This window comes from Rheinheimera gaetbuli, from assembly GCF_054781935.1.
On the sequence record NZ_BAAGTL010000001.1, the window covers coordinates 401,583 to 459,253 of the forward strand.

The 57,671-nt window shown below is 51.0% G+C and carries 46 protein-coding genes (2 of these 46 cut by a window edge); 24 read left to right on the forward strand and 22 right to left on the reverse strand.

Features of this window, described 5'->3' with window-relative positions; all coding sequences use genetic code 11:
• Positions 1–339, reverse strand: partial view of a DUF599 domain-containing protein gene (locus tag ACYVIC_RS01920; RefSeq protein ID WP_460856773.1) — the 5' portion only. The gene continues 336 nt to the left of window position 1, outside the view; only the first 339 of its 675 coding nucleotides appear in the window; the start codon lies at positions 337–339; its stop codon lies off the left edge, out of view.
• Positions 340–364: 25 nt separating this feature from the next.
• The gene (rarD, locus tag ACYVIC_RS01925; RefSeq protein ID WP_460856774.1) at positions 365–1,288 is read right to left on the reverse strand and encodes an EamA family transporter RarD; all 924 of its coding nucleotides are present in this window, start codon (positions 1,286–1,288) and stop codon (positions 365–367) included.
• 213 nt (positions 1,289–1,501) lie between these two features.
• On the opposite strand from rarD, the gene recQ reads away from it, so the two are divergent.
• The gene (recQ, locus tag ACYVIC_RS01930) at positions 1,502–3,325 is read left to right on the forward strand and encodes a DNA helicase RecQ (RefSeq protein ID WP_460856776.1); all 1,824 of its coding nucleotides are present in this window, start codon (positions 1,502–1,504) and stop codon (positions 3,323–3,325) included.
• Here the strand turns inward: recQ and ACYVIC_RS01935 are convergent.
• The gene (locus ACYVIC_RS01935) at positions 3,295–3,597 is read right to left on the reverse strand and encodes a c-type cytochrome (RefSeq protein WP_460856777.1); all 303 of its coding nucleotides are present in this window, start codon (positions 3,595–3,597) and stop codon (positions 3,295–3,297) included. The two genes, recQ and ACYVIC_RS01935, sit on opposite strands and share 31 nt — an antisense overlap.
• Positions 3,598–3,784: 187 nt before the next feature.
• On the opposite strand from ACYVIC_RS01935, the gene ACYVIC_RS01940 reads away from it, so the two are divergent.
• Both ACYVIC_RS01940 and ACYVIC_RS01945 read left to right on the forward strand, forming a co-directional pair.
• On the forward strand, positions 3,785–6,649 hold the full coding sequence (locus ACYVIC_RS01940; RefSeq protein WP_460856779.1) for an EAL domain-containing protein: 2,865 nt from the start codon (positions 3,785–3,787) through the stop codon (positions 6,647–6,649).
• Between the two features lie 109 nt (positions 6,650–6,758).
• Positions 6,759–7,364, forward strand: coding sequence for a YkgJ family cysteine cluster protein (locus ACYVIC_RS01945; RefSeq protein ID WP_460856780.1), 606 nt, complete (start codon positions 6,759–6,761; stop codon positions 7,362–7,364).
• A 44-nt stretch (positions 7,365–7,408) separates the two neighbouring features.
• On the opposite strand, the gene ACYVIC_RS01950 is transcribed toward ACYVIC_RS01945, so the two are convergent.
• Genes ACYVIC_RS01950 through ACYVIC_RS01960 form a run of 3 tightly spaced genes read right to left on the reverse strand, consistent with a single transcriptional unit; the run spans position 7,409 to position 11,734 of the window.
• Positions 7,409–8,428, reverse strand: coding sequence for a zinc-binding alcohol dehydrogenase family protein (locus tag ACYVIC_RS01950; protein WP_460856782.1), 1,020 nt, complete (start codon positions 8,426–8,428; stop codon positions 7,409–7,411).
• A 40-nt stretch (positions 8,429–8,468) separates the two neighbouring features.
• Positions 8,469–9,830, reverse strand: a complete 1,362-nt coding sequence (locus ACYVIC_RS01955) for a sigma-54-dependent transcriptional regulator (RefSeq protein WP_460856784.1) — start codon at positions 9,828–9,830, stop codon at positions 8,469–8,471.
• On the reverse strand, positions 9,827–11,734 hold the full coding sequence (locus ACYVIC_RS01960; RefSeq protein WP_460856786.1) for a sensor histidine kinase: 1,908 nt from the start codon (positions 11,732–11,734) through the stop codon (positions 9,827–9,829). The genes ACYVIC_RS01955 and ACYVIC_RS01960 overlap by 4 nt, the downstream gene beginning before the upstream one ends.
• A gap of 309 nt (positions 11,735–12,043) precedes the next feature.
• Between ACYVIC_RS01960 and ACYVIC_RS01965 the strand changes: the two genes are divergently transcribed.
• The 4 genes from ACYVIC_RS01965 to ACYVIC_RS01980 all read left to right on the forward strand — a co-directional run bounded on the left by ACYVIC_RS01965 (position 12,044) and on the right by ACYVIC_RS01980 (position 15,938).
• A complete protein-coding gene (locus ACYVIC_RS01965; protein ID WP_460856787.1) occupies positions 12,044–12,361 on the forward strand; it encodes a hypothetical protein in 318 nt (105 codons plus the stop codon).
• An 82-nt stretch (positions 12,362–12,443) separates the two neighbouring features.
• Positions 12,444–13,004, forward strand: a complete 561-nt coding sequence (locus tag ACYVIC_RS01970) for a CBS domain-containing protein (RefSeq protein WP_460856789.1) — start codon at positions 12,444–12,446, stop codon at positions 13,002–13,004.
• Positions 13,005–13,125: 121 nt separating this feature from the next.
• A complete protein-coding gene (locus tag ACYVIC_RS01975) occupies positions 13,126–15,198 on the forward strand; it encodes a S9 family peptidase (protein ID WP_460856791.1) in 2,073 nt (690 codons plus the stop codon).
• 278 nt (positions 15,199–15,476) lie between these two features.
• Entirely contained in the window at positions 15,477–15,938 is a 462-nt protein-coding gene (locus ACYVIC_RS01980; RefSeq protein WP_460856792.1) for a hypothetical protein, read from the forward strand.
• A gap of 7 nt (positions 15,939–15,945) precedes the next feature.
• Here ACYVIC_RS01980 and ACYVIC_RS01985 read toward each other — a convergent pair whose 3' ends face one another.
• The gene (locus tag ACYVIC_RS01985; RefSeq protein ID WP_460856793.1) at positions 15,946–16,920 is read right to left on the reverse strand and encodes a DUF4862 family protein; all 975 of its coding nucleotides are present in this window, start codon (positions 16,918–16,920) and stop codon (positions 15,946–15,948) included.
• A 20-nt stretch (positions 16,921–16,940) separates the two neighbouring features.
• A complete protein-coding gene (locus tag ACYVIC_RS01990; RefSeq protein WP_460856795.1) occupies positions 16,941–17,249 on the reverse strand; it encodes a hypothetical protein in 309 nt (102 codons plus the stop codon).
• A 180-nt stretch (positions 17,250–17,429) separates the two neighbouring features.
• On the opposite strand from ACYVIC_RS01990, the gene darT reads away from it, so the two are divergent.
• The gene (gene darT, locus ACYVIC_RS01995) at positions 17,430–18,113 is read left to right on the forward strand and encodes a type II toxin-antitoxin system toxin DNA ADP-ribosyl transferase DarT (RefSeq protein ID WP_460856796.1); all 684 of its coding nucleotides are present in this window, start codon (positions 17,430–17,432) and stop codon (positions 18,111–18,113) included.
• Positions 18,114–18,138: 25 nt separating this feature from the next.
• Positions 18,139–19,173 carry a type II toxin-antitoxin system antitoxin DNA ADP-ribosyl glycohydrolase DarG gene (gene darG / locus ACYVIC_RS02000; protein WP_460856798.1) on the forward strand — a complete coding sequence of 345 codons (1,035 nt, stop codon included), beginning with the start codon at positions 18,139–18,141 and terminating at the stop codon, positions 19,171–19,173.
• A gap of 27 nt (positions 19,174–19,200) precedes the next feature.
• On the opposite strand, the gene ACYVIC_RS02005 is transcribed toward darG, so the two are convergent.
• Positions 19,201–20,382 (reverse strand): BaiN/RdsA family NAD(P)/FAD-dependent oxidoreductase, encoded by a 1,182-nt coding sequence (locus ACYVIC_RS02005; RefSeq protein WP_460856800.1) that lies wholly within the window; start codon positions 20,380–20,382, stop codon positions 19,201–19,203.
• A 372-nt stretch (positions 20,383–20,754) separates the two neighbouring features.
• Between ACYVIC_RS02005 and ACYVIC_RS02010 the strand changes: the two genes are divergently transcribed.
• On the forward strand, positions 20,755–23,067 hold the full coding sequence (locus tag ACYVIC_RS02010) for a S8 family serine peptidase (RefSeq protein WP_460856801.1): 2,313 nt from the start codon (positions 20,755–20,757) through the stop codon (positions 23,065–23,067).
• 68 nt (positions 23,068–23,135) lie between these two features.
• On the opposite strand, the gene ACYVIC_RS02015 is transcribed toward ACYVIC_RS02010, so the two are convergent.
• On the reverse strand, positions 23,136–25,346 hold the full coding sequence (locus ACYVIC_RS02015) for an SEL1-like repeat protein (protein WP_460856803.1): 2,211 nt from the start codon (positions 25,344–25,346) through the stop codon (positions 23,136–23,138).
• A gap of 120 nt (positions 25,347–25,466) precedes the next feature.
• Positions 25,467–27,485 carry a lipid IV(A) 3-deoxy-D-manno-octulosonic acid transferase gene (gene waaA, locus ACYVIC_RS02020; protein ID WP_460856805.1) on the reverse strand — a complete coding sequence of 673 codons (2,019 nt, stop codon included), beginning with the start codon at positions 27,483–27,485 and terminating at the stop codon, positions 25,467–25,469.
• A 202-nt stretch (positions 27,486–27,687) separates the two neighbouring features.
• Here waaA and ACYVIC_RS02025 point away from each other — a divergent pair, with 202 nt between their 5' ends.
• Together ACYVIC_RS02025 and ACYVIC_RS02030 are read left to right on the forward strand one after the other, a co-directional pair.
• A complete protein-coding gene (locus ACYVIC_RS02025; RefSeq protein WP_460856807.1) occupies positions 27,688–28,599 on the forward strand; it encodes a glycosyltransferase family A protein in 912 nt (303 codons plus the stop codon).
• A 6-nt stretch (positions 28,600–28,605) separates the two neighbouring features.
• Positions 28,606–29,721: a glycosyltransferase gene (locus ACYVIC_RS02030; RefSeq protein WP_460856809.1), complete on the forward strand. Its 1,116-nt coding sequence runs from the start codon at positions 28,606–28,608 to the stop codon at positions 29,719–29,721.
• A gap of 82 nt (positions 29,722–29,803) precedes the next feature.
• On the opposite strand, the gene ACYVIC_RS02035 is transcribed toward ACYVIC_RS02030, so the two are convergent.
• From ACYVIC_RS02035 to prlC, 5 genes are all read right to left on the reverse strand, one after another.
• A complete protein-coding gene (locus ACYVIC_RS02035) occupies positions 29,804–30,277 on the reverse strand; it encodes a redoxin family protein (protein WP_460856811.1) in 474 nt (157 codons plus the stop codon).
• A 40-nt stretch (positions 30,278–30,317) separates the two neighbouring features.
• On the reverse strand, positions 30,318–31,067 hold the full coding sequence (locus ACYVIC_RS02040; RefSeq protein ID WP_460856812.1) for a class I SAM-dependent methyltransferase: 750 nt from the start codon (positions 31,065–31,067) through the stop codon (positions 30,318–30,320).
• Positions 31,067–31,768: a DNA-3-methyladenine glycosylase I gene (locus tag ACYVIC_RS02045; RefSeq protein WP_460856814.1), complete on the reverse strand. Its 702-nt coding sequence runs from the start codon at positions 31,766–31,768 to the stop codon at positions 31,067–31,069. Before ACYVIC_RS02045 ends, ACYVIC_RS02040 begins: the two co-directional genes overlap by 1 nt.
• 73 nt (positions 31,769–31,841) lie before the next feature.
• Complete coding sequence (locus ACYVIC_RS02050) at positions 31,842–32,339, reverse strand: hypothetical protein (RefSeq protein ID WP_460856816.1); 498 nt, start codon at positions 32,337–32,339, stop codon at positions 31,842–31,844.
• A 60-nt stretch (positions 32,340–32,399) separates the two neighbouring features.
• Entirely contained in the window at positions 32,400–34,448 is a 2,049-nt protein-coding gene (gene prlC / locus ACYVIC_RS02055) for an oligopeptidase A (RefSeq protein ID WP_460856817.1), read from the reverse strand.
• A 147-nt stretch (positions 34,449–34,595) separates the two neighbouring features.
• Between prlC and gorA the strand changes: the two genes are divergently transcribed.
• Entirely contained in the window at positions 34,596–35,954 is a 1,359-nt protein-coding gene (gorA, locus tag ACYVIC_RS02060; RefSeq protein WP_460856819.1) for a glutathione-disulfide reductase, read from the forward strand.
• A gap of 26 nt (positions 35,955–35,980) precedes the next feature.
• Here gorA and ACYVIC_RS02065 read toward each other — a convergent pair whose 3' ends face one another.
• Both ACYVIC_RS02065 and ACYVIC_RS02070 read right to left on the reverse strand, forming a co-directional pair.
• The gene (locus ACYVIC_RS02065; protein WP_460856821.1) at positions 35,981–36,283 is read right to left on the reverse strand and encodes a DUF2218 domain-containing protein; all 303 of its coding nucleotides are present in this window, start codon (positions 36,281–36,283) and stop codon (positions 35,981–35,983) included.
• 61 nt (positions 36,284–36,344) lie between these two features.
• Entirely contained in the window at positions 36,345–38,678 is a 2,334-nt protein-coding gene (locus tag ACYVIC_RS02070; protein WP_460856822.1) for a TonB-dependent receptor domain-containing protein, read from the reverse strand.
• Positions 38,679–38,942: 264 nt separating this feature from the next.
• On the opposite strand from ACYVIC_RS02070, the gene ACYVIC_RS02075 reads away from it, so the two are divergent.
• The 10 genes from ACYVIC_RS02075 to ACYVIC_RS02120 all read left to right on the forward strand — a co-directional run bounded on the left by ACYVIC_RS02075 (position 38,943) and on the right by ACYVIC_RS02120 (position 50,918).
• Positions 38,943–40,313 (forward strand): MATE family efflux transporter, encoded by a 1,371-nt coding sequence (locus ACYVIC_RS02075; RefSeq protein ID WP_460856824.1) that lies wholly within the window; start codon positions 38,943–38,945, stop codon positions 40,311–40,313.
• Positions 40,314–40,405: 92 nt separating this feature from the next.
• Entirely contained in the window at positions 40,406–42,274 is a 1,869-nt protein-coding gene (locus tag ACYVIC_RS02080; RefSeq protein WP_460856826.1) for an IucA/IucC family protein, read from the forward strand.
• Positions 42,267–44,072: an IucA/IucC family protein gene (locus tag ACYVIC_RS02085; protein ID WP_460856828.1), complete on the forward strand. Its 1,806-nt coding sequence runs from the start codon at positions 42,267–42,269 to the stop codon at positions 44,070–44,072. Before ACYVIC_RS02080 ends, ACYVIC_RS02085 begins: the two co-directional genes overlap by 8 nt.
• Entirely contained in the window at positions 44,059–45,357 is a 1,299-nt protein-coding gene (locus ACYVIC_RS02090) for an AMP-binding protein (protein WP_460856830.1), read from the forward strand. Before ACYVIC_RS02085 ends, ACYVIC_RS02090 begins: the two co-directional genes overlap by 14 nt.
• Positions 45,358–45,372: 15 nt before the next feature.
• Positions 45,373–46,689 (forward strand): DUF6005 family protein, encoded by a 1,317-nt coding sequence (locus ACYVIC_RS02095; protein WP_460856832.1) that lies wholly within the window; start codon positions 45,373–45,375, stop codon positions 46,687–46,689.
• On the forward strand, positions 46,686–47,555 hold the full coding sequence (locus tag ACYVIC_RS02100; protein WP_460856834.1) for a sugar phosphate isomerase/epimerase family protein: 870 nt from the start codon (positions 46,686–46,688) through the stop codon (positions 47,553–47,555). Before ACYVIC_RS02095 ends, ACYVIC_RS02100 begins: the two co-directional genes overlap by 4 nt.
• Positions 47,556–47,616: 61 nt before the next feature.
• Complete coding sequence (locus ACYVIC_RS02105) at positions 47,617–47,946, forward strand: hypothetical protein (RefSeq protein ID WP_460856836.1); 330 nt, start codon at positions 47,617–47,619, stop codon at positions 47,944–47,946.
• Entirely contained in the window at positions 47,936–48,196 is a 261-nt protein-coding gene (locus ACYVIC_RS02110; protein WP_460856838.1) for a hypothetical protein, read from the forward strand. Before ACYVIC_RS02105 ends, ACYVIC_RS02110 begins: the two co-directional genes overlap by 11 nt.
• Positions 48,193–49,749, forward strand: a complete 1,557-nt coding sequence (locus ACYVIC_RS02115) for a PepSY-associated TM helix domain-containing protein (protein WP_460856840.1) — start codon at positions 48,193–48,195, stop codon at positions 49,747–49,749. Before ACYVIC_RS02110 ends, ACYVIC_RS02115 begins: the two co-directional genes overlap by 4 nt.
• Positions 49,750–49,769: 20 nt before the next feature.
• On the forward strand, positions 49,770–50,918 hold the full coding sequence (locus ACYVIC_RS02120) for a heparan-alpha-glucosaminide N-acetyltransferase domain-containing protein (RefSeq protein WP_460856842.1): 1,149 nt from the start codon (positions 49,770–49,772) through the stop codon (positions 50,916–50,918).
• Here the strand turns inward: ACYVIC_RS02120 and ACYVIC_RS02125 are convergent.
• Positions 50,903–51,592: a response regulator transcription factor gene (locus ACYVIC_RS02125; protein WP_460856843.1), complete on the reverse strand. Its 690-nt coding sequence runs from the start codon at positions 51,590–51,592 to the stop codon at positions 50,903–50,905. The two genes, ACYVIC_RS02120 and ACYVIC_RS02125, sit on opposite strands and share 16 nt — an antisense overlap.
• Positions 51,593–51,677: 85 nt before the next feature.
• Here ACYVIC_RS02125 and ACYVIC_RS02130 point away from each other — a divergent pair, with 85 nt between their 5' ends.
• Positions 51,678–53,654 (forward strand): alkaline phosphatase D family protein, encoded by a 1,977-nt coding sequence (locus ACYVIC_RS02130; RefSeq protein ID WP_460856845.1) that lies wholly within the window; start codon positions 51,678–51,680, stop codon positions 53,652–53,654.
• Positions 53,655–53,724: 70 nt separating this feature from the next.
• Here the strand turns inward: ACYVIC_RS02130 and ACYVIC_RS02135 are convergent, their stop codons facing one another.
• The 3 genes from ACYVIC_RS02135 to hutH all read right to left on the reverse strand — a co-directional run.
• Positions 53,725–54,081 carry a hypothetical protein gene (locus ACYVIC_RS02135; RefSeq protein WP_460856846.1) on the reverse strand — a complete coding sequence of 119 codons (357 nt, stop codon included), beginning with the start codon at positions 54,079–54,081 and terminating at the stop codon, positions 53,725–53,727.
• 399 nt (positions 54,082–54,480) lie between these two features.
• Entirely contained in the window at positions 54,481–56,478 is a 1,998-nt protein-coding gene (locus ACYVIC_RS02140) for a urocanate hydratase (RefSeq protein ID WP_460856848.1), read from the reverse strand.
• Positions 56,479–56,490: 12 nt separating this feature from the next.
• On the reverse strand, positions 56,491–57,671 hold the 3' portion of the coding sequence (gene hutH / locus ACYVIC_RS02145) for a histidine ammonia-lyase (protein ID WP_460856850.1). The gene runs 325 nt beyond the window's last position; only the last 1,181 of its 1,506 coding nucleotides appear in the window; the start codon falls outside the window, past its right edge; it ends in the stop codon at positions 56,491–56,493.

The window sequence follows — 57,671 nt, forward strand, 5'->3', positions numbered from 1 at the left end:
CTTTAGCTGCACCGCACTCTCGCTAAAACTGGCCCAGGGCACCAGGCCAGATAACATCAGGCTGAGCTTTTCGGCCGACGCCATGGCCGTTAGCAGGCCGGCCAGGATCAGCAACGTACTGGAAGCAAAAAAAGTGACGTTACGCTCCAGCGTTGAGATAAGCCCGACATCGGCCATTTTGTTATCGCGCAGCAACATTTTTTGCATCCAGTCGTTGCGTTTGCGCCGCAGTTCAAACGACAAGCAGCTGACCGACCGCGCCTGTTTTTTGGCAAACAGGGTGTAGCCAACCCACAGTAATAAAAACCACGCTACCGCAGCCATATCTAGTATTGCCATTAACCCCTCCTTATTTAGCGCAACGTTATACCGACGCGTTTGCCGCCAGCCGCCGCGCCCGGCGTTGCTGGCTGTTGTGACGCCAGGCATCAGCACTGTAAAACAATAACGCCAGCCAGATTAAACCAAAGGTAATAAAACGTTCGGCGGCAAAAGGCTCATGGTATAGCCAAACCCCAAAGACAAACATAAAACTGGGACCAATATATTGGAAAAAGCCCATGGTAGACAATTGCAAGCGCCGCGCTCCGGCGATAAAACACAACAAAGGTACCGTGGTGACAAACGCCGCAGCAACCAGATAGCTGTTTAATTGCCAGCTGTTATGCCATAAATTGGCCGCGCTGCTGTCGGCAAACTGCCACCAATACCATAGCGCCAGCGGCAGCAGTAATAAGGATTCAATAAACAAACCACTGATGGCATCAACCGCCAGTTTTTTGCGCATCAGGCCATAAATAGCAAACGAGCCAGCCAGTGTCAGTGCTATCCAGGGTACGGAGCCAAAGGTTAATACCTGCAACAATACACCACTGCCGGCTAACGCCACCGCCAGCCATTGCAGTTTGCGTAGCCGCTCGCCGAGAAACAACATACCCAGCACCACATTAAGTAATGGGTTAATGTAATAACCCAAACTGGCATCGAGCATATGGTTGCTGTTTATTGCCCAGATAAATAAACCCCAGTTACCACCGAGTAGCAGTGCCGACAGCAGCAGCCAGCCGAGCATTTTTGGCTGGCGTAGCACCGACAGCACTTTATCGCCTTGTTTTAATGCCACCAGCACTAACAACAGTAATAAAAACGACCAGACAATACGGTGTAACAGAATTTCCGTGGCGGGGATAAAATCTATCTGCTTAAAATACAGCGGAGCTAAACCCCACAAACTATAGGCACTGGCAGCAAAGATGCCACCCAGTTTTTGTTCACGACTTAACGACATGCAGGCAGGCTCCGGTTAAACAGCCGCTATTATACGCCTAATCTGTGCCGGTGCGCAGGACACTTTACGGTAAAAACCGGCCAGCCAGCGGGGTTTGCCGTTACGCCGTCAGGGTTTAAGTTCGGGCAAACAAGCTAGCGGCTGAATTTACTGTTTCAGCGCGCCGCTTTTGCCTTTAGAATACCGGCTTTATTTAGCAACTATGCGCGCAACGTGATACCCGACCTGCATTCTTTATTAAAAACAGCTTTTGGCTACAGCGCCTTCCGTGATGGCCAGCTGCAGGTTATTGAAGCAGCGCTAACCCAGCGCGACAGCTTTGTGCTGATGCCTACCGGCGGCGGCAAATCACTTTGCTATCAATTACCTGCACTTATTTTACCGCAAATCACCATAGTGGTATCGCCGCTGATGTCGCTGATGAAAGATCAGGTTGATGCGCTCAAGGCGAACGGCATTGCCGCCGAGTTTATTAACAGCAGCCAAAGCCGGGAAGATATTTTGCAGGTGTTTGCCCGTTTGCGCCGCAACGAGCTAAAACTGCTGTACGTGGCACCAGAGCGCTTACTGCAACCGCAATTTCTTGACCGGCTGCAAGATGTTGGTATTAGCCTGATTGCGATTGATGAAGCGCATTGTATTTCACAATGGGGCCATGATTTCCGCCCGGATTATATGGCGCTGGCACTGATAAAGCAGCGCTTCCCGCAGGTGCCGGTAATGGCATTAACCGCTACCGCCGACGCAGCCACCCGGCGCGATATTTTACAACAGCTGCAGCTACAGCAGCCTTACATCAACCAAAGCAGCTTTGACCGGCCAAATATTCGCTATACCGTGCAGGAGAAATTTCGACCGGTAGAACAATTGGTTAGCTACCTACAGCAACAGGAAGGCAGCAGCGGTATTGTGTATTGCGGCTCCAGGCGCAAAGTAGATGAGCTAACCGAGCAACTGAAACAGCGCGGTTTTAATGCTGCTGCCTACCACGCTGGCCTGGAAAGCGAGCAGCGCTCGGCAGTGCAGGATGCGTTTAAGCGCGACGATTACCAGCTGATTGTCGCTACCGTTGCCTTTGGCATGGGGGTAAATAAATCTAATATCCGGTATGTCGTGCATTTTGAGCTGCCGCGTACTATTGAAGCTTACTATCAGGAAACAGGCCGTGCCGGACGGGACGGTGTGGCAGCCGAAGCGATGTTGCTATTTGACCCGGCTGATATTGGCCGGATGAAACGCTGGTTAGATGCCGAACCGAATCAGCAGCGGGCTGAAGTTACCTGGCAGCGTTTTTTGGCGATGGCAGCGTTTGCTGAAGCCCAAACCTGCCGGCGCCAGGTGTTGCTTAATTACTTTGGTGAGGCCAGCCAGACCCGTTGTGGCAACTGTGATATCTGCCTTAACCCGCCGCAACAGTTTGATGCCACTGAAACAGCACAAAAAGCGCTGTCTTGTGTTTACCGGGTCGGCCAGAGCTTTGGCATGCACCATGTTATCGATGTACTGCGCGGCGGTCACAGCCAAAAAATTATCGAGCTGGGCCACGATAAACTGTCTACCTGGGGCATTGGCAAAGACTTAAGCCATGATTACTGGTTAAGTATCCTGCGTCAGCTTATTCATTTTGGTTTGTTGCAGCAGGACATTACTGCACATTCAGTACTAAAACTGCAACCGGCTGCCCGGCCGGTGCTGCGTGGTGAAACCAGCTTGTCATTGGCTATCCCCAGATTACAAAGCGTTAAACGTGAAACAGAGCAACTGACTAAACAAGCCTATGACAGGCTACTGTTTGCCCGGCTCAAAGCACTGCGCAAACATATCGCCCAGCGCGATGATGTCGCCCCCTTTGTCGTATTCAGTGATGCTACCCTGATCGATATGTGCCGGCTGCTACCCACCGACAACATCAGCATGCTGGCCGTGTCAGGTGTTGGCCAAACCAAGCTGGCGCGCTACGGCGCCGATTTTCTTGATGAAATTGGTGATTATCTGGCTGAAGAGCATCAGCCGCCGGCGGGCAAACTGGCAAAATAAGCCGAAATATTGGCAATGTCAGCATCACTCAGGCCAGACGCCATCGGCGACATAATGGCATTTTTGCGCTCGCCGTCCCTGTAGGCTTTCATCGAGCTTTGCAAATATTTTACTTTTTGCCCGGCCAAATTAGGGTAATCAGGAATAATAGAGATGCCATTGGCACCATGACAGGCAGCGCACACTGCCGCTTTGGCTTTGCCCGCAACAACATCAGCTGCCAGTGTTTGGCTGGCAAAGGCCAGGGCAAGGCTACAAATAAGATATTTCATACTCGCTCCATTTCATTGGTTAATGTACTAGTTATAACCTAACTGGCTGAATGCTCAAGCCATATATACGTCTGCCGCTTTGATGTTGTGCAAGACAGTGCTAATCTTTGTTTTTCTGCCGACACGGTGTTTTTGCGCTATGCCAGAAAGTTGTTAACAATTTTGCTTTATTCAGGGAGTGCGTCCGTTGAGTTTTATCCGCTGTATCCTGCTGTCGTTGTGCCTGTTTGCCAGCAGTAGCCAGGCCTTTCATGCCGAAATAAACGCCGTACCCAGCCCGATAGCAGAACGCATTCAACTCCAGCAGGTATATTATCTGGCGACATCGGCTGACATGACGATGGCGCAGCTGTTGAACGATCCGTCTTTTCATCACAGGTTTCGCCTGCTAACACCTGCCGAAAAAGTAATGTTTAATAACGATGATGCCGTATGGCTATTCAGCCGCATAAAAAACACTGGCAACCGGCCAGTAGAAGCCATATTAGAGTATGACTTTCCGCTGGCTGACAAAGTTGAAATTTATCAGCTGAACAGCCGCAATAAAGACGCCAGCTTGCTAAATCGTGCAGGCAATGACTACCCATTTAGCGAACGCAGCCTGGCTTATCGTAGCTTTGCCGTAACACTGCAGCTTAACCCAGATGAGCAAACCGACATCTTTTTAAAAATTCAGGATGCTGCCGTAGTGCCCAGCGAATTACTGTTATGGCAACACAGCAGCTTTATTGCCAACAAACAGCGCCAGGCCATGCTCGATGGCATATTGCAAGGTCTGTTACTGTTGCTGGCGATGTATAACCTGATGTTGTTCTTGCGAAGCCACTCAAAACATTATTTGTACTATGGTGGTTTTTTTCTCAGTTTTGCCTTGGTTGTAGCCGTACTTAACGGTATGGCCTTTATGCTGTTATGGCCTGACTATCCCGAGCTAAACCAGGCCATGCTATATATCGCAGCAGGCAGCACCCTATTATGCCTTAATCAGTTTGTCAGCCAGGTTGTGGGTGATGCCCAAAGCCAGTGGTGGCGCCGTTGCAGTGTGCTCAGTAATGTTGTTGCTATGCTGCTGTTATTTAGCCCGTTGTATGCCAGTGGCCAGTTGCGCTTACTGCTGTTGTTTATCAGCATTGGCTGGGTGCTGGGTAGCAATTTGCTGTTGGCACTAACACTGTCGCTGCAAGGCAGGCATCAGGCACGCAGCTTTATCTGGGCTTGCGTGCTTACGCTTATTGCGGCGTTGCTACTAACACTGAATCAGGCGGGCTATTTGCACGCCGGTATTAACTGGTCGTATTTATTGTTTTCGCTGGTTATGCTGAGTTTGGCGCTAACCAGTTTTAATTTACAGCGTTTTTTTATCACACAAGACCCGGGCCTGGCCGGTAACGCTGAATTACAGCACTATCACGATGTGTTTCATAACGCGGTAGAGGGCATGTTTACCACCACACTGGATGGCAAGCTGTTAAACGCTAACCAGGCTTTGCTGCGGATCCTGGGCTACAGCTCAGAAGAAGATTTGAAGCAAGCCATTAGCCAAACCGGCATGGCGCGCTTTTATGCCGATCCGGCAGACCGGCAATTTATGCTGCAGCAGTTGCAGCAAGGCGGTAAAAAAAGCTTTGAAATGCGAGGCCTGCGTGGCGACAACCGGCCATTTTGGGCATTAATGTCGGTACGGTTATCGCCAACAAAACACGACCGTCAGGCCTTTATTCATGGCTCAGTGATTGACATTACCGAGCAAAAACTGGCGCACGAGCAACTGGCTTATCTGGCCAGCCACGACGCCCTAACCGCACTATATAATCGCTATTACTTTGAACAGCAGCTGCTGCAACTTAGCCAACAAGGTACGGCCCGCGGTTGTATTATTTTTATCGACGTTGACCAGTTTAAACTGGTTAATGCCAGTTGCAGCCATCAGGCTGGCGACGTATTGTTAAAACAATTAAGCGAGCAGTTTAAACGTACTTTGGTGCACAATGGCCCGCTGGCGCGGCTGGATGGCGACGAGTTTGCTATCCTACTCACCGACGCCAACAGCAACGAGGCCTTTTCGCTGGCTTATCGTCTGCTGGACAGCGCCCGCGAATTTCGCTTTATCTGGCAAGACAGTATTTACCCGGTTACGGTAAGTATTGGTATTAGCGAAATCAGTAAAGACGACAGCCCCGACAGTATGCTAAAAAAAGCCGAAGCCGCATGCCATATCGCCAAGGATAAAGGCCGAAATCGCATACAGCTGTTTGACACCACCGACAAAGACAGCCAACGCTTGCAAAATGAGGCCATGTGGGTGCGACGCCTGCGCCAGGCCATTGATGACAACCAGTTTGTGCTGCACCAGCAAACGATACTGCCGCTAAACGCTGGCAGCCAGGGTTGCAACTATGAGATATTGCTACGCCTGCGTGGCGAAGACGATACCTTAATTACGCCGGCCAGTTTTTTAACCTCAGCCGAAAGTTACGGCCTGATGCCGCAAATCGACCGCTGGGTTATTAAACACTATTTTCGCTGGTTACAGCGCCAGCCTGCGCATTTACAACAGCTGGAGCTATGCAGTATTAACTTGTCGGCTTGCTCACTGCAGGACACCAGCTTTAAAGATGACGTGCAGCTGATGTTTGACCGCTATCAGATACCATTCTCACGTATTTGTTTTGAGATCACCGAAAGCGTCGCCATTGTTAATTTGCAAAGTACTCTGGCCTTTATCACCCATTTTCGCGCCCTGGGCTGTAAGATAGCCTTGGACGATTTTGGTAGTGGCTTCTCGTCTTATAGTTATCTTAAACATTTCCCGGCAAACTTCGTTAAAATTGACGGCCATTTTGTTCGTGATCTGCTGGACGATCAGTACGATAAAGCCATTGTAAAATCCATTCATGATGTGGCACGCGCCATGGGCATGCAAACGGTTGCCGAATTTGTCGAAACCGATGAAATCCTCAGTGCCATTAAGCTACTGGGCATTGATTATGTGCAAGGTTATGCTATCGACAAACCACAATCACTAACGGCGTTACTGCAGGCCGAAAAATAAATCCTGCCGCCCTATTGCTGCTGCATTGTACAACTCAGTACAATGCGGTGGCGACATTTCGTCGCTCCTTAACAGGCAAACCATTTACACATTTTCGTTCGGAGTCTTTATGCAACGGCTGCGTGAATTATCGCGTCGTGTTGAGGCTGTGTATGGCGAAATAGCGATAACGTTTTCAGCATATCAACAACAGCGTGGCCTTGGTTGCCGCTCTGGCTGTGGTGAATGCTGTTTGCAACCGACGATAGAAGCGACGGTGCTGGAAATGTTGCCGCTGGCATTACACTTGTTTGATCAAGGTAAAGCAGAACAAACACTGACACAACTCGAAGAGTTAACAGAGCCTACGGGCTGTTTTTTTTATCAGAAGTTATCGTTTGACGGCAAACAAGGCCAGTGCAGTGTTTATCAACACAGGCCAAGTATATGCCGCTTGTTTGGTGCTGCGGGCTACCGTGACAAAACCGGCCAAACCTCGTTGTCGGTGTGTAAAGTAATAAAAGCTGATAAAGCCGTTGCTTATCAGGATACGCTAATAGCTATGCAATCTGATCCACCACCGATGATGGTGATGGCAAAAGAACAGGTTAACGAGCTGGACTACGAGTTGGGCAAACAGCACTTGCCCATTAACGAAGCAATGCGCCAGGCACTGGAAAGAGTGTTGTTTAAAGCCTGGTATTCCGGCATGAACGACGATCAGCAAATTGCCTGACATCGGGGCGGCTTAGCCCGCCCCAATGTTTATGTCTTGTTAGCCTACCAGCCTGCCAGTACAACCTTACCTATGGCTTTGCCGCTTTCCAGCAGTTGATGTGCTTGACGCAGGTTGGCGGCGTTTATTGTACCCAACGTTTGCTTTAACGTGGTTTTGATTTGGCCTTGCTGAATAAGCCGCGCCAGATCGGTTAACAGCTGGTGCTGGGCCTGCATGTCTGGCGTGCTAAACATGGCGCGGGTAAACATAAATTCCCAGTGCAGCGAAATACTCTTTTGCTTTAGCGGCATAATATCGATGCCACCGGCCGGATCGTCTATCAGCGCCAGCTTGCCTTGCGGCGCCAGCAACTGCACCAGCTCGGCATAGTGCTGGTCGGTATGGGTTAAACTGGCCACATGGCTAACGCAGCTTAAACCTAACGCTTTTAGCTGCGCTAACAGCGGCTGGCTATGGTCCAGCACATAGTGCGCGCCCAATTCGCTGACCCATTGTTTTGTTTCAGGCCGCGAGGCGGTAGCAATAATGGTGGCAGTAGTTAACTGCCGGGCCAACTGAATTAACACTGAGCCAACGCCACCGGCAGCACCGGTAACCAGCAATACAGGCCTGGGGTGTTTTAAGCCTGGCTGCTGAATTTCCAGCCGGTCGAACAGCAATTCCCAGGCGGTAATCGCAGTAAGCGGCAAGGCGGCAGCTTCAGCATAGCTGAGGTTATCCGGCATAGCACCGACTATACGCTCATCAACCAGTTGTAACTCACTGTTGCTGCCGGGCCGGGTTGACGAGCCGGCATAGAACACTTTATCGCCGGTTTTAAACAGGCTAACGTCCTCGCCAACAGCGACCACTTCGCCGGCGGCATCCCAGCCCAGCACTTTATATTCGCCGGCCGCTGGCTGCACTTTTTTGCGTATTTTGGTATCTACCGGGTTAACCGACACCGCTTCAACCCGCACCAGAATATCACGGCCGCTGGCCACCGGATCTGGCAGCGTAATGTCGCATAATGCTTGGGGATCCGTAGCCTGCAGTGACTGCTTATAACCTACCGCTTTCATAATATTTCTCCTTATTAGGGCACGCCCTTAAGCCGTTACGTTAATCTGCCAGTTGGTAGCGATCAATCTTCTTCAGCAGCCCCTGGCGCGATAACCCCAACTCACGTGAAGCCTGGCTTTTATTGCCATTGCTCTGCAACAATGCCTGTTTAATCATACTAACTTCAAGCTGTTGCACGGCCTGCTCCATTGTCATCTGGCTACTGTCTACTGGCAACAGGCTAGCAGAGTTAAGCACTGATGGATGTAATAAATTGATATCCGCCATGCTAAGCACACCGCCCTGCGCTACCGCTGCGACACTCTCCAGGGTATTTTTCAGCTCACGCACATTCCCCGGCCAGTCACGCTGGATAAACCAGTTTAATGCTGTGCTATCCAGTTTTAACGTCTGGCCATGCTCTTTGGCCAATTGCTGTAAGAAAAACTGCAATAACAACGGGATATCCTGCCGCCGTTCTGCCAGTGCCACGGTTTCCAACGTAATGCCCTTAATGCGATAGTATAGATCTTCGCGAAACAGGCCTTTTTTAACCAGCTCGGGCAAGTTGGCATTGGTAGCTGAAATTAGCCGCAAGTCTATTTTTTGCTGCTGACGCCCGCCAACCGGAAAATAGGTGCCTTCCTGCAATACCCGTAGCAACTTAACCTGCATAGGTAGCGGCATTTCGCCAATTTCATCCAGAAACAAGGTACCTTTATCGGCCAGCTGCAACAAGCCGGGTCGGTCTTTATCGGCACCGGTAAAAGCACCTTTAACATAACCAAATAACTCACTTTCTAATAGCTCTGCCGGTATAGCGCCGCAATGCATCGAGACGAAAGCCTGATTGGCGCGCCGGCTAAGCTGATGTAATGCCCGCGACACCACTTCTTTGCCAGTGCCCGACGGCCCGGTAACCAGCACCCGCACGTCTGTTGGCGCGATACGCTGGATTAAGGTACGCATTGCCGCCATGGGTGCCGAAGCACCTATCAGTTGTTCAAGCGCGCCGTGCTGTTGTTGCTTTAAATGCGACAACTCGATATCCAGCTGATGTTTTGTCAGGGCGCGCTTAATCACTACCGCCAGTAAATCCGGGTCTACCGGTTTGGCAATAAAATCCCAAGCGCCACGGGATATGGCATCCAGCGCCAATTGCCGCTCGGCATGGCCGGTAAGAATAATAACGGGTTGCTGGGTGAAGTCTGTTAGCTGGTTTAGGGTATGCTGCGGGTCGAATTCAGGCGGCAGCGATAAATCCAGCAAGACTAAATCGGGCTTAAAACTGTGCAATAGCCTTTTTGCAGCGTTCACATCAGCGGCCGTTAGTACCTGATAGCCGCTATGCTGCAACCAGCTTTGTGCCAGCTGACAAAACGCCGGCTCATCATCGACCAATAAAATGCGTTCAGTGCTCATAGTATGTTGTCCTGCAATGTCGTGTTACGTGCGCCGGCGTTTAACGGAAATGCCAGCTCGAAACTAACCGGCCAGCCCAGATCAGTGCGATGGCAAACGCTGGCGCCATGTGCACTGGCAATACGCCGTACAATCGCCAAACCCAAACCGCTGCCACCGGCTCTTTTGCTGACAAACGGCTGAAATAAACCAGGCTGCTGCCGCTGCGGAATAACCGGGCCATTGTTGTGCACCCGTAGCACCAGCATATTGTCTTGCTGCTGCGCTTCCAGCTTAATAATGGCGCCCTGCTGATTACGGCAAAAAGCCAGCGCATTATCCAGCAGGTTTACCAATACTTGCTGCAAGCGGTAACTGTCAGCGCGCAGGCTCAGGTTGTCAGCAATATCCATCTCGCAGGTTACGCCTTGCCAATCTTGCTGCTGTATTACCGCCTGCGCCAATGCTTTTAGTGGCACGTCTGTATACTGCAACTGCAGTTGGCCGGCATAACTTAGCAGGTCAGCAATTAATCTGTCGGCACGTTTTAGTTGTTGCTGAATATGTTGACGGGTATCTGCGGCCGTAGTGGCTGATGCCATCGAAATGATGTTCAGCGGGTTACGTAACTCATGCGCCATTGCCGCAGACAATGCTCCCAGTTCTACCAGATGTCGCTGGTCTAACCGCTTGCGTTCGGCATCGGCCAGTTTTAATGATTGCTCTAAAATACGGCAGTTGCTTTGTAATAGCGCGGCAAACACGTCGCCCTGTAAGCGATAGCCAGGTGTCACATCATCCCAGCCCAGCAGTTGATAATGCCAGCCGCTATCGTCACGCTGACACAGCAGATACAAGCTGCTGCTGTCACCGTCTGATGAACTGGCCTGCGGCAGCCTTACCGTCACGCTCTGGCGCAACAAGGCCGATAACAGTGCGCTGGCACGTTGCGCCAAAGCAGGCCAGCTGTCAGCCTGCAGCAATTGCTCACGCCAGTGTGCCAGCAAGGTGTCGCTTAACCGGGCACCAGGGTAAATCAGCCGCTGTGCCACGGCGGCCAATGGCTGATAACATAAGGCACTTAGCAGCAGTAATAACACCGAATATAACCACAGTTGGCTGGAGGGTACCGCCGCCAGCGCCTGCATACCAAACTGCCCCAAAAAGGCACTTACCAGCGCCATTAATGCCAGTACCAGCAGTAACATACTCAGCCACAACAAGGCTTTGTTGGCAAAGGCATTAATAGCCAGTAACTGATAGCGCACCACGCCATAAACCAGCAACAGTAAATAGCTGGGTAGCAGCAACATCGGATACGGGTACCAGGTTAATCCCAGCGAAGGAAAGACAAAGCTGGTAGCCAGCAGCAAGCCCCAGCCACCGGCCAGAAACATGGCAACTATAGAACGGCGTTTATTGCCGCTGTGGCGCAACCAGCCAAGATACAATACTAAATGGGCTGCAACACCCAGCAGCACCGTGTAAGCCAGATTTAGCCAGCCAATACCGCTAAAAACAAAAAAGCCGGCAAAACCTGCTGTCGCTATGACAGTTCCCCCCTGGCCGAGCCAACTGAGCAGGATCAACAACAAAGTGGTGCCATAAAGTGGCAGTTTTAAGCGCTGCCAATAGCGCAATAATAGCGCGCTATTGTGCTGACCATCCGCAACGAACTGCACCGCAAAATGCAAAAAAAACATGGGCATTAATGGGTTAGCCAATACCAGCATAATGCCGGCTGTAGTCCAGTGCTGTAATATGGCAATATGGCCGGCACACCACAATGCCATCATGCCGGCAAAGCCAGCCAGCGCCGGCATCGCGGGCTGCTTCTTACCCTGCCACAATAGCCAGCCGGCCAATAACACTGCACACACGCTGGTTAGCAGCATGCTGACTTCAAACGCGACCAGTAACGACACTGTAAACCTCGTTTACATACTTAGCGATGAAATATCGTAAACTTTGTTTACATAAGGTGCAAGTGCATTAAATTAACCATAAAAATCAATAGGTAATCAATCACTCATTATATCAGCTCACGGAGACGCATCTGGCCAGGCTTCGCAGCCTGACTCTGCTGGCGATGCTGTTAAAAGGGCTGCTTACCGGCTTGTAACAGCAACTGGTCGCATTTTGTCCGGTTTTAGCGCTTAACCTGTTGCACAACGCAGCAGTGCTCGCCATTATCAGTAAACAAACAGCAATGTTAACTGACAGAAACAGGATCTATGCGCTGGTTAAGTAGTCTTGCCATATTGATAATGCTAAGCCTGTGGTGCACGCCGCAAGCCTTTGCTGTGCACGATAGCAGACTATCTCCACTGGCTGACACCCGCTTACACGCCTTACTGCCGCAGCTGCAGGATGCGTTGAATGCTGACAACGAAGACAATACCGATCAACCGCAAACTTATCTGGCCAGCAGTTTCCGTTACCCGCTACCCCATTACCGTGTAAATGCAAAACAGCACGATAACGTGGTTAGCCAGGCTAGCTTTTTGAGTCATGTCAGGCCGCGCGCACCACCATTGTTTACCTCACACTAATTATTTTCCGGCACCAACACTGCCCAAATTCGATTATTGTCTAGCCGGTATGGCCACTGCTTACCGGCATGTGAGGAACACCATGAAAACATTAGCATTATATTCAGTTGAAAACATTGATCATTTAGTACAACCCGCCGACTTCAGCGGTACTACCCTGCAGTCACCGGCCCTGACGGTAGTAACCGATTTTAAACATCACGAACCCAATATGATTGACGCCAACACCGGCGCCCGCGATGCATTGCAAATGATGCAACACGAGCACAGCAAGCTGAAGCTGGTGGTAGGCCAGGATGGTGAACTGGTCGGTTTATTACCGCTAGAGCAGTTGTCAGAGCAAGCCATGATGCGACATATTGCGTTTGGCAGCAGCCGTGATGAGGTCCGCGTAGCTGACGTCATGCGCCCGCGCGAACGGGTTAAAGCGCTGGCATACCAGCAACTGCAACATTGCAGTATTTCTGATGTGGTTAATACGCTGCAATCCAGCGGCGAACAACACTGTGTAGTGATCGATCGCGAAAATCATCAAATCCGTGGCGTTATCAGCGCCCAGGATATTGCCCGGCGGTTAAAAATACCTCTACAGATCCAGCAAACGCCAACTTTCTTGCATATTTTTGACAGTTTAACCGGCTGATTTTTTCCGGCACAACTGTGGCATAACGCTCAAATCCGTCACTCTGCCGCTGACGGCTTTTAGCCAAACCCGCTTCAGGGTAGTTTAGTTTGATAACCACTTAGACTATCCTGAGGCATCTATGCTGTTTTCACCCCGACTTTCATTGGCAGCGGCTTTGCTGCTTAGCCTGACCAGCGGCTTTCACGCCTATGCTGACAGCAGCGGCGCGGCCAGCAGCCGCTATTTTGAAGCTGAAGATATCTTTGCGCTGGAATATGCCGCTGATGTACAAATATCGCCCGATGGCAGCAAAATTGTTTATGTGCGTGCCAGCAACGATATTATGACCGACAGCACCCGCAACAGCCTGTGGCTGCTGGACGTGCGCAGTGGCACCCAAACGCCGCTGTTTGCCGACCAGTTTAACTACAACCAACCGCGCTGGTCTGCCGATGGCAAACAACTTGCCTTTGTGTCTGATGCCAGTGGCTCGCGGCAAATTTACCTGCACTGGCTTAGCGAAAACCGCACCGCCAAGTTGTCTGATTTGCGCCACAGCCCGGCCAACTTAACCTGGTCACCGGATGGTAAGCAACTGGCATTCACCATGAATATGCCGGCCGCGGCCGCCGAGGTACAGCAAAAAGTAAAACGGGTAAAAAAACCCGCTGGCGCCAAATGGTCAGAAAGTGCAACGGTGTACGACAGAGTGCGTTATCAGGCCGATGGCCAGGGTTTTTTAAAGCCGCAATTCCGGCAGATTTTTCTGCTGCCAGCCAGCGGCGGCACGGCACGGCAGCTAACGCAGGGTGACTTTAACTACGGCAGCGACCTGAGCTTTACCCCAGACAGTAAAGCCTTAGTATTTGCCGCCAACCTGCACGCCGAATGGGAGTATCAGCCGCGCGATGCCAACCTGTACCAGCTGGATTTAGCCACACAACAGCTGACAGCGCTCACCACGATGCCAGGAGAAGAATCTGAGCCGGTGTTCTCGCCAGATGGTAAACAACTGGCGTTTTTGTGGCAGACCAATGCGTTAGTGCCGTACAGCAACAGCAAACTTAAAGTACTTAATTTAGCCAGCAACAAAATTGACGATGTAGCAGCAGATTTTGACCGCAGCATAGCAGCGCCAAACTGGCTTAGTAACAACAGCTTTGTTGTGCAATATGATGACCAGGGCCTGCGTAAACTGGCCAGCTTAACCGTAAAAGGCAAGCTAACTGATCTTACTGCAAGTTTAGGTGGCGTTAGCCAGCCGCAGCCGTATTTAAGCGGCAGCTATTCCGTGTCTGATAGCGGTGTTATTGCTTATACCCACGGCACCAGCCAGCGCCCAAGTGACGTTGCCGTGCTACAAAAAGGCAAAAGCCGTGTGCTCACAGCGCTGAACGATGACTTACTGGGCCATAAGAAGCTGGCTCAGGTGCATGAAATTAAATACAAATCATCGTTTGATGGCGAAGAAATTCACGGCTGGTATATGACGCCACCTGATTTTGATCCCACAAAGAAGTACCCATTGTTACTGGAAATTCATGGCGGCCCACACCTGGCTTACGGCCCGCACTGGAGTGCCGAAATGCAGCGCTATGCCAAAGAAGGCTATGTGGTGTTTTATGATAACCACCGTGGCAGTTCGTCGTATGGTGAACGTTTTGCCATGTTGCTGCACAATAAGTACAGCTCACCAGAAGATTTTGCCGACCACAACAGCGGCGTAGACGCCATGTTAAAACTGGGCTTTATTGATGAAAACAACCTGTTTATTGGTGGTGGTTCAGCTGGCGGCATTGCCGCAGCTTATGCTATCGGCCTAACTGACCGTTTTAAAGCCGCAGCCGTCGTTAAACCGGTTATTAACTGGTTAAGTAAAGTGCTGACCGGCGATACCTACACCTACCAAACCTTTCATCAGTTTCCCGGTGTGCCGTGGGAGCACGTTGAACATTACTGGCAGCGTTCACCGCTTAGTCTGGTAGGTAATGTCAGAACGCCAACCATTCTTATCACTGGTGAAAGCGACAGACGCACGCCGATGTCAGAATCAGAACAGTATTATCAGGCACTAAAGTTACGCCGTATTGATACTGCGCTGGTGCGCATTCCCGGCTCGCCGCATGGTATTTCGAATAAACCCAGCCGGATGATTGAAAAAGTAGAATATATGCTGGCCTGGTTTGAAAAATACCGCACACCGTCAAATTAAGTCAGTTGTTAAACACAATAGCTGCCGAATAAGGTTTGCTCTAAGGCAACCGTTGCAGGCCAGGATGCTGACAAATTCGCTGGGAGCGAATTTGAACAGCTTTGCTGGTCCAACGGATAAACTTCATGGATGAAGTTTATAATCGAGCCCCAGGGACGGGTTTACGGCGTGTTGCCGTGGGCAAACCGGTTTCGCAGCACTCTTAGATGCTACGGTCGTGTTGTCTGTATAGAGCAAGCGTGCTACCTTGCCGGCAATTATTCCGCCGGAACTTAGCTATGTCTGCCAATCTGGTTGTTTTTATTATTCGCTCGCTGATCTCACTGCTGTTGGGCGGCGCACATCTGTACTTTGTAATTCTGTGTTTTGCCTATATCAGCAGTATTAACCCACTGCCGGAAATACTGACAGCCTCGGCAAACTGGCGCGACAGTGCGCTATTAATTATGTCGTTTACCGACCTGCTATTGCACCTGTTACTGGCGGTACCGGCGGTAGCCGCTTTGCTGTACTTACAGGGCCAGCAGCGCTACTACCATTTAGGCCTGCTAACACTGCCGATGCTAAGCCTGTGCTTACACAGCCTGTGGCGCCTGTTTGCTATGCGCCACGAGCTTAGCCTGACATATTTAAGCTATATCAATACCTTGCTTCCAGCCGCTGCGCTGTTGCTAATGGGCTACCTGGCAGTAAAGCACTTTAGCCATATTAAGGCGCACTCGGCAGGGGCACAGCTGTAATAACGGCTTAACCGCAGCTGAAATAACGATCCAAGATTGCCAGCGTATCGCCGATATACGCCATACGTTGCGCCACGGTAGCACTATGTGGCCGGATGCCAATTTTAGCGCCCAATACCGCCAGGCCTGCTGTATTATCGCAAGCGGCCAGACAGTTGTGCATCGCCTGCTCTGTCATCCAGCTACCGGGCGCACCATGTTTAACCCGTTCACCGGTACATGGCGGTTGATGACTATCGCGCCAGGCGCCGTAGTCACTATCCTGATCCGAAACGCCGGAAAACATCAGGCCGCGCAGCAGCCCAGCGTGCTGAGCCGCCTGAATATGCTCAACAGCACCCTCAATACGGCGGGTTTCAAATACCGAGCGGCCCCAGTTAATTACCATGCCCAATTGCTGGCTCTGCGCCAGCGTAGCATTTAGCGCGGTTAACACCTCCAGCTCATCTTGCAAGGCTAAAAAGCCTTTAGACGGCAAATGCTCTGGCACATAAGTATCACAGTGCTCAATAACAAGGCGTGCGCCCTGCCAATCCCATTCAAGCATCGTTTTAAGCGAGGCCATAAGCGCGGCCGTAGAAGAGGCCGCGTTATGCCGGGCCGGTGCGGTTTGAATTTGAATTGCCGTAACTGCCGGGCGGCCAAGATGGGCGTTAAGTTTGCCAATAGCAGCACAGGCCTGCTGCATAAAGGCTAAGGCTTCGGCACGGCCGTTGGCATCTTCAGAGGCCAGACCAAACAACGGGTTTTGCGAAAGCGCATTCATAATGCCGGGAATGCAGGTAAACACGTAATCCCACTGCGGGTTTATATTCGCTAAAAACCAGTCGTCATCATGCTGATGTAAACGGCCTAAAAACGGATGCTCCAGCCCTTTGAGGTTCGCTAGTTTTTTCAGCTCGTTGTAAAATTCCGTCTCAAGCGCCGCATCCCAACCGCTGTGATTAGGCGAAGCGGCATAAGCGCCGAGGGTATATTTCATGCTGTTATCCTTGTTAATGCCTAGTCATCAGGGCTGCTAAGCGTAAAGACCAAATGCTTACGCATATCTTTTAGCACCACGCCCTTTTTCAGCATTAAGCCACTTAAGCGTTTTTGCCAGGCCAGTAACTGCGGTTGTGCCGCATCCAAATAAGCTTGCCCGGTAAACTGCAGCCGCACCAGCAGCGACAGCGGAAAGGCCTCATATTCCATACTAAACCAGCACTGCACCGCGCCCGGCAATTCCACCAGCGCCTGTTGCTCCAGCGTAGTTACCGCATCTAATACCGCAGCTTGTTGTTTAAGTTGTACTTTGGAGAGTTTTTTCATAACAGTTATTAACTATGTTGCCTGGTTAAAGTGGCGTTATTTAGCTTAGGTGACAGATTATGCCGCTAATTCCAGTTTCGTGCGAATAGCGTTTTCATTACAGACTTGTTAAGTTACTAATTAAGCAAAAACAGGCGTTTAATTTGAAGAAACGCCTTTAACAGTTAGAGTAAGTTAACGATGACAATGCCTGTCCCAGTGCGTTTGTTCCACATCACGGCAATAGATAATTTACCGGCGATATTTCAGCAAGGCGCCTTGTTGTGCAAACAAAAATCACAGGTAGCGGGCATTAATTATCATAATATTGCTCACGCTGGTGCTCAGGGCGTCAGGTCAGCAAAAGCGGTAATCGACCCGCCGGGCGGCAGCATCCATGACTATGTGCCGTTTTATTTTGCGCCACGCTCACCTATGTTAATGGCGATCCATGGCGGCAAGGTAGCCGGCTGCAGCTATCGGCAAGATGATATAGTGCATTTCGAACTGCTGGTTCGTGCTGTAGTGCAGCATACACTAGATTTTGTGTTTTTTGATCGCAATGCCACTAAGGTTTACAGTCAGGCTTACACTGACCCTCATCAGTTAAAAGAGGTGATCGACTGGGGTTTGCTAACCGAACCACCGCAGCTTGATGGGTTTTGCAAGTACTTTAGTGACAAACCAGAACCTGCCAAATATACCGACCGACTGGAAAAACGACAGGCCGAGTTTTTAGTGAAGCATCAAGTACCTTTGGCATGGTTTACACGTTTAGGTGTTATCAATGACACCAAGGCTGAACAAGTACGGGCTTTAATAAGCCAATTTGGGTTAAACTTACCGGTAGCGGTAATGCCAGACTGGTACTTTACCGGCCAGTGATATCAGGATGTAACGGAGAACAGCAGTGACCATAGAGTCAAGCACAGGTGATTTACTTAAACAGCAAGATGTTGATGCCATCGTCAACACAGTGAACTGTGTGGGCGTGATGGGCAAAGGCATAGCGTTGCAGTTTAAGAAAAAATGGCCTGCTAATTTCAAAGCTTATACAGCTGCCTGTAAAGCAGGAGAAATCCGTCTTGGTAAAATGTTTATTTTTGACCTGGGTGCGTTGGCCACACCGCGCTATATCATCAATTTCCCTACCAAAGATCATTGGCGCAATGCTTCTAACCTGAAAGATATTGAAACGGGTTTACAAGATTTAGTGCTACAAATTAAAAACTTGGATATCCGCTCTATTGCGATGCCGCCATTAGGCTGTGGTAATGGCGGCCTTAGCTGGAGTGACGTGCGCCCGGTTATCGAGCAATATTTCGCGAGTTTAACGCATGTTACCGTACGCTTATTTGAGCCGTCTGACACTGCTGCCACAGCCCAATTAGAAGTAAACACAGCGGCACCTAAAATGACAGCAGGCAGAGCCGCTATTCTGGCCTTGTTGGAGTGCTATGAAGCGCTAAGTTATGGTTTATCCAAACTTGAAGTGCAAAAGCTTGCGTACTTTTTACAAGAAGCCGGCGAAGATTTAAAGCTAAGCTACCAAAAGCATAAATTTGGCCCTTATGCCGACCAACTGCGCCATGTACTGGACAGAATGGATGGCCATTATATTCATGGTGTAGGCGATGGCGTGGTTGAATCCGCCATCACACCAGACACTCTGGCGCTGAAAACTGCCAAAGCGTTTTTGGCAAAAGCCAATCCGGAATTACAAGCCAGAGTTAAGAGGGTGGCACAACTCATAGATGGTTTTCAGTCGCCTTTTGGTATGGAATTACTCGCCAGTGTGCATTGGGTAGCCAAGCAGGAAGGGGCGGCAGATGCGCAGCAAGCACTGCAGAAAATCCAATCGTGGAACCCGCGCAAAAGCCAGCTGATGCAAGCAAATCATGTTGAATCAGCCTGGCAACAGTTGCAGCAACAGAGATGGGTTTAAGCCACGTTATACTATCTGCCAGTTACCTTAACAATACTGTCCGGCTACCCAGCCGCTGGCCCAGGCCCATTGGAAATTGTAGCCGCCGAGCCAACCGGTGACATCGACCACTTCGCCGATAAAATACAAGCCGGGTTGCTGTTTGGCTTCCATGGTTTTTGACGATAAATAATCGGTGTCGACGCCGCCGATGGTGACTTCTGCGGTGCGATAACCTTCGGTGCCGTTGGGTTTAAATACATAAGCATGCAAGCTATCGGCTATTTGCCTAATGCTTTTCGGGTTTAGTGCTTTTAGCGGCTGGTTAGCGAAGACGTTAAGCGCCAGCAGTTTTTCTATCAGCCGTTTCGGCAGTAATTTGCCCAGCGCGGTTTTTACTTCCTGCTCCGGGTGGGCTTGTTGCTGGCTGGTGAGAAACTCTGCCAGATCGGTTTGCGGTGCCATATTTACGGTTACATCATCACCCGGCTGCCAGTAGCTGGAAATTTGCAGTATAGCCGGCCCACTTAAGCCACGGTGGGTAAACAGCATATCTTCCGGGAATACCGTGCCGTTGGCCTCTGCCGTTACCGGTAAGGACACACCGCTGATTTCTTCAAACACCGCTTTATCCGCCGGTTGCCAGGTTAGCGGCACTAAGGCTGCGCGCAGTGGCAGCACGTTTAAGCCAAACTGTTCGGCCAGCTGAAAGCCAAAGGCGGTTGCGCCTAAATTGGGCAGGCTTAAGCCGCCACTGGCGACTACCAGGCTGTGGCACTGCCGGCTAAGCTCCGCAGTGGTTACCGTATATTGGCCATCAGTAAAGCTGACGCCGGTAATGTTTTGCTGCAGAGCAATTTGCACATTTGCGGATTTAGCCTCGCTAAGCAGCATATCGACGATATCTTTGGCGGAGTCATCACAAAACAGCTGGCCGAGGGTTTTCTCGTGGTAGGCAATAGCATGCTTTTGCACCAGGGCAATAAAGTCCCACTGCGTGTAACGGCTTAACGCCGACTTACAGAAATGTTTGTTTTGCGACAGGAAATTCTCTGGTGCAGCATACATATTAGTGAAATTGCAGCGGCCGCCGCCCGACATCAGAATTTTACGGCCAACGCGTTTACCGTTATCCAGCACCAGTACTTTGCGGCCACGCTTGCCTGCTTCAATTGCACACATTAAACCGGCTGCGCCTGCGCCAATTACTATTACATCCCACTGCTGCATAATGCTGCTTCTGCCTGCTTAACCTAAAGGCGCTATTGTCGGCGACAAAGCCGGCCAATGCAAACAGTGCCTGACTGCATAGCAACAATGAATATATGTTATGCATTTTTAGCATATATAAAAATACCAGGCTGTATGAAATGCATTCGAAAAAGGGTGTGGGGCTTACACTTACCTAAAGCAGCATGTTTTAAAAAAGACCTTTTTTCTCAACAGCCACTATCGCGATAGTAAAACTGTAACAAATGTCACTATTTCGCAGATTTACACTTAATTACATATTGGTTAAAAGATCAGTTGGCGTTATTGCAAGGCAGCAATATGTAGTCGTCATTCGGGGAACATATAACAATAATTAAACACGAGATTACAATGAAAAAACCTGAGTTCACCCTTTCTAAGCTGGCCGTGCTATGTTTGCCAGCGTCGTTGCTGGTTGCTACCAGCACTATGGCACAACACCAACCAGACGGCGCCAGCCGCTATGCCAGCCCGGTGCAGGCGGTAAAGCACAGTGATAACCTGTCAGCTGATGGCCGCAAACGCTATATTATTCAGTTTAAAACACAGCCACTTGATGCCAGCGGCCCCGGGCAGTTTACTACCGACACCATAACCCGGCGTAAAGTTAACTTGCAGCAAAGGCTGGAAAGCCAGGGTGCCAGCGTAAAAGAAGTGCTGGCAGCCCAGGGCGCCGTGGCGGCTGAGCTAACGCCAAGCCAATTGGCCGCATTGCAAAACGATGCTGATGTTGCATTAATAGAAGAAGATCACAAACGCTACCCAATGGCGCAACAAGTGCCTTTTGGCTACAACATGGTGCAGGCGAATCAGGTTAGTGACCAGTTTGCGTCTAATCAGAAAGTATGTGTTATTGACTCCGGCCTGGATTTACCACACGAAGATTTTTTAACCGGTAATATCACTGGCAGTAATAACTCGGGTACCGGAAACTGGTATCAGGCTGGCGGCCCACATGGCACCCATGTTGCCGGTACTATAGCGGCACTGAACAACAGTGTTGGCATGGTTGGCGTATTGCCAAACGGTAATGTTAAGCTGCACATAATCAAAGTATTTAACGATGATGGCTGGGGCTACAGCTCAACATTGGCAAATGCAGTTAACACTTGCGTTAGCAATGGATCAACGGTTATCAACATGAGTTTAGGCGGTGCCGGTTCCAGCACTACTGAGTCTAACGCCATGCAAGCGGCTTTTGATCAAGGCGTGTTGCTTATAGCCGCCGCCGGCAATGATGGCAATACTGCTATGTCTTACCCGGCGTCTTACGACTCGGTGATTTCGGTAGCCGCTATTGATAGCAATAAACAGCTGGCTGATTTCTCCCAACGTAACAGCCAGGTAGAGCTGGCGGCACCGGGCGTTGATATACGGTCAACCTACCCTGAAGGCACGGGCCTGGAAGCCGTATTGAGCGTTGGCAACAACAGTTATGCCAGCAGCCCGATGACCAATTCGACTGACGGTAGCGCCAACGCCGCTCTTGCCAGTTGTGGCCTGGCTGAAACCACCTGCAGCAACGTGGCAAATAAAATTTGTGTTATTGAGCGCGGCAACGTTAGCTTTGTGCAAAAAGTGCAGTCTTGTGAAGACGGTGGCGGTTTAGCGGCGGTTATTTATAACAACGCCGCAGGTGATTTTGGCGGTACTTTGGGCGATAACCCGGGCACCACTATTCCTGCATTGGCTGTCACCCAGGCAGTTGGCCAGGCATTAATGAGCCAGCTGGGCCAGACTGCCAGCTTAAGTTCAGGCGCCAGCAACTATGGCCTGATGAGCGGTACATCTATGGCATCGCCGCATGTAGCGGGTGTTGCCGCCTTGTTATGGAGCCACTATCCGCAGTGTAGCAATGCGCAGATCCGTAATGTACTGGCCGTTACTGCTGAAGATTTAGGCACTGCAGGGCGTGATAACTCCTTCGGTCACGGCCTGGTGCGCACTAAAGCTGCCTTTGACTATATTGCCCAAAATGGCTGTGATGGTAGCGGTGGCGGCGGTGGAGAAGAGCCTCCTGTTGGCACTAACGAGCTAAGCAAAGGTGTCGCTATCACCAACCTCAGTGGGGCAACAAGCAGCACGGTCTACTACACATTTACTGTACCTGCTGGCGCCACCGATCTGCGTTTTAATATGTCAGGTGGCAGTGGTGATGCTGATATGTTTGTCAAGTTTGGCAGCCAGCCCACTACATCCAGCTACGACTGCCGGCCTTACAGAACAGGTAATGACGAAAGCTGCAGCTTTAACACCGCACAGGCCGGTACCTATCATGTAATGATCAACGCTTACAGAGCTTATGCAGGCGTAACGCTGCTGGCAGATTACACCGCAGGCTCAGCCGGAGGCGGCAGTCAGGGGGCAACGCTAACACAGTCTGATATCAGCATTGCACGTCGCAGCTGGCAGCACTATACCGTTGAGGTGCCAGCCGGCATGAGCAACCTAACTGTCAATACATCCGGCGGCAGTGGTGATGCCGATCTATACGTCCGTCGTGGTGCACAGCCAACGACCACAAGTTACGAATGTCGTTCTGACCGGTCTGGTAACAGTGAAAGTTGCAGCTTCAACAACCCGGAAGCTACAACATGGTATATCTCAGTATACGGCTACAGAGCGGTAAGTGGTTTAACGCTTACCGCAAGCTATCAGCCCTAGTTAGCGCACTGAGGTAGCACTGAAAAAATAAAGGCCAGCATCCGCTGGCCTTGTTTTATGGTCTCAGGTCAGGGGTTTAGTAAGCGGCTTAACTGCGCTTGCGCCAGCGGCTCACTTTGCTCTGCCGCCCGCTGATATAAATCACGCGCCTTAACTAAATCACGGCTGACACCGCGGCCAAATTCGTACATCCAACCCAGGTTGTACTGAGCATTGGCATAACCTTGTTCTGCCGCCTGGGCAAATAACGCCACGGCTTTTGTATCGTCGGCTTTTACTACCCGACCATTTTTATAAAACAACCCCATTGCCGTAAGTGCCCTGGGTACCGCAGCAGATACTGACTGCTGGTACAACTCAAAGGCGCGACGCTCGTTCATTGCCACGCCATAGCCTTTTTCGTACATGTAGCCCAAATGCGCAATAGCACGTAAATGGTTTTGCTTAGCCGCTTTTTGATACCAGTTTACTGCGGCTGTATCATCTTGGCGCACACCACGGCCGGTCTCATAGCGTAACCCCAGGTTAAACTGCGCATCGGCATCGCCCTGCTCGGCTACTTTGCTGTACCAGTACAACGCTTTGTCATCATCCTGCGCTACGCCCCGGCCAGCGCCGTACATAAAACCCAAATTGTACTGGGCATACAGCACACCTTGTTCTGCCGCGCGCTGGTACCATTTTACCGCTTCAACATCATTTTTTGCGGTGCCGGTGCCATTAGCCAGCCTTAAACCGGCGAGGTACTGCGCCTGGGCATGGCCTTGCTCTGCCGCTTGTAAAAACCAGCCAAAAGCGGCCTTTTCATCTACCTCCAGCTCCTGTTGCTGGCTGTACAGCAGCCCAAGCCGGTACTGGGCATCAACACTGCCAGTTTTAGCCGCTTGTTGCAGCAGCTTAAGGCCCTGCGCCATATCTTGGCGCAAACCGCGCCCTTCCAACAAATGCACAGCAACATAGTAGCAGGCGGTAACATCGTTTTGGCTGCAAGCCGGTTGTAACAGCTCCAGAGCCTTAGTGTCGTTGTTTCTGACTCCGCGCCCCAGCGAGTAACTAATACCCGCCTCACGCTGGGCTTCAGTCAGCCCCTGCGTTGCCGCACGGTTAAACCAATCCAGCGCCCGGCTATCGCTTTGTGCCACGCCTTCGCCCAACAGATAATGGCGACCAAGCTCATAGGCAGCACGGCTATGATTTTGCGCAGCAGCTTTCTGATACCAGTTGTTGGCAGCAGCCAGATCGCGACTTGCTCCACGACCGTCCTGATAGCGGCCGGCAACAATAAACTGTGCATCGGCATCACCTTGCTCTGCGGCGCGCTGATACCAAAGCAATGCCGTAGTATCATCCTGTGTTACACCACGGCCGGCACCATACATAAACCCAAGATTATATTGCGCTAAAATATGTTGTTGCTCAGCCGCTTTTTGGTACCAGAATACCGCCACAGCATCATCCTGTGCCACACCATTACCATTGGCATAGGCCAGCGCTAACTGATACTGTGCCTGCGCCATGCCCTGATCAGAGGCGGCGTTAAACCAATGTACAGCGCCGGCCATATCGGCACTGACACCATAGCCATTAGCATACATAGCCGCCAGATTAAACTGCGCATCAGCAAGCCCGGCCTGAGCCAACGGATACCAGTGGCTGAAGGCTTCAGCATAATTTTGTCGTTGGAACGCCCTCAGCCCGCTATCAAAGTTAGCCTGAGGCAATGGTTTTACTGGCAGCTCTGCTGCTTTGTAGCCCTGCTGTGCTACCACTGTTTTCGGCTGCGCTGGCGCGGCCTTGCTTGCAACCACAACCGGAGCAGTATTTGCAGCTACAGTAGTTACGGCTTGCACCGGCGCAGAAATTGCTGCCGGCTGACTGGGGTTAACCGCTGCAGCTGTTGCAACGACTACGGTATTAGTATCGGCACCGATAGCCGTTTCAGCTGCGGCTTGCTGTTTCATTGCTGCAACTGCTTCGACAATATCGCGTGTAGCCTGCGCTGACTCAGCGTAATCAGTACTCCCTGACGCCGCTTGCTCTAACCAGTAGGCTGCCTGCAGCGCATCCTGCTCAACACCGTGGCCCATTGAATATAGCTTGGCCAGTTCAAACTGTGCTTTGTGGTTACCCTCCAGCGCCAAGGATTGCCATATTTGAGCAGCTTTACTGTGATCGCCCTCAGCATACGCCGCTTGCGCCTCAGCAAATTGTTGTTGTGGTTCAGCTGCCAGTACAAAACTGGTCAGTAGTAAGCTTGTTATTATTTTATTTAGCCGCATAGATGCCCCTCCACCGTCTGTTGTTATATCAAAGAACGGCAGCGACACCAAGAGCACAGACAGGATAAAAACTGCTTTGTTACAGTTTAACTGCAAAAAATGCGCGATAAAGTGCTGGTTTTAACCGATAAACTGCTGCTGATAACCTTGCAGCAACGCAGGCCAGTGCATGTGTTGCCAGCAAAAACCGCTATGCAAACCATGCTCTTTCTCTAACGAGCGCAGCAGGCGATCCAAATTTGCCTGTTGCCAGTTGCCGGGCGGGCGCAGGCTGCATTTGTCAAAGTCAATCAGCCAGAACCGGCCTTGTTGATCCAATAAAATATTATGGCAGTTTAAATCGGAGTGATACACCTTGTGCTGATGAAAACGGGCGATTACCGCCCCCAGTTGTTGCCACTGCGCCGCACTAAGTGCATGCTGTCGCAGCAGCTGCGCCAAATCTGTGGCACCATCGATACGCTCAATTAAAATATCGGCCGTGTAGGCGTAATTTACCCCCAACAGTTGCCGCGGTTGATACAACGCCGCACAGGGCCGTGGCACCGGCAAGCCCCATTGGCGCATTTGCCACAACAAGGCGAACTCGGCCATGGCCCGGCTATGCCGTAGCGGCTGAGCAAAAAACGCATCCTTGTTAAATTTACCTATCAGGCCACCGCGATAGTAATGTCGCAATACGGCTTGTTTGTCGTTTTGCCGTACAAACCATACCGTATTACGCCCGGTTGACTGGCCGCACACTAAGCCCTGCTGTTGCCAAAACGTTGGCTCAAAGTAGTGCAATCCGGCCTGTGGAAAAAATGCCGGGTCAAACCAGGCAACCGTATTCCCTTTACGCAAGCAGGTTAGCTGTGCCAATGGCAACAACGTTGCAACCTGCGCCATTATCTGTGCCAAGGCACCTTGCTGTTGCCGATACAATGCCAGGCCTTTATTGCCAAGCCGTTGTGCCAGCTCTGGCTGGCCGATTAACTGCTGCACGCGGCTTACGATTTCTGCGCAGTTTGCCACCGTTAAACAGGCCTGCTGGCGTTGCAATAAGCTAAATACCTGCTGAAAATTAAAGATATAAGGGCCAGACATTACGGCTTTGCCAAATACCATCGCCTCCAGCGGATTATGGCCACCGCGTTCAATCAGGCTGCCGCCAATAAAGACAAAATCAGCCAGCTGATACCAGCTAAGTAACTCGCCCATGGTGTCGGCCAGCCAAACTGCCGTGCTTGCGTCGGGCACACCAGCTTTACTGCGCCGAACAACATTAAGCTGCTGCTGTTGCACCAGGCCCGCTACGGTATCAAACCGTTCCGGATGGCGCGGCACCAGTACCAACAGCAATTGCGGGTATTGGCTTGCCAGCTGCTTGTATGCCTGCAGCAGTATTTCATCTTCGCCGGCATGGGTGCTGGCCGCCACCCAGACAATTCGCCCCTGTAAGGCTGGTTTTATACTTGTGGCAAGTTCAACACTGGCCGCTGGCACCGTCAGTTCATATTTCAGGTTACCGGCCAGTTGCACCCTTGCCGCCCCCAGTGTTGCGAAACGGCGGGCGCTGGCGTTATCCTGCGTCAGGATCTGGCTGATATCATGCAGCATTGGTTTTACCAGACAATGAAAACGCCGGTAACCTTTGGCTGACCGTGCCGACAAGCGGGCATTCACCACTAATGTCGGAACAGCGAGTGCCGTGCAATTTGCCAGTAAATTCGGCCACAGCTCAGTTTCTAAAATAATCAGCAGCTGCGGTTGCATAAACCTTAACCAGCGGCGCATCAACAGCGGATAGTCAAACGGCAGGTAGCAATGCTCTATAGCCTGGCCCGGGCAGTCTTGTTGTAATTTTGCAATGGCCGCAGACGCAGTGGGCGTGGTGCAGGTGATGGTGAGTGGCAACTGCGGATATTGTGCCAGCAACTGTTTAATCAGCGGCTTAGCCGCATTAAATTCGCCCACCGACACCGTGTGCAGCACTATGCCCCCCTGAGCCTGCACAGCGGGCAGCTTAAACGCAAAGCGCTCGGCCAGGCGCTGGCGGTAGCCACTGTCTTTGCGTGAGCGCAGCAGCAAGTACACCAGCAGCAAGGGCGATAGCAGACACAGCATCAGGCTGTAGAAAAAACGGCTTAGCAGCGACATTGATCCCTTCTTAGCAAAATATCATCCTCGGCGCTGATGCAGTGACAACCGCCGGAAAAGGTGCGCCATAATGCCAAATTTGGCGTGCTGATACCAAAAGATTCTGTTTCAGCTACTTATAAAATGTTAATCTAGCGGCCTTATTATGGCCTGAAACCATCACCGTCGGCACTCGGCCGGCAGATCTTTGTACGGAGCAATTATGGCATTACCTGAATACCGGCAACCTGCCATGCTGGATGGTGTAAACGAATTTCTGCTACGTTTTGCCGCATCGGGCTATTTTCCGGCCAGCGCCTTTATTAAAAACCAGCCCGACAAAGCCAGCCTGCGGGTGTTTAACGACAATATTAAACTGGAAATTGTCAGCCATTGCTGGAATTACGCGCGCTTTTTTGTTTACCAGTTAAGCTCATTAGTGAAGTACCCGCCAAGCAATATGCAACTGCGCTTTACGGTATTTTATTCGGCAGAAGACACTGAAACCGCCAAGCTGTTAAAACATTTTCAAACCATTACAGTGCCCAATGTCGAGTGGAATTTTCAGGAATTGCCCACGCCGCTACTATTGCGCCGGGCTATAGGCCGTAACCATGCATCCAAACACACCACAGCAGACTGGATTTGGTTTGCCGATTGCGACATGGTGTTTCACGAGGGCTGTTTAGACACGCTGGAGCAATTACTTAAAGGCCGCCAGGATATTTTGCTGTTTCCGGATACCTTGCTGGTAACACCGCTACTAACCGAAGCTGATCCGATGATTTCAGCCGGTAAAGACAAAACGGCGCTGCTGGAAGTAGATAAAACCAAGTTTAAGCCACGCAAATTTGACCGCGCCACCGGAGCTATTCAGATTATTCATGGCGACGTCGCCCGCGCCTGCGGTTACTGCGACGATTTAGCGGTATATCAAAAACCAAAGCAGCACTGGACCAAAACCTACGAAGACCGCGCAGTGCGCTGGCTACTGGGCACCCAGGGCACACCAATAGCCCTGCCTAACCTGCTGCTTATCCGCCACGCTGAAAAAGGCCGTTACAAAGAAGACAGCAAAATTTCCGTAGTACGAAAAGCTATCCGCCGGGTTAAATCGGCACTGATTAACAAGTAAGCTGATATGCCTAAAGTCCTTATTTTTACCAAACGGGTGCTGCCAAGATCCAATACCTTTGTTGCTGCACAGGGCAATAACTTGCCGAGTTATCAACCGGTCTATATCGGTCTGAGAAACGATAGTGGTGGTGCTGAATTAATTACAGGCAAGGCAACCTGTGTGCAGGAAAATACAGAGTCTTTTCCGACTATTTCCCGCCTTTTGCTGGATGGCTGCCAGATTTTAACATCTAAGTGGCAAAATGCGTTGGCAGCACAAAACGCTGACGTTATTCATGCACATTTTGGTAAAGGCGGCTATTACTGCGCGCCAATAGCAAAAAAGTTAGACTTACCCATGGTTACGACATTCCATGGTTCAGACGTTACCCAAAACGACAAATTTTCTTACAACAGTAAGCATCGAAAAGTCACCTTTGAGCAGTCAACAAAAATCATTGCCGTATCGCAATTTATAAAAAGTAAACTGATTGCCCGCGGCTGCCCGGAAGATAAGATTATTCAGCATTATATTGGTATTGATAATCAGTTTTTTGCCCCTACACAGCAAAAAAGTAGCCAGCCTACGATTTTGTTTGTTGGCCGGCTTATTGAACAAAAAGGTTGTCAGTATCTGCTACAAGCGATGAAAACCATTAATCAGCAGCTACCCGATGCGCAATTAATAATTGCAGGATACGGCTCATACCAAGACAAGCTGCAAGCTTTAGCAACTGAGCTAAAAAACGTGAAGTTTGTTGGCGCACAAAACCGGGAACAGGTGAAAAATTTAATGGCAAAAGCCTGGGTAACCTGTTTACCCAGCATCGTGATGGCCAGAGGAAATGAAGAGGGCATGCCGACGGTTTGCATTGAATCACAAGCAGTAGGAACTCCTGTGGTGGCGTTTAATACCGGCGGGGTTAGTGAAGGCGTGATTAATGAGAAAACCGGCCTGCTATCAGAGCAAAAAAATGTCAACCAACTTGCGCAAAATTTGCTTATCGTATTGCAATCAACAGCCCTACGCCAACAAATGTCTCAGGCAGGCATTACCCATGTAGATCAACATTTTAATATTTATAAGCAGTGTCAAAAGCTGGAAGATATTTATCGCAGTGTGTCTTTACATCGACGTTAGTCTAGCGGTATGCAGAACGATGGATCTGGGATATTGCGTTCTGGTTAGTTGACCTCTTTACAGAGGCCAACTAACCACATCGTTACAACGCCGCTAAAATCACTTCTGCTTTACTGACTTCAAAGGTTTTTGGTGCTTCAACATTTAACAGCGTTACTACACCGTTGTCGACGACCATCGCGTAGCGCTGTGAACGCAGGCCACCAAAGTCGCCGGTTTCCATGGTCAGGCCAATGGCTTTATGAAACGCCGCGCCGCCGTCGGCTAAAAATACGATTTCTTCGGCGTTCTGGCTTTTTGCCCAGGCACTCATCACAAAGGCATCGTTTACTGCGGTACACACAATGCTATCTACGCCTTTGGCTTTAATCTCATCGGCCAATGTAATATAGCCTGGCAAATGCGCGGCAGAACAAGTTGGCGTAAAGGCGCCGGGCACGGCAAACAGTACTACTTTTTTATTGGCAAAAATTTGGCTGGTGGTTGGGTTCATTACGCCTTCTTTGGTCAGTTGTGAAAAACTGACTTCAGGTAATTTGTCGCCGGTTTTAATCATGGTGTTTCCCCTGTTAAGTTAAACTTTTATCAAAATAGCATTAAATTGCTGCATTAATATACACATCAAAGCGGTTATTCTTACCCGTGACTGACATAGTGGGCGCTTGCAAGGCTAAATACTCTGCATAGCCGGGCCGCTTTACCACCACGCGTTTTTGCGCTAACTGCAGCGCCGGAGCCAATAACGCATCGGCATCAGCGTCACTGCCTACCACATCATGAAAAGCGCGCATTTCCTTTTTAACTAATGCGCTTTTATCACGCGCCGGAAACATCGGGTCCAAATACACCACGTCTACCGTTGACGCTTGTTGTAATGCCTGCAGTGCACTGCTGTGTAGCAGGTGCATACGTTCGCTAAGCCAGCTAAGTTCAGTTATTGCTGCGCCGCGGCGTAAACCGTCAAATAATAATGCCGCCACCAGCGGGTTGCGCTCTACCATAGTCACACTGGCACCTAAAGTGGCCAGCACAAAGGCATCGCGGCCTAAACCGGCGGTGGCGTCCAGCACAGTGAGATCGCGCTTTTTATGCAAGCCACAGGCTTTGGCAATGGCTTCGTGTTTTCCGCCACCGTGCAAACGGCGGTAACTGGCTGCACCACTGGCAAAATCGACCAGAATATCACCCTGCTTTGGCAAGTCGCTGTGGCGTAGCACCAGTGCTTCGTCTTGCCAGGCCAGATGCCAGCCGCTGGCGGTGTCGGTTAGGTTTAAACCGAACTGTTGGCACAGGCTGGCAGCATAGTCTTTAGCCAGCGTTGGGCTATGTAATAAATTTGGTGCCATTACTGCTGCATTCCGACAAAATTCTCACCCGAACTTAGCGCAATAATCTGGCTGATATGTGCCAGGCTGCGGCCAGACTGCTGCTGCCACAGATTAAATTGCTGCTGAATTTGTGCCAGGCTGCGTTTACTGTTGATACCACCGTCAAATACGTTGGTGGCCCTAAGGTAAGCCTCCACATCCGTACTGAGAATAAAGGTATCTTTGCCGATAGCACGCAGCGCATAAGGCCCGGTATTACCGCCCAGCCTGGCGCCGTGCTGCTTTAAATAAGCCCATAAACCAATAATATCGCTTGTTGGCCAGTCGGCAATAAAGCGCGCGAAGCTGCCGTGTTTACCAGCAATATCGTCAATCATCATGGCATTATGGCGAATGGTGAACACTTTGGCGGCATTGCGGATAATGCGCTCGTCGCGTGCTTTGGCTTCAAGCATTTCGTCGCTCATCAAGAGTACTTTTTCGATGTTAAAATCAAAAAACACCTCACAAAAGCCGGGCCATTTTTGCCGTACTACGCGCCAAACAAAGCCCGACTGAAACACTTTTTTGGTTAGCTCGCCCAGTAACAGGTTATCCGCTATGGCGGCAATTTCATCGCTGGGGGCACTTTGTCCCAACAAGGCTTCCAGCGACGCGGCGCCACCTTTACGCTCGCAGGCGCGCTGATAAATGCGGTCAAAGGGTTCTGCTGTTGTCACACCGGTTACCTTACTCAGATAAAAATAAGGCAACAGTGTACTGTTGCCTTGGCATTCAGACCAGTATCAAGGATTAATAGACTGCGGAATCAGCAGCGGCTTTTAAGGTACAAACGCCGTTTTCCAGCACCACTGCTGGCTTGGGTACTATGGCGCAATCCGACATCAGCCCCAGTCGCTCATTTTCTGCTTTGGCTGCGGCATTGTATTTTTCAATCAGTGACATCAATACCGTTTCGTTTTTATCTTTTACCGACACCGCAATATAACTGGCAGGGCCGCCACAAGGCTTGCTGCCAAAACCCACTACCCGGCACTGCTGCACGCTATCGGCACGGGCTTCACCAATCAGCGCCATAATTTCAGCGCGCATACTGGTTAAATCTGCTACTTCAGCCATTTGCTGCTTCCTCGCTTTCATTGCCATTAGCGGATCTTTGACCGGATCTATCGGTTCTACCACCGGTTTTGGTGCCAAACGTTCGGCATCGGCCGCACTACTTGCCTGTCCTTGCTGACAAGCCGATAACACCAGCACCGCCAGTAACGGCAATAATCTGTTTGTACGCATAGCACCTCCTGTTAATTGCGTATCAGCTTGGCAGAGCATGGCTGAATTGGCAATGAATTGTTAACCAACAATGCCCATGTGCCGCAGCAGGGCTTCGTTTGAAGGCTCGCGGCCACGGAAACCTTTAAACAGCTCCATTGGCTCGGCACTGCCGCCACGCTCTAAAATCCAGCGTAAAAAATCCCCCCCGGTGTCGGCATTAAAAATGCCTTCTTCTTCAAAGCGGCCAAAGGCATCGGCCGATAACACTTCAGCCCACAGATAGCTGTAGTAACCGGCTGCATAACCGCCGGCAAAAATATGGCCAAAACTATGCTGAAAGCGGTTAAAACGTGGCGGAACAATCACTGATACTTCGCTGCGCACATCGTCCAGCATTTGCTGCACACGGCCACCCAATATCGGGTCATACTCGGCGTGCAGGCGGAAGTCAAACAGAGCAAACTCGAGCTGACGTACTAAAAACATCGCCGACTGGAAGTTTTTCGCTGCCAGCATTTTAGCTAACAGGTCCTGTGGTAAGGTGTCGCCGGTTTCATAGTGACCGGAGATAATCGCCAGCGCCTCTGCCTGCCAGCACCAGTTTTCTAAAAACTGGCTTGGTAGTTCTACCGCATCCCAGGCTACACCATTAATACCGGCTACCGCGGCAGCGTCAACTTTGGTCAGCATATGGTGAATACCATGGCCAAATTCATGGAACAGGGTAACCACTTCATCATGGGTAAACAAAGCAGGCTTGCCGCCGACAGGTTTATTAAAATTGCAGGTTAAATAGGCGACCGGTGTTTGCACACTGCCATCGGCTAAAATACGCCGGCCCTGACAATCGTCCATCCAGGCACCGCCGCGCTTTTTCGCCCGCGCATATAAATCGAGGTAAAAGCTACCGCGCAGCTCGCCCTGGGCACCGAAAATATCGTAGAACTTAACATCACTGTGCCATACGTCTACGCCATCACGCTGCTTAACTGTTACGCCAAACAGTTTGTGCAGCACACTGAATAAACCGGCGACCACTTTATGCTCGGGAAAATACGGCCGTAGCTGCTCGTCGGAAATGGCATATTTGGCTTGTTTCAGCTTTTCAGCGTAATAGGTTACATCCCAGGCAGCAAGCGCGTTAACAGCATATTCGCTTTTGGCAAAGGCGCTAAGCTCAGCTAAGTCCTGCTCGGCCTGTGGCTTGGCGCGGCGGGCTAAATCGTGCAGAAAATCCAGCACCTGCGCCGGGCTTTGTGCCATCTTGGTGGCCAGCGACTCTTCGGCGGCGTTGTTAAAGTCCAGCAATTGCGCCAGCTCGTGTTTCAGCGCCAGGGTTTCTTCAATAATGGCGCTGTTGTCAAACTGGCCGGCTGTTGGGCCCTGATCCGACGCCCGGGTGCAATAAGCGCTATATAGCTCTTCCCGCAGTTCGCGGTTATCGGCGTAGGTCATTACTGCAATATAGCTGGGGAACTCCAGCGTAAATACCCAGCCGCTTAGCTGACGGCTTGTGGCTTCTTCGGCAGCGGCCAGTTTGGCGTCATCCGGCAAGCCGGCTAAGTCAGCCTCATTGGTAATATGCTTAAACCAGGCCTGAGTAGCATCCAGGGTGTTATTGGAGAACTGCGAACCCAAATCCGATAGCCGGCTTTGAATTTCGCCATAACGCTGTTTTTTCTCTGCCGACAAGCCAATGCCCGACAGCTTAAAATCGCGCAAGGCGTTTTGAATCACTTTTTGCTGCGCGGGCGTCAGGCTGGCATATTCAGCGCTTTGTGCCAGTTGTTGGTACTTTTGATATAAGCCTTCATGCTGGCCCTGCCAGGTGCTGAAATCGGACAATAATGGCAGGCAACTCTCGTACGCTGCACGCAGTTCCGGGGTACTCACCACCGAGTTCATATGCGACACCGGCGACCACAGCTTACCTAACCGGTCACTGTCTTGCTCTGGCTGTGCTATCAGGCTGTCCCAGCTAACATCGGTGGCAGCTACCGCCCGTTCAACCGCAGCGCGGGCCTGAGCGATGGCCTGCTCTACTGCGGGCTTAACCTGCTCTGGCGTAATTTGTGAAAATGGCGGTAAATCAGTAAAAGACAGCAATATATTTCCGGTAGCAGACATGACAGACCTTATAACGAGTAAATATTGTAATAGCCTTAATGTTGGGGCAGTCGTTGCTATTGTCAACGTGTCTTTGGCCAAAACCGCCTTGTAAAAGCGGCCAGCACCCCATATAACCAGTACATTGTTTTTTCACGGAACTACATTATGACCCGTCATTTTAACTATCTTGCTATCGGCGCCGGCAGCGGCGGTATTGCCGGTGCAAACCGCGCCGCTCAGCGTGGCGCCAGCGCCGCCGTTATTGAAGCTAAAGCAGTGGGCGGCACCTGTGTTAATGTCGGCTGTGTGCCGAAAAAAGTGATGTGGTACGGCGCCCATATTGCCGAGGCCTTAAAATACAGCCCGGATTACGGCTTTGATATCACGCAAAACAGTTTTAACTGGGCCACGCTGGTGAAAAACCGTGAGGCCTACATTCAGCGCATTCATAACAGCTATCACAAGGGTTTTGACAATAACGGCGTAACCTACATCGAAGGCTTTGCCCGCTTTGTTAATGCCAATACGGTTGAAGTTAACGGCGAGCACATCACGGCCGATCATATTACTATTGCTGTCGGCGGCCGCCCGACCCGGCCGGATATTCCGGGTAGCGAGCACGGCATAGACTCTGACGGCTTTTTTGCCTTAGCAGCGCAACCGAAAAAAGCCCTGGTAGTAGGCGCAGGCTACATTGCCGTAGAAATTGCCGGCGTGCTGCACGCACTGGGTACAGACACGCATCTACTGGTGCGTAAAGACCGGCCGCTGCGTAACTTCGACAGCGACATTACCGATATGCTGCTAGAGCGTATGGCCCAAGATAAGCTGCAGCTGCATACCCAATCTAACGTGATTAAAGTAGAGAAGATGAGCGACGGCAGCTTAACAGTGCACTGTGACAACGGCAGCGTATTTACTGACGTAGATTGTCTGATCTGGGCTATTGGCCGTGAGCCGGCCACCGACAAGCTTAATTTGGCCGCTGCCGGCGTAGTAACCGATAAAGACGGCTATATCCGCACCGACAAATACCAAAATAGCAATGTTAACGGTATTTATGCGGTAGGCGACATTACCGGCGAAGCCCAGCTCACCCCGGTCGCGGTAAAAGCCGCCCGCCTGCTGGCCGAGCGCTTGTTTAACAAAGACATGCCAAATGCGCATATGGACTATTCGCTAATACCTACAGTGGTATTCAGCCATCCGCCCATCGGCACTATTGGCTTAACCGAAGCCGAAGCTATTGCGCAATATGGCGCTGACAATATCAAAGTGTATCGCAGCAACTTTGCCGCCATGTATAACGCCATTACCGCGCATCGCGCGCTTAGCCGTTTTAAGCTGGTATGCGCCGGCCCGGACGAAAAAGTGGTTGGCCTGCACGGTATTGGTGAGGGCATGGACGAAGTACTGCAGGGCTTTGCGGTAGCAATAAAAATGGGTGCAACCAAGGCTGATTTCGACAATACCGTAGCGCTGCACCCCACCAGCGCGGAGGAGTTTGTTACGCTTAGAGGCTAACCCGGCAAACCATAGCTGAAGCGTCTTTACTGCCAGATCAGCTCTGGCGCTTCAGCTTTAGCGAAGCGGATAAAATGCCGGTCTAGCGTCTCTACTATCTCATTCAGATCCTGCTGCGAACCGGCGCTGCAGGTCAGCTGTAAACCTTGCGCATCGGCCTGCAAGGCGCAGATGCCTTCGGCAAAGGTAACCTTGCCACGGTTTTCGTCCCAGTCGGCACGCACTTTGTGTGCAAAATGCTTGCACAACCTTTGCAAATACTTGCTGCCGTGAGGTGTCTCTACGCGGGCTACGCGCTGAAATTGAGCTGTGGATTGAAGTTCAGACATGCTATCGCTCCTGAAAAAAGAAGACCAACCAGCGCCATAGACGCTGGTTGGATGGTACAGCTTAAAACTGCCAGGATAGGCTCAGGCGGACATCCCGGCCTGGCTCTTTGTGACTGGCAAAACCTTCCCAAATCTCGCTATAGTCAGCAAAACTGGAATGATCCCGATACGCCTTGTCAAAGGCATTTTTTACCATTAAACGCAGCCTGATATTGTCGCTAACATCATAGTGGGCGTAAAAGTCGTGCAGGCTGTAGCCCGGCTTGCGTAGTGTTACTACCTCACTGATGTCACCGCTGCTAACAGCATTGTGTAGCGCGACTATGCCGTCCAGTTCCTGCACGTTAGTGAAAAACCAGCCGATTTCCAGGTTTTCCAGCAGGCTGTAGCTGACATCAAGCGTAAAGGTATCACCACGGGAGTTACCGATAGCGCGCTGCTCGTAGCCTTCGATTTTAATGCCATCGTAAATGAGTGGCTGACCATTTACGCTGGCCGGGGCCTGAATTTTAGCAATATTAAAGGCATTAAATTGCACATTGTAGGCCGCCAGATTGACAATAGGCGCGCCATTGGCGTCAAACGCATTGGTGGCCACATTAGGCTGATAATTGTGCAGCTCGCTATTGTTATGCACATAGCTGGCGACGATGCGCAGTTCATCTTTCAGGTAACCGAGTTTCAGTTCTACGCCGTCTGATTTAATGTCGCCAATGTTGCGCACATTGGTGCCGCCCACCTCCAGGTTCATCGCGTTAGCCAAAGTAGACTGATAGGCTGCAATTTTGAACATCAGGCCGTTTTGCTGATATTCCAGGCCTACTTCGGTATTCTCAGCGTCCTCTGCGACAATATCGGGTTCGACACCGTTATAGTCGATGGTAAAGGTGTCGCCCACTTCCTTGCCGCGCAGCGCCTGGGCGTAACCAGCGGTTAATTGCCACTCTGGTGTCAGTTGCCAGGCAAGGCCGATGTTGGCACTAAAGCCATCACTGCTTACGTTGATGTCCTCGGAGCTGCGGCTTAGGTAATTAAAGGTGCCATCCGGCCCGACGACCCGGCCAAGCGGCGTAAGGGTGTCAAAATCGGCTACCAGGAAAAAACCCGCCTCTGCTACTTGCGGAAACTGGGCAGCAACGGCGGCAAAATTGGCCTGGTTTTCAGCAAAAAACTTATGGGTGGTGTTCAGGCTGTAATCGTCATAGCGCAACCCAAAGCTAAGCAGCAGAGTATCACTGATATCCCAGTGATTTTGCGCATAGATACCCAGCACTTCGCCGGTTTCCTCAGCATTGAGCGGCTGCCCCAGGGTACCGGCAGAAGAACGTTGGTCGCGGTATTCCACGCCAACAGTAAGCGTATGAGCGCCTAAATCCAAAGTATTGCGGATATCGCCGCCCAGAGTCTCGATTTGGCCCTGATACGGGTGCCAGGCGCGATTACCTATCACCAGCAGTGATTGCTCAGTATCGAACAGCGTAATGTTCAGATTCAGCAAAGCGCCCTGATTAATGCCATAGTTGAACACGGTAGTGCTGCGCTCAGTTTCAATCGGAAAGATAGGGTTACTTGGTGAAATCGGGAAATTAGGCTTGGACGGAAAGTTGCCCGCTTCTTCGCGTGTTTCGTAGCTCAGAGCCAGGTACTGACCATGGCTTAATTCGCCGCTTAGTTTGATAAAATTCAGTTCCTGCTCAGTATCTGCAGCTTTGCGCTGCGTATTACCCGCAGCATCGGCGAAATTATAGCCAATTTCGTTGCCGTCACCGTCTTTGTAGCTGTCGCTGTCTATTTTTACGTGGGAAGCCAGCATGCTCCAGTTGTCACCGATACGGCCGAAACCGGTAGCACTATATTTGTAGAAATCGTTGCTGCCGCCGCCAATTTTCAGCATGCCACCGAAACGCTGATCCTTACGCAACAGATCATTGGCATCTTTGGTTTGAAAGCGGATGGCACCGCCGATAGCACCCGAACCGGCGGTAGCCTCACCTGCACCCGCTTGCACCTCAACGCTTTTCAGTAGTTCCGGCTCAATGGCAAGCCGGCCAATGTGGTGAAACAGCGTACCGGTTTGCGGCGCGCCGTCAACGGTAACGTTTAGCATGGTGTCTTCAAAGCCGCGAATGAACACCAGCTGGGTGATGCCCAGACCGCCCCCACCCACAGTGACCGATGGCTCAAGACGGAATATGTCACTTAAGTCATTGGCCTGAATTTTTGCGATATCCTCGGCAGTAACCGCAAAGTTAGTCGCCGAACCCACCACAGAAATTTTCTCAATACTCTGCTGCTCTGCTGTTGATTCCGGGTTTTGCGCTAAGGCAGGGTGGCACAGCAGTGCCATAGAAATGGCCAGCGGCAAGGCCGCAACTTTGTTTTTTATAGATGGCATTGGGGATATGTCCTATGTTTTAGGCTTAACCTATCAAATGATAATAATTATTATTTGCGCAGCATTATAGGAATAGCCCGCCTAAATAAAATAAAATTTACAATTGTTACATTTAATCTGGGTGACATGTTGGCAGATAGCAGTGCAGAACATTGCTGGACAGAATGTCACAGTTGTAACCTTGATTGCCGGGCAAGCAGGGGCCGCGTAGCATTGTGCCGCAACAGCTAATGTTGAACCTGCTATAGGGAAATCGTACAAGCTATGACATCACACCACAGCAACCCGGCTGTTGAAGGCCCAATCCTGGCTACTTTTTTTTACTATCTCTTACCTTCTATGGTTGGCTTGGTGGCCCTCACCACAGCCAACCTGGTGGATGGCATTTTTGTCGGCAATCAGGTGGGCGCCGAGGCACTGGCAGCCATTAGTTTGCTGCTACCCTATTTTAGCTTGCTAATAGCAATGTCATTGATGTTGGCAATCGGTGGCGCCGTGACGGTGGGTAAATATCTCGGGCAGCACGACAGTGCCATGGCGTCGGCACTGTTTAGTAAGGTAATTATGCTTAGCGTGCTGCTAAATAGCATGTTTGCTATCGCCAGTTATCTGGCTGAACCCTGGTTGTTGTGGTTACTCAATGCCCCAGTTGAGGTGCAGCCTTTGATGCAAGAATATCTGGCGGTGATCCGCTGGGTATTTATCGCCCAGTTGAGCACTATGGTGCTGTATTATTTTGTTCGCATGGACGGCCATCCGGTACTGGCAACCTGGGCGCTGCTTACGGGGGCACTGAGCAATATTCTGTTTGATGCGCTGTTTATTGTGCACTGGCAAATGGGCCTGGCTGGTGCGGCTTATGCCACAGCTATCGCTCAGTTGTTACAATTTGCCGTGTTAGCCAGCTGGTTTTTCAGCCGCCGCCGTAGTCTGCGTTTTTCCTTTTATCAACAAAATTGGGGCAAGCTGTGGCGCACGGCCTACAATGGCTTTTCTGAGTTTATCAATGAAATATCGGTAGGCCTGTTATTCCTGCTGCTTAACTGGTTACTGGTAATGCAGTTAGGCACCGCAGGGGTGGCGGCATTCAGCGTGGTAAACTATCTGATATTCTTCAGCATCATGCTCAGTTATGGCGTAGCCGACGCACTGCACCTGCTAGTCAGTCAGAATTTTGGTGCAGGCAAACGGCGTAGGATCAGCCAGTTCCTGAATTTATCTTTGTTAACCGCCGGCGCATTAGGCAGTGTGCTGGTATTGGCGTTAGTTGTTGCGCAAAGTACTGTCTTAGATTGGTTTCTGCCTGCTGAAGCAGAAAGCGTCGCTCAGCTGTCGGGCGACATAATGCTGCTGCTTTGGCCACTGTTTCTGGTTAATGGCTGTAATATATTATTGTGTTGTTATCTTACCGCGGTGCATCAACCCGGTGTCTCTGCCACCCTGGCCACTTGCCGCAGCATAGTATTGCCCGCTGCCATGCTATTGCTATTTTACGCGCTGTTTTATCATGCTGCTGTGTTTGATCCTGCCCCGGCTGACTGGTTATTCCTCATTGGTTTACCGGTGGCTGAATGGCTTACCTTCCTGTTGGCCATTGCTTACGTTTGGCGGTTTCGGCCTGCACGCCTGCCTTAAATGTAACAAATGTAAATTTATTTGCAGATAATAATAATTATCATTAACTTGCTGAGCAGTTTAGTAACCGGCGCAAGCTTCAGGAGTTATGCATGGCATTTCAAGCCAGGCAAGTCGCAGATAATGCGTCCTTTCAGGCGTTTGTTAACGCCTACCTCAGAGAGATTCAGCCAGGTGTCTGGCATTCTGCCTGCCAATGGCAGAGATGTACCGGCGTGGATATCAATACGCAGAACCAGTACGTTATAGAGTTACAATTAGCCAAAACCGGACAAAGCCTGGCGATTGCAGTAGCTTATCGCTCTTTGGTGGGACGGCACTCATTAACCGCTTGTTATCAGTTACAAACTGGCAGTCTGGACTGGCAAACGATAGATTCTATATCGGCCATTATGTTTCTTATTCAGGAAATATATGCCACACCTGCTCGCCGGACAGCAGTCAGCGAGCAGCAACTGGAGCTAACAGCCCGCACGCTGGAAAGTCATCAGATCATGACGCAGTACCTGCAGGCAAGGTACGACGATCCGGCGCTGCACAGCGCCCGCTTTATTGACACTGAGCAGTCTATTCTGTTTGGTCACTGGTTGCATCCCACCCCGAAATCCCGTCAGGGTATGCACCGTTGGCAGCATGCACACTATGCGCCGGAGCTTAAAGGACGCTTTAAATTACACTTTTTTGCAGCTGCTGCGCACTTGGTAATCCAAAACTCAGTTTTAGCGCAAAGCGCAGAGCAAATCGTGGCAGATATCGCCAGCCTTGAAACCGACAACAAGCGGCGCCAACAGGCTGATCGGCTGCGCAAGCAGGGTAAAGTGTTGTTGGCAGTACACCCGTTGCAGGCGCAGTGGTTAGTTAATCAGGAATACATTCAGCAACTGCTTAGCGGGCACTCGCTGGTTGAAATAGGGCCGCTGGGGCCGCTGTTTACCGCCACATCGTCAGTCCGCACCTTGTATTGCGACGAAGTCAATTACATGCTCAAGCTGTCTATTCCGGTTAAGATCACCAATTCTTTGCGGATTAATATGCACCACGAGCTGGAGGCCGGCGTGACATTGGCCAGACTAATGGCCACCAGCGGCTTTAGCCAGCGCCAGCCTGATTTTCGTCTTGTCTCTGACCCTGCATACTTGTCGCTGGCACTGCCACATCAACAAGAAAGTGGTTTTGAATGCATCATCCGTGACAATCCGTTTTGTCAGCAAGCCACCGACACAGGAATGGCGGGTGTCCAGTCGTTGGCAGCCTTACTACAGGAACCGGTGCAGCCAGCAGAGCCGTCAAGACTGGCCAAAATCATTACTCAGTTAAGCCTGCAGCAGGGCAAATCGCTGCAGCAAGTCAGCATCGATTGGTTCAACCGCTACTGGCAATGTGCCATAGCACCGGCAATTCAATTGTTTGACCACTTCGGCATTGCACTGGAAGCACACCAGCAAAATTCCTTACTGCAACTGGATCACGGCTATCCGGCTACCTATTACTATCGCGATAATCAGGGTTTTTATCTGGCCGAATCGCACCGTGATAACCTGCTCAGCCTTGAACCTGGCCTGCAACAATGCGCTAAGCTGTTTTACCCCGATAGCATGATTTGCGACCGGTTTAGTTACTATTTACTAATTAATCAGTTGTTTGCCGTGATCAACCGCTTTGGTCTGGATGGTCTGTTGTCTGAATCGGTATTGCTGCAACAGACCCGCAGCAGCTTACTCTGTCTGTTGCCCCAGATGTCAGGCCGAGGCCGTGCGCTGATTGAGGCGCTGCTGTATCGCAAGACAATACCCTGTAAAGGCAATCTGCTGACCAGAGTCGATGATATCGACGAATTACAAGCTGACAACGAGCAGGCGGTTTACACGCAGATAAGCAATCCTTTATACACTGCCGGTAAGCTGCCACACCAGGCCACCGATGTCGTGCCCCAAACAGAGGTGGACCTTGAACTTGTCTGAGGTTATTACGCCAGGACAATCACGTAGCCCCCGCCTGGCGCAAGCTGGCTGTGTTCATCACGCCCGGGTGATACGACAACTGTTAGAAGCCTTGCTGTTTGAGCAGATAGTGCCCTACCAGTACGATGGCAGCTGGTTTACTTTTCAGGCCGGTGAACAGGCTTATCGTGCCCGCGGCAAACTGTCTGGCTTTGGCCGGGTGCGCCTGGCAGCAGAACATATTTGGCAACTTAATGGCGGACAAAAACAGCCGGTGGATTTAGCCACGCTGGTACAGGCCTTGCCCGCAACTGCCGGGGCCGCACAGCGGCTGTTGCACGAGCTGGAGCAAACAATCATTTTTTGCCGCTGGAATCAGCAAAATTTGCCCGCGTCAGCTAATCGTCGTGACCTGAGCTATATTGCGCTGGAGTCAGCCATTGACGAGGGGCATCCCTATCACCCCTGTTTTAAAGCCCGTACCGGGTTTACACAGGCCGACCACGCCCGGTATGGGCCTGAAGCCGGCAAGCCATTTCAGCTGTGCTGGCTGGCGGTACGACGGCACTATCTGGCTATGCAGCTGGATTGCCCCACCGAACAGCAATTTTGGTTGCGGGAACTGGGCGCAAAGACCTGGCAGCAGTTGTGCGCTGCCATGCAGACTAAGGGCGCAGCACTTACAGATTACGCCTTACTGCCGGTACATCCCTGGCAACTAAGAGCGCTGCAGCCGTCCTTACAGCAGGCTTTAGCACAACGGCAGCTGATCCCACTGGGTAGCGCCGGTGATTATTATCAGGCCAGTATTTCTTTGCGCACCTTACTCAATGTCAGCCATCCGCATAAGGCAAATATTAAGCTGCCGCTTAATGTGGTGAACAGCTCTTCGCTGCGAACTATTGAGCCGCATTCTGTCTGTACAGCGCCGGCGTTAAGCCAATGGTTGCAGGCGCTAATAGATCAGGATCCCTGGTTTACACAACACACAGTGCTGAACATTCAGTCTGAATACGCCGGTATGGTGCTAAAAGACTATGCCACAGGTGCCGCTGACACTCACAGCGAGAATGACTGGTTGCGAAAACTGGCCCCGTCGTTGAGTGTTATTTTTCGGGACAGTCGCGCTATTAGTGCCAGCCCCTGCATGGCAACGCCTTTTGTAGCATTGTCGCTGCTGGAAGCTGACGGTGAAGCCTTTATCGCGCCCTGGCTGCAACGCTATGGCCTGCAGAACTGGCTGCGTCGTCTGATTGAGGTGGTGGTGGTGCCGGTTTGGCACTTGCTGGTGCGCCATGGCATCGCCCTGGAAACCCATGCGCAAAACATGACGCTGTTACACGACAATGGTTGGCCGCAAAAGCTGGTGCTGCGGGATTTTCACGAGAGCCTGGAGTTTGTGAATACGTTTTTAGCTGCGCCAGAGCTGCAGCCTGATTTTGCCGCCCTGCACCCTGATTATCTGCAGCCAACAGCGGATCGTTATTACTGGATGTCTTCTGTTGAAGCGCTACGCGAATTGCTGGTGGATACGCTGTTTGTCTATAACCTGGCTGAGCTGGCGTATTTACTGGACCAACAGTTTGCTTACCCGGAGTTAAATTTCTGGTCGCAGGTAGACGAGGCATTAAGCGGCTACGCGAAAACAGCAAAGGGCTGGTCAGATCGTCTGGCACAGCTGGATCTGTATCAGGCGCAGATCCAGACAGAATCGCTGCTGCGCAAAAAGCTAAGTGACCAACCGAACACGGAATTTCACCACAACATAGCTAACCCCCTGTATCCAACCCGTCGTGGAGCCATACATGTTGTATATTGATGATACCTTCTATGCCAAAGCGGCGCTAAAGCAACACTTTGACCACTTTGCCAGCATAGCGCAACTGCAGCAGCCTGGCCGCCATATTGCCTACTGTTTGCCAGATACCTTTCAAGGCCTGGCGCTGTGTCTTTACGCCAGAGATCACCAGCTGTCCGTGTTGCCTATACACGCCAGTACCCCCATAGCATTAGCTGAAACTTACGCCATAAAAGCCGGCTGTGATCTACTGTTTTATGGCGAGGTCAATAACCCTGTCAGTCTGCAGATAACCGCCAGCGAGCCCACTGTAGCAGGATTGATCCAACTGAGCTCCGGCACGACCGGCGCATCAAAATGTATCAAGCGCAGCTGGTGTGAAATTGGCGTAGAAATTCACAGTTACTGCCAGCATTTTCCCGAAGCCGATAGCATGACGCCGCTGGTGGCGTGTCCGGTAACCCATTCTTACGGCTTAATTTGCGGTGTATTGGTGGCGCTGCATCGTGGCTTGGTGCCACGCATTATTACCACTATCAATCCTAAATTTTTACTGAAACACCTGCTGGCCAGCGATAAGCCGCTGCTTTACACCTCACCCGCGATGCTCAGCAGTCTGATGCCGTTTTGGCCTAAAGGCAGCCAACTGCATGCCGCCATGATTTCCGGCACCTTGATGTCAGGGCCGGCTTTTCAGCGGATACGGCCGCAGGTCGCGCATTTGTTTCAACAATATGGCTGTTCTGAAGTGGGTTGTATCAGCCTGAACAGAGACAGCCAAAGTGCAACAGCGGTCGGCAGTATTTTACCTCATCTGCAGGTCAGCGCCGGTTCGCAATCCACTAAGCCAGAGGAAATTTGCGTCAGGCAACGCCAGCAAGCTGGCGCAGCGCCTGTGCACACGCAGGATCTGGGCTATTTTGCCACGGCAGAGCATGGCGAGTTGCTGTTGCACTTCGTCGCCCGCCAGGACGATACCATTATTGTCGCTGGCATGAATGTTTATCCGCAGGACATTGAAGACGTGGTGCTGTCGCACCCGCAGGTACGGGATGCCGTGCTGTTTAAAGTACCGGACGCGCAGGCCGGCCACCGCGCTTGTTTACAGTTTTGTACCGACAGTGCTTTAAGCGCTGATGAATTACGCCGTTGGTGCTGTCAGCAGCTGGCTGCCTGGCAAGTACCACAGCTGCTGGAAGCTGTGCCTCAGATTGCGCGGCTGGCAAACGGCAAAATCAATCGCAAACAACTTGCCGCCAACTGGCTGGCGTCGCATTCAGGGCAATCAGCGCTGGTAGCAAGGTAGTAAAAAGAAATCAATATGAACAAGAATATGGTTATCGCAGCTATACGGCAGGTATTGCAACAAGACCTGCAATGTCAGTATTTGGATCGTTTTCATGCTGACGCGCGTCTGAATGAAGATTTATACCTGGATTCAGTGTTGTTAATGCAGTTGTTACTGCATCTGGAATTGTCGCTTGGCATCTATGTGCCCGACAGCGCGTTAAACAAAGACGACCTGGCAACGGTTGATAGTCTGGCGCAGTTTTTATTGGGCCAGTCAGCAGAGGCGCAAGCAGATTGCACCGCTCCGGTTGAACAACCAGAATTTGACGACATCAAGGTACACTGCTTTGTCAGTTGTCTGTGCCAGATCATTAAAGCGGATGAACGGGTTGATCACCGGCCCTTCTACTTTGGCGTCTGGGATGCTGAAGTGTTAATCGATGAGCAGAGCCGGCTGGCTTATCATGCGCCAACGCTAAATCATGATTTTTTCCGTAGCTGGTTCCAGCGTATTTACGGTGTTGCAGTGAACGCCTGGTATCGGCCTGAACTAAGTAAAACGCAAAATCTGGACATTATGCAGTCACTGCTGCGGCAAAAAAGCACCAGCCAGCAGCTGATGGTCATGCTGGATATGTATTTGCTGCCGGAGCGGGAAAACAAATTTAACCAAAACCCCTTTCCGCATTATGTATTGCTGGCCGAGACCGACGACCCCCTGCAGTGGTTTATGTACGATCCTGACTTTCGCTGGGAAGGCCTGCAGGCCAAAGCACAAGTATTACAGGCAGTCGCCTCAGAGGCGGTAGCCGGGGGTTATATTTTTGACAGTAAGCAAATTAAACCTGCCGAAAATCAGGTTATTGCAGACTATTTTCTGGCTTGTATCCAGTGCCACAGTAACCCGATGACAGCCAGAGTGCGGCAAGTGGTACAGCGCCATCAAGCCCAGCCAAACCATGGCCCGGCCTTAAATCAACTTGGTGCTGCACTGCAGCATTTGCCGGTGCTGGCTATTCGTAAATACGCCTATGAGCACGGCTTTGCGTTTTTCTGGCTGGATATTGGTTTCCCGGAGCTGGAGTTTGAAGCCTGGTGTGAGGTTATCGAAGAGCTGGTCAGCAGCTATAAAAAAATCCAGTATCGGGCGATGAAACTCTCAACAGGCCAATTTTCAGCGCCTGAACAGGCTGCGCTGTTTGAGGAAATATATCAGCTACTGGATCAGCAGGACGCCAGAGAATTTCGCATCAAAGCGCGCTTGTGTCAGGTATTTGCCCAGTGGTGTGACAAACATAAGCTAACGCAGATTTCGCAACTGGCTAACCAAGCGGAGGTAAGCCTGTGAAGCTGTCAGTCTGCACCATATCCTTTCGCCACCAGCTGATCTCAATTGCGGAGATCGCCACCTTTGCCCAGCGCAATCATTTTCAGGGTATTGAACTGTGGGGTGCCCATGCGAAAAATCTGGCTGAGCAGCCGCAATACGATCAGCACTGGTTAGCGGATTTTGGCCTGAAAACCAGCATGCTAAGCGATTACCTGCCGTTACTGGCAGAACAACCCGTGCTGTATTGCAAAGTACAGTTATTGGCCCGCCTGGCGCGCCACTGGGGCAGCCAAAAAATTCGCACTTTTGCCGGTGCCGTTGGCAGTGCCGACTTAAACCAGCAACAGCGCGACACGCTTTTTAGCCGATTACAACTGGTGTGTGACTGGCTGCAACCTCACGGCATCAATCTGGTGATTGAGACCCACCCAAAAACCTATGCTGATTCGGTCGCCGCTACGCTGGAGCTGTTTGCAGCGGTAAACCGCAGCAATATGCAGCTTAACTTTGACGTACTGCATGTGTGGGAGTCCGGCGCTGAATTAATCGCGGCATTAGACGCGCTGCATCCTTTGATCAACCATTTTCATTTCAAAAATATCAGTGATGCCGCCCACCTCAGCGTGTTCGCACCAGATAATGTTTACGCTGCCGCCGGCTCAAGAGAAGGCATGGTACCGATCTTTGACGGTGTCGTTGACTATGCCGGCTTCATAGATTACCTGCAACAGCACCCTAACCCGGGGTTGCGCAATATGGACACCTCGCTGGAGTGGTTTGGCAATCAGTGTAAAAAAGTGCTGGAGCGTGACCGCTATCTGTTGCAGTTGCAACAGCAACATGGCCAGGCTCAAACTCAAGCAAAAGAGGATATAGCGGGATGATCAGTTTCAACATCATCCGGTCTTCGCGGGCACAAGGCTCAGCGTTAAAAGGAATTTAGGCATGTTAATTAAATTCATCGCACTGCAATTGCTCTGGTTTGGTAGTGCAGCGTTCTATTGTGGCTCTGACAAGCAGCAACTATTGCGCCGGCCCTTGTCACGCTCCCTTGCTGTTGCGGCTTTTTTGTTCGGCACAGCATGCTCGGTAATTTTGTTCTCGCAGCTTTACCATTGGTTAAGTGCCAGCTTTACCGTGTTGGTGGTACTGATGTTTTGCTGGTGTTTGCTGACGCTTATGGCGGGGCATTGTTCAAAGGCGGTAACCGCACTCGGGGCTGGCGCCCTGTTGATGACACTGTTGGCAGTGTTGGGAGGGGCTAATGTGGCTTAAATCTGGCGTAGCGTTGTTTATTGGGTTGATTATCAACACCAGCCTGATGCTGAATCTGACCTTGTTATTACCTCTTGCTATCGACGTTTTGTTACTGCTTGGTTTTGTACTCGGTTTTATTGTCTGGGCCGCCGCTATGACCTGGTTTTATTGCTGCGAATCGCTGCAGCAAGCCCTTCGTCCTTGTGCACCTGCATTGCTCGTGTCCGTGGCGTTAAATATTTTATTGCTATTGGGAGGGCGTCAATGAAAGCGCAAACCATACGTTCAGCATTGGAAGGCCATGGCTGGCTGGGAATTTTCATCTCAGTACCTTTGTTTATCGTGTTCTGGGCAGGATCGTTAACCCTGTTCTATCCCGAACTGAAAAAATGGGCCGAGCTACCACAGTTTCCGATCGATGCGACACAGCAGGCAATGCCGGTAAATCAGGTTTTGCAACAGACACTGGCGCAATATGCGGTTGATACCAGCGAAACCATGTTTTTGGTGCTGCCGGATGAAAACCAACCCTGGTATCAGTTTTACCTGCCACAGTTGCCTGCTGAGCAAGGCATCAAACCGAACATGCTGGAGCTACTGGTTCACCCGGTTAGCGCAGAGGTGGTGACTGACGCCGAGCAGTTCCATTTCGCTGATTTTCTGTACAAGTTACACATAGATTTATACCTGCCGGCAGGTGACTATATTGTCGGTATTATCACTCTACTATTTATGGTGATCATCTTTACCGGTGTGGTGGTGCAACTGAAAAAGCTGTTCAGCAACTTTTTCCTCTATCGCAGCGATAAAACTCTGCGTTACCGGCTTACAGATATTCACAATGTCATTGGCGTTATTAGCCTGCCCTACAGTTTTATCTTTGCCCTGACGGGGCTCATGTTCAACCTGGGCTTGGTCTCACAGCTGGTCACACTGACGTTGGTGTACGAAGGCGACAGACAACGCATGTTTGCCGATGCCGGATTCGCGCGTGTAGCAGAGCAACCGGCAGGCATAACGCAGCAGATGCCAGATTTGGATCAGCTAATCGCCGATTGGGAAAGGCAACAAAATGCCCATGCTCACTCATTAAGAATTACCCATTATGGTGACCAAAATGCGTTAATCCGACTGATTGGGCAGCATAACGACAACTTTGCCCAACGCATAGATATGACTTATCGGGTAAGGGACGGACTGTTTCCGCCTGATATTAACCCATCTGAGCGCAACGCCTTTGCCGATGGCACCCGCTTTTTATATGCACTGCATTTTGGTCATTTTGCCGGCGTCGATCTGCGTATTGTCTACTTTCTATTGGGCCTTGCAGTGTGCTCCATGATAGTGGTGGGCAACATGCTGTGGCTGAACAAGTTCAGCAACAAAAAAACCACATCTAAACGGATAAGCGGCTTGTTGCAGGCAACCACGCTGGGCGGCTGTGTCGGTATTGTACTGGCTACCTGTGTCGGCTTTTTGCTGGAGCGCAGCCTGGCACCTGGCTGGTTAAGCCGGACACCGGCAATTGAAGTCAGCTTTGCGATAACGCTGCTATTAACCATGCTGGCTGCCTGCTTTAGCAGCAGACCGAAACGCTTCGTGCTGCAAGGCATGGTTGCTTGCGCAGCACTGCTGCTGACCACTGTAGCCTGTGATCTGCTGATGTTTGGCACGCACATTGTGCAGTTGGCCAATAACGGTTTTGCCGAAGTGCTGGCGGTTAGCATCAGCTTCGCCTTACTGGCTGCTTTATTACTCTTGATAGCAATTCGATTTCTATCAGAAAGCAGCCGACTGCCAGAGCATCAATACGGACACTAACAATGCGACAAGGAAAGACTATGCCTGCTATTCGCCAGCAGCCTGATAATAACGTAGCAGGCATCTTGCGTATTGCCACGTTTGACGTCGCTAAAGGGGTGGCGGTGTTACTGATGATAATGATCCATGTGCTGGATTTTTACGGCTTGCCAGACGTGCGCTTTGGCGCCTTTGGTAGCACACTGAAATTTGCCGTAGGCTGGCCTGCAGCATCAATGTTTGTATTTGTCATGGGTCTGTTTGTCACCTATTCAGGTAGCTGTAGTTTGCGCCGGGATGTGTTGCGTGCCGCGGCTTTATTCGCTCTGGGCTATTTACTTAATCTGACCCGCAGCACCATTCCAATGTGGTTGTCGCTGGAAATTGGCCTGGTGAGTTATGCCGATATTGCACCTCATACCCCATTGTCAGAATTGTTGATCGTAGACGTGTTTCAGTTTGCCGGTTTGGCATTGTTAATCTGCGCCTTGCTGCGGCACTATTTACCTTACCCTGGCTATTGGCTAATGGCCGCGCTGGCCGTTGCCTTGACCTCACCACTGCTCTGGGATGCAAGCAGCGGAAACAAACTGCTTGACGAAGTACTGAAACTGTTTGTTGGTAATCAACAGCAGGGCGCAATGTTTCCGCTGTTTCCCTGGCTAGCGTACCCGTTGCTGGGCATGGCTACAGGACACTGGCTACGCCAGAGGGCAGAACTTAATACGGGTTTACAACTTTGTATGTACCTTGGCTTGATATTAATGGTCGCGGCAGCACTGTTGATAGCAACTAACCCGGACTACCATGTGGCCGACAATTTGCGCAGTGGACCTGGTTTAATCGTGTTTTTTACCGGCCTGATCCTGGTGTTTTTATGGGCCTGTCATACCTTGATAAAACGGATCTCGCAGCACAACCGCGGGCTGTCTTTGTTGTGTTTCTGGGGCGAGCAAGTGACTGCAATGTATGTAGTACAATGGTTGTTGATTGGCTGGGGCCTTATGGTGTTTGGCTTACAGCAAATGAACCTGTTACAAAATCTGCTGGCAATGCTCGGTATACTGATACTGTCAGATCTGATCGTGCGCGGCTGGTACAAATTGCGTAAACGGCGTAACAAACAGCAGCTGCTTAGCCCAGAGGTAAATTTATCCTCAGCCGCTGTGCGTAGTTATGCAAAGCGATAACCTTTACCATGCACGGTTGCCAGTTTATCTGGCGCCATTCCTGCCTGCTCCAGTTTTTTACGCACCCTGCTCATGTGCATATCCAGGCTCCGATCATCGCGACTAAAAGGGCGGCCCAGCACCGTCTGATATAACAAAGGCTTGCTCAGTACCTGTTGTTTATTTTCAAGTAACACCCACAGCAGTTTGAATTGCACTGGCGTGAGGCTCAGTTTGGTACCGGAAAATTCCGCATGTTGCGTGCTGCGATTAAGCTGGATTTGGTCTACCGTCAGGCTTTTACTTGCAACTGCGGGTTTGTTGTAGCACGCAGAACGACGCAATAAGGCGTCAATGCGCACCAACAACTCGTTAACATTAAACGGCTTTGCCAGACAATCGTCTGCCCCACTGCTGTAGCCTCGTATCCGCTGCTGTTCGGCACCTGCCGCCGTTAGCAGCATTACCGGGGTTTGTTTTATTTTGCGCAGCTGTTCCAGCACAACAAAACCGTTCATATCGGGCAGCATTACAGCCAGTAAAATCAAATCAAAACTTTGTTGTAGTGCGGCCGTCAACCCCAGCTCACCGTCCCGGCACTGCTGGGTTTTGAAACCTTTGTGCTGCAACAACTCCGCAACCTGAGCACTGAGAGTCAGATCAGCTTCGATAATTAAAATTCGGCGGCTATTCATGGTATATAGATTACTAGAAAAATAATTTGGCATAATCTAATGCTAACGATTCTCATTTGCAAATTTATTTTAACAGAGAGTACACATGTATGAAGCGTTAAATGCTGTGCCGGCAACAGCAGATAAGCCAGCCCCAGCGCTGGTCCTGGCTGGCCCTATCCTGCGCGCTGTTACACCAAGCAGTTTTACGCTGTGGCTGGCTACCAGCAGGCCGGTTCAGTTGCAGCTGAAGCTGCTGCCAGCTCAGGGCGAAACACAGCGATTTAGCACACTGCAAATGCAGCAGTACACCCAAAGCGTGCGCTGCGCGGGCAAACTGTTTTTGCAGCTGATCCATATTCCTCTGCAACAGCCCCTGCCAACCGGCTGCTGGATTGGTTATGACTTACAGCTGGCGGATAAATCTGCCAGCCCCCAGCCAGACTGGCTGGGCTGGCAAAACTGGGCACCGGATCTGGTGTATCCTGGGCGCAAGACACCGGGCTTTGTTATTCAGCCCAAACTCACCCGCTTACTACATGGCTCGTGCCGCAAGCCGCATTTTGCTGCCGATGATGGCCTGCTGGCCGCCGATTTATACCTGCAACAGCACGCACCAGAGCACTGGCCGGCACTGTTGTTACACAGTGGCGATCAAATTTACGCCGACGATGTAGCCGCCCCCATGCTGCATGCTATTCACCAGCTTATTAACCAGCTGGATTTTAGCGATGAAGACTTACCCTGCTCAAGTGTCAGCCAGTCAGCCGAATTACACAGCGACAGCCCCTATTATTACCGCCGCGATACGCTATTACCGAAAACCGACACCAGCCAGGCCATGCTAACCCAGGTATTTAAAGGTGCTAAAAAGCCGGTATTTACCACCGACAGTGCGCGTAATCACCTTATTAGCCTGGCCGAAATGCTTGGTATGTATCTGTTAGTATGGTCACCGGCTGGCTGGTTAGCTGACGCCACAGCGTTAAGCGCAAAGCAAGTGCTACAGCTTAGCCCTGAACAACAACAAACCTATACAAAACATCAGCACATTATTCTGCAGTTTGTCGCCGGGCTTGGCGGCGTGCGTCGAGTATTGGCGCACCTGCCCAGCGCAATGATCTTTGACGATCACGACGTAACCGATGACTGGAATTTAACGGCTGAATGGGAGCAAACCGCCTATGAGCATGATTTCTCCCGTCGCATCATCGGCAATGCGCTGATTGGTTATCTGTTGTGCCAGGGCTGGGGCAATACTCCACAACGCTTTAGCCCGGAGTTACTGCACCAGGCTGAACTGGCGCTGGCCAACAGCGGTTCAACGCAGCATCAGCAGCTGATCACCGATTTATTGCGCTTTAACCAATGGCATTATCAATGGCCAACCGAGCCGCCGCTACTGGTACTGGACACCCGCACCCGACGCTGGCGCTCAGAAATTGATATCGGCAAACCCTCGGGCCTGCTCGACTGGGAAGCCATTACCGAACTGCAACAAGATCTTATCGGCCATGAGGCGGTGGTACTGGTATCACCGGCGCCGGTGTTCGGCGTAAAATTAATTGAAGGTATACAAAAGCTGTTTACCTTTGTCGGTAAACCACTGCTAGTCGATGCCGAAAACTGGATGGCGCACCGCGGCACCGCTTATGCGCTGATGAACTTATTCCGCCATCCGAAAACGCCAAAACACTTTGTTATTTTATCAGGCGATGTTCATTATTCCTTTGTTTATGAAGTAAATTTACGCGGCCAGCAAGGCGGGCCGGATATCTGGCAAATTACCAGCAGTGGCCTGAAAAATCAGTTCCCCACCCGGTTATTGGATGTCCTGGACCGGCTAAACCGCTGGCTGTATTCGCCACGCTCACCACTAAACTGGTTTACCAAGCGCCGACGGATGAAAATTGTGCCGCACAAGCCCGACAACGCTAAAGCTGGCGAACGTTTACTAAATCAGGCCGGCATTGGTTTAGTAGAGCTAAACCCTGATGGCTCGCCCAAGCGCGTGCTACAGCTGACTGTGCAAGGTAAGGCCATCGCCTTTAACATCAGCGAAGCTGACGCCCGCTGGGAGTAATCAATGTTGCTGCTGCAGTTTAATCCGCAGCAGATAACTACTGGCGGTAATACATAACCAGCTATTGTCGCTACTTAATGCCACATTGGCCGCCGCCACGCCGATTTGAATAGTTCCCAAATGTTCGCCCTGTGGCGATATTACCCAAACCCCTCCCGGCCCGGTGGCAAGCAAGATGCCGGATGGCAGCACTTTTAAGCCATCGGGCAAGGCGCTGGCGGTTATTCTGCGGATACAGGCCGGTATAACCGGAAGGCTGCAGATACAGCGTTAAACCCTGGGCTTCATTCCAGCGATATACTTTATTTTCCGGCACATCAGAAAACAAAATATCGCCGGTTAGCGGCACTGCTATCGGCCCTTCAGACCAGCGAAAGCCCTCAGCCAGCTGCTCAAGCCTGGCGTCCGCAGCCACCACCTGCTGCATAGCTGGTTTAAGCGTTAATACCGGCTGTACCGGCCAGGGCGCAAACCCGGTTCCACCGCAGCAAGCCTGTGCTGTAATGCAGCTGCTGGAGCTTGCAGAGCAATATGCCGCGGCAGGTAAAACCTTAACGGTTAAAGCAGAATAGTACTGCGTGTTGCCCGGCGTCAATTACTCGGCCCAGCGCTGTTTGACTTCAGGAATAGCGTCCCCGGCAAGGCCATGTGGTTAACCACTGGCGTAACCACTCCATCAAATCTACCCCTCAATGTGTATGCTTTGTACGAAGGTTAACAAAGTAATGGCTTTTGCCGCCAGACAGCTGTTATATTTTTACCCGGTAACAAAGCCTGCAACGGGCCGGGCTATGCTGTCAGTAGACGCAGCCCGGTGCATTGACGGCTAGAACAGATTATTTAACAGATCGTCATCAACCCGGTTAGCCAGCGTCACCTTTAACTTTGGCGTTCTAGCCATTTCGCGTTTAATAGCAAAATCAGCTTCTTCGTTGCGGGCCCAGCTGCGACGGGCAATACCATTATTGACATCAAATAACAGCATCGACTTCAAGCGACGATCAGCCTCGGCTGAGCCATCAAGCAGCATACCAAAGCCACCGTTAATGACTTCACCCCAGCCAACACCGCCGCCATTATGGATAGACACCCAGGTCGCGCCACGGAAGCTGTCACCAATCACGTTATGAATCGCCATATCGGCGGTAAAGCGGCTGCCATCGTAGATGTTTGAGGTTTCACGAAACGGTGAGTCGGTACCGCTGACATCGTGATGATCGCGCCCCAGTACCACAGGGCCTATTTCACCGCGGGCAATGGCGTCGTTAAAGGCGCTGGCGATTTTCATCCGCCCTTCGGCATCGGCATATAAAATACGTGCCTGTGAGCCCACCACCAGCTTGTTTTGCTTGGCATCTTTGATCCAGGTAATGTTGTCCTGCATTTGCTGCTGAATTTCGGCTGGCGCCTGCGCCATAATGTCTGTCAGCACCTCTGCAGCAATGGCATCGGTTTTATCCAGATCTTCCGGTTTACCAGAGGTACAAACCCAGCGGAACGGGCCAAAGCCATAGTCAAAACACATCGGGCCTAAGATATCCTGCACATACGACGGATATTTAAAATCTATACCGTTAGCGGCCATCACATCGCCGCCAGCGCGCGAGGCTTCCAGCAAAAACGCATTACCGTAATCAAAAAAGTACGTGCCTCTGGCAGTATGTTTGTTCACTGCATCGGCATGGCGTTGCAGTGTCGCCTGCACTTTGGCTTTAAACAACTCAGGCTCTTCACGGATTAAGCGGTTGGCGTCGTCATAACTGATATCCACCGGGTAATAACCGCCCGACCAGGGGTTATGCAACGAGGTTTGGTCTGAACCTAAATGTACAAAGATATCGCTATGGTAAAACTGCTCCCAGACATCAACCACATTGCCGATGTAGGCAATAGACACCACTTCGGCGTTGGCCTGGGCTTGTTTTACCCGGGCGATCAGCGCGTCCATATTGTCGATAAGCTCATCAACCCAGCCCTGCTGATGGCGCTTGGTGGCGGCTTTCGGGTTAACTTCAGCACACACAGTGATGCAGCTGGCGATATTACCGGCTTTGGGTTGGGCACCGCTCATGCCGCCTAAACCAGCGGTGAGGAATATTTTGCCTTGCGGGCTATCGCCTTGTTGCAGTACTTTACGAAAGGCGTTCATCACGGTAATCGTAGTGCCGTGCACTATGCCCTGCGGGCCGATATACATGTAAGAGCCAGCTGTCATCTGGCCATATTGGGTTACGCCAAGCGCATTAAAGCGCTCCCAGTCATCCGGTTTTGAATAGTTGGGGATCATCATGCCGTTGGTGACAATAACCCGCGGTGCTTCTTCCGACGAGGGGAATAAACCCATTGGGTGGCCGGAATACATATGCAGCGTCTGATCGCTGTCCATTTCACTTAAATACTGCATGGTAAGCCGGTATTGCGCCCAGTTCTGGAATACGCCGCCATTACCACCATAGGTAATCAGCTCTTCCGGGTGCTGCGCTACCGCCGGGTCAAGGTTGTTATCAATCATCAGCATAATGGCCGCCGCTTGCTGGCATTTGGCCGGATATTCGCTGATAGGCCGGGCTTTTATGGCGTAATCCGGTTTAAAGCGGTACATATAAATACGGCCGTAATCATTCAGCTCTTTGGCAAACTCGGCGGCGAGCTCGCTGTGCCACTGTTTTGGGAAGTAACGCAGCGCATTGCGCACGGCCAGCTGCTTCTCTGCAGTGCTTAGAATATCTTTGCGCTTAGGCGCTCGGTTAGCATCCAGCGGATAAGCCTTAGCGGCCGGTAATACCGTTGGAATGCCCTGCTTAATCTGGTCCTGAAAAGTCATTTAAATCCCCTCTTAATTCAGTGCGAAGCTAACGCTAAAGGCCTGGCTTGTTACCAGCTTAATCATGGCGTCGATATCCGGCTTTAATAGCCGATCTTCTTCCAGTTTCGCCACCTTGCTACGAATAAGCGCAAAGTTGTGTTCAACCAGATCAGAACACTTGTTTGGCCGGCGAAACTCAATAGCTTGCGCCGCATACATCAGCTCTATCGCCAGAATTTTTTCCAGGTTGCCTAAAATCTGGTTTAGTTTACGGCCGGAGATACTGCCCATCGACACATGATCTTCCTGCCCCATCGACGTAGGTACGCTATCGGCCGACGGCGGGAAACACAGTGATTTGTTTTCTGTCACCAAAGCTGCCGTTACATACTGCGGGATCATCAGACCGGAATTTAACCCGCCGGCTTTAGTTAACAAGCGCGGCAAGCCGTGTAAGCCTTCCAGCAACAGGTAACAACGCCGGTCAGAAATATTGCCCAGTTCGGCTGCGGCAATAGAATTATAATCCAGCACCATCGCCAGCGGCTGGCCGTGGAAACTGCCACCGGAAATGGCTTCTTCACTGCTTATTACTATTGGATTATCGGTTACCGAGTTCATTTCAATCTCGGCCAGTTCTTTTAAGTGGTTGTAGGCATTGCGCGATGCGCCGTGTACCTGGGGAATACAGCGCAGCGAATAAGGGTCTTGCACCCGGGCACAGCCAGTGTGCGAGGCCATATTTTCAGAATCTTTAAATAAGCGGCGCATACGCGCGGCCACTTCAATATTGCCGGCAAAAGCACGGATTTGATGCAGCTCAGGCCTAAACGGCGAGCTACTACCCTGCATGCCTTCAATACTCATGGCGCCAGCCACATCAGCTAAATCTAACAAGTAGCGCATTTTGGTTAACGCGGTAATAGCATGCGATAAAATAAACTGGGTGCCGTTAATCAGGCCCAGACCTTCTTTGGCCTGCAACTCAATCGGCGCCAAACCATGTTGCGCCAACGCTTCTGCCGCGTTGATGCTGCCGTTATCCTGCCAGAACTCACCTTCGCCCAGTAGCGGTAAAAACAAGTGCGATAACGGCGCTAAATCGCCGGAAGCACCTACCGAGCCTTGCTCCGGCACTACCGGAATAAGGTCCAGCTCAATAAATTTCAGCATGCGCTCAACCACTTCGAGGCGCACGCCGGAATAGCCCT

What these genes read in the sequence shown, in the direction of transcription:
- ACYVIC_RS02015 (WP_460856803.1), bottom strand. Translation starts at nt 25,346, where the DNA reads ATGCGGCTAAATAAAATAATAACAAGCTTACTACTGACCAGTTTTGTA.
- ACYVIC_RS02035 (WP_460856811.1), bottom strand. Translation starts at nt 30,277, where the DNA reads ATGATTAAAACCGGCGACAAATTACCTGAAGTCAGTTTTTCACAACTG.
- ACYVIC_RS02065 (WP_460856821.1), bottom strand. Translation starts at nt 36,283, where the DNA reads ATGTCTGAACTTCAATCCACAGCTCAATTTCAGCGCGTAGCCCGCGTA.
- ACYVIC_RS02110 (WP_460856838.1), top strand. Translation starts at nt 47,936, where the DNA reads ATGTGGCTTAAATCTGGCGTAGCGTTGTTTATTGGGTTGATTATCAAC.
- ACYVIC_RS02050 (WP_460856816.1), bottom strand. Translation starts at nt 32,339, where the DNA reads ATGCGTACAAACAGATTATTGCCGTTACTGGCGGTGCTGGTGTTATCG.
- ACYVIC_RS02025 (WP_460856807.1), top strand. Translation starts at nt 27,688, where the DNA reads ATGGCATTACCTGAATACCGGCAACCTGCCATGCTGGATGGTGTAAAC.
- ACYVIC_RS02115 (WP_460856840.1), top strand. Translation starts at nt 48,193, where the DNA reads ATGAAAGCGCAAACCATACGTTCAGCATTGGAAGGCCATGGCTGGCTG.
- ACYVIC_RS02005 (WP_460856800.1), bottom strand. Translation starts at nt 20,382, where the DNA reads ATGCAGCAGTGGGATGTAATAGTAATTGGCGCAGGCGCAGCCGGTTTA.
- ACYVIC_RS01965 (WP_460856787.1), top strand. Translation starts at nt 12,044, where the DNA reads ATGCGCTGGTTAAGTAGTCTTGCCATATTGATAATGCTAAGCCTGTGG.
- ACYVIC_RS02040 (WP_460856812.1), bottom strand. Translation starts at nt 31,067, where the DNA reads ATGGCACCAAATTTATTACATAGCCCAACGCTGGCTAAAGACTATGCT.
- ACYVIC_RS02135 (WP_460856846.1), bottom strand. Translation starts at nt 54,081, where the DNA reads ATGCAGCAGGTGGTGGCTGCGGACGCCAGGCTTGAGCAGCTGGCTGAG.
- ACYVIC_RS02010 (WP_460856801.1), top strand. Translation starts at nt 20,755, where the DNA reads ATGAAAAAACCTGAGTTCACCCTTTCTAAGCTGGCCGTGCTATGTTTG.
- ACYVIC_RS01975 (WP_460856791.1), top strand. Translation starts at nt 13,126, where the DNA reads ATGCTGTTTTCACCCCGACTTTCATTGGCAGCGGCTTTGCTGCTTAGC.
- ACYVIC_RS02125 (WP_460856843.1), bottom strand. Translation starts at nt 51,592, where the DNA reads ATGAATAGCCGCCGAATTTTAATTATCGAAGCTGATCTGACTCTCAGT.
- ACYVIC_RS01990 (WP_460856795.1), bottom strand. Translation starts at nt 17,249, where the DNA reads ATGAAAAAACTCTCCAAAGTACAACTTAAACAACAAGCTGCGGTATTA.
- ACYVIC_RS01970 (WP_460856789.1), top strand. Translation starts at nt 12,444, where the DNA reads ATGAAAACATTAGCATTATATTCAGTTGAAAACATTGATCATTTAGTA.
- ACYVIC_RS01955 (WP_460856784.1), bottom strand. Translation starts at nt 9,830, where the DNA reads ATGAGCACTGAACGCATTTTATTGGTCGATGATGAGCCGGCGTTTTGT.
- ACYVIC_RS02080 (WP_460856826.1), top strand. Translation starts at nt 40,406, where the DNA reads ATGGCATTTCAAGCCAGGCAAGTCGCAGATAATGCGTCCTTTCAGGCG.
- ACYVIC_RS02120 (WP_460856842.1), top strand. Translation starts at nt 49,770, where the DNA reads ATGCCTGCTATTCGCCAGCAGCCTGATAATAACGTAGCAGGCATCTTG.
- ACYVIC_RS01950 (WP_460856782.1), bottom strand. Translation starts at nt 8,428, where the DNA reads ATGAAAGCGGTAGGTTATAAGCAGTCACTGCAGGCTACGGATCCCCAA.
- prlC (WP_460856817.1), bottom strand. Translation starts at nt 34,448, where the DNA reads ATGTCTGCTACCGGAAATATATTGCTGTCTTTTACTGATTTACCGCCA.
- ACYVIC_RS02130 (WP_460856845.1), top strand. Translation starts at nt 51,678, where the DNA reads ATGTATGAAGCGTTAAATGCTGTGCCGGCAACAGCAGATAAGCCAGCC.
- ACYVIC_RS01935 (WP_460856777.1), bottom strand. Translation starts at nt 3,597, where the DNA reads ATGAAATATCTTATTTGTAGCCTTGCCCTGGCCTTTGCCAGCCAAACA.
- ACYVIC_RS02075 (WP_460856824.1), top strand. Translation starts at nt 38,943, where the DNA reads ATGACATCACACCACAGCAACCCGGCTGTTGAAGGCCCAATCCTGGCT.
- ACYVIC_RS02105 (WP_460856836.1), top strand. Translation starts at nt 47,617, where the DNA reads ATGTTAATTAAATTCATCGCACTGCAATTGCTCTGGTTTGGTAGTGCA.
- ACYVIC_RS02140 (WP_460856848.1), bottom strand. Translation starts at nt 56,478, where the DNA reads ATGACTTTTCAGGACCAGATTAAGCAGGGCATTCCAACGGTATTACCG.
- waaA (WP_460856805.1), bottom strand. Translation starts at nt 27,485, where the DNA reads ATGTCGCTGCTAAGCCGTTTTTTCTACAGCCTGATGCTGTGTCTGCTA.
- ACYVIC_RS02070 (WP_460856822.1), bottom strand. Translation starts at nt 38,678, where the DNA reads ATGCCATCTATAAAAAACAAAGTTGCGGCCTTGCCGCTGGCCATTTCT.
- ACYVIC_RS01980 (WP_460856792.1), top strand. Translation starts at nt 15,477, where the DNA reads ATGTCTGCCAATCTGGTTGTTTTTATTATTCGCTCGCTGATCTCACTG.
- gorA (WP_460856819.1), top strand. Translation starts at nt 34,596, where the DNA reads ATGACCCGTCATTTTAACTATCTTGCTATCGGCGCCGGCAGCGGCGGT.
- ACYVIC_RS02095 (WP_460856832.1), top strand. Translation starts at nt 45,373, where the DNA reads ATGAACAAGAATATGGTTATCGCAGCTATACGGCAGGTATTGCAACAA.
- ACYVIC_RS02090 (WP_460856830.1), top strand. Translation starts at nt 44,059, where the DNA reads ATGTTGTATATTGATGATACCTTCTATGCCAAAGCGGCGCTAAAGCAA.
- ACYVIC_RS01985 (WP_460856793.1), bottom strand. Translation starts at nt 16,920, where the DNA reads ATGAAATATACCCTCGGCGCTTATGCCGCTTCGCCTAATCACAGCGGT.
- ACYVIC_RS02030 (WP_460856809.1), top strand. Translation starts at nt 28,606, where the DNA reads ATGCCTAAAGTCCTTATTTTTACCAAACGGGTGCTGCCAAGATCCAAT.
- darT (WP_460856796.1), top strand. Translation starts at nt 17,430, where the DNA reads ATGACAATGCCTGTCCCAGTGCGTTTGTTCCACATCACGGCAATAGAT.
- ACYVIC_RS01945 (WP_460856780.1), top strand. Translation starts at nt 6,759, where the DNA reads ATGCAACGGCTGCGTGAATTATCGCGTCGTGTTGAGGCTGTGTATGGC.
- rarD (WP_460856774.1), bottom strand. Translation starts at nt 1,288, where the DNA reads ATGTCGTTAAGTCGTGAACAAAAACTGGGTGGCATCTTTGCTGCCAGT.